Source organism: Nonomuraea sp. NPDC049684 (assembly GCF_044465345.1).
GTDB lineage: Bacteria > Actinomycetota > Actinomycetes > Streptosporangiales > Streptosporangiaceae > Nonomuraea.
The window spans coordinates 1,181,093-1,238,763 of record NZ_JBITLO010000001.1 but is presented as its reverse complement, the minus strand read 5'-3'; the positions used below and the strand labels follow the sequence as shown (position 1 = coordinate 1,238,763).

44 protein-coding genes (2 of these 44 running past the window's edge) are annotated in these 57,671 nt (G+C 71.4%); 16 read left to right on the top strand and 28 right to left on the bottom strand.

Annotated features, from left to right (window positions below):
- The 15 genes from hypE to ACIBST_RS05430 form a co-directional block, all read right to left on the bottom strand.
- Positions 1–991: the 5' portion of a hydrogenase expression/formation protein HypE gene (gene hypE, locus ACIBST_RS05500; protein WP_397169362.1), read on the bottom strand. Its footprint begins 149 nt before the window's first position; the window shows 991 of its 1,140 coding nt (coding positions 1–991); its start codon is at positions 989–991; its stop codon lies beyond the left edge, outside the window.
- Positions 988–2,115 carry a hydrogenase formation protein HypD gene (gene hypD / locus ACIBST_RS05495; RefSeq protein WP_397169361.1) on the bottom strand — a complete coding sequence of 376 codons (1,128 nt, stop codon included), beginning with the start codon at positions 2,113–2,115 and terminating at the stop codon, positions 988–990. The genes hypE and hypD overlap by 4 nt, the downstream gene beginning before the upstream one ends.
- 11 nt (positions 2,116–2,126) lie before the next feature.
- Entirely contained in the window at positions 2,127–2,396 is a 270-nt protein-coding gene (locus ACIBST_RS05490; protein ID WP_357707649.1) for a HypC/HybG/HupF family hydrogenase formation chaperone, read from the bottom strand.
- 10 nt (positions 2,397–2,406) lie between these two features.
- Positions 2,407–2,520 carry a DUF6893 family small protein gene (locus tag ACIBST_RS05485; protein ID WP_397044786.1) on the bottom strand — a complete coding sequence of 38 codons (114 nt, stop codon included), beginning with the start codon at positions 2,518–2,520 and terminating at the stop codon, positions 2,407–2,409.
- Between the two features lie 16 nt (positions 2,521–2,536).
- Positions 2,537–2,746 carry a hypothetical protein gene (locus ACIBST_RS05480; protein WP_397169357.1) on the bottom strand — a complete coding sequence of 70 codons (210 nt, stop codon included), beginning with the start codon at positions 2,744–2,746 and terminating at the stop codon, positions 2,537–2,539.
- 10 nt (positions 2,747–2,756) lie between these two features.
- The gene (locus tag ACIBST_RS05475; RefSeq protein WP_397169356.1) at positions 2,757–3,350 is read right to left on the bottom strand and encodes a DUF5947 family protein; all 594 of its coding nucleotides are present in this window, start codon (positions 3,348–3,350) and stop codon (positions 2,757–2,759) included.
- Entirely contained in the window at positions 3,347–3,883 is a 537-nt protein-coding gene (locus ACIBST_RS05470; protein WP_397169354.1) for a NifU family protein, read from the bottom strand. The genes ACIBST_RS05475 and ACIBST_RS05470 overlap by 4 nt, the downstream gene beginning before the upstream one ends.
- A complete protein-coding gene (locus tag ACIBST_RS05465; protein ID WP_397169352.1) occupies positions 3,876–5,672 on the bottom strand; it encodes a nickel-dependent hydrogenase large subunit in 1,797 nt (598 codons plus the stop codon). Before ACIBST_RS05465 ends, ACIBST_RS05470 begins: the two co-directional genes overlap by 8 nt.
- A 33-nt stretch (positions 5,673–5,705) precedes the next feature.
- On the bottom strand, positions 5,706–6,746 hold the full coding sequence (locus ACIBST_RS05460; RefSeq protein WP_358295853.1) for a hydrogenase expression protein HypE: 1,041 nt from the start codon (positions 6,744–6,746) through the stop codon (positions 5,706–5,708).
- 56 nt (positions 6,747–6,802) lie between these two features.
- Entirely contained in the window at positions 6,803–7,156 is a 354-nt protein-coding gene (locus ACIBST_RS05455) for a hydrogenase maturation nickel metallochaperone HypA (RefSeq protein ID WP_397169351.1), read from the bottom strand.
- The gene (locus ACIBST_RS05450; RefSeq protein ID WP_397159198.1) at positions 7,149–7,661 is read right to left on the bottom strand and encodes a hydrogenase maturation protease; all 513 of its coding nucleotides are present in this window, start codon (positions 7,659–7,661) and stop codon (positions 7,149–7,151) included. Before ACIBST_RS05450 ends, ACIBST_RS05455 begins: the two co-directional genes overlap by 8 nt.
- Entirely contained in the window at positions 7,658–8,962 is a 1,305-nt protein-coding gene (locus ACIBST_RS05445) for a hypothetical protein (protein ID WP_397169349.1), read from the bottom strand. Before ACIBST_RS05445 ends, ACIBST_RS05450 begins: the two co-directional genes overlap by 4 nt.
- 704 nt (positions 8,963–9,666) lie before the next feature.
- Positions 9,667–10,446, bottom strand: coding sequence for a MerR family transcriptional regulator (locus tag ACIBST_RS05440; protein ID WP_397169347.1), 780 nt, complete (start codon positions 10,444–10,446; stop codon positions 9,667–9,669).
- Positions 10,446–11,249: an alpha/beta fold hydrolase gene (locus ACIBST_RS05435; protein WP_397169345.1), complete on the bottom strand. Its 804-nt coding sequence runs from the start codon at positions 11,247–11,249 to the stop codon at positions 10,446–10,448. The genes ACIBST_RS05440 and ACIBST_RS05435 overlap by 1 nt, the downstream gene beginning before the upstream one ends.
- Before the next feature lie 337 nt (positions 11,250–11,586).
- Positions 11,587–12,108, bottom strand: coding sequence for a hypothetical protein (locus tag ACIBST_RS05430; RefSeq protein ID WP_397169343.1), 522 nt, complete (start codon positions 12,106–12,108; stop codon positions 11,587–11,589).
- A 612-nt stretch (positions 12,109–12,720) separates the two neighbouring features.
- Between ACIBST_RS05430 and ACIBST_RS05425 the strand changes: the two genes are divergently transcribed.
- A complete protein-coding gene (locus ACIBST_RS05425) occupies positions 12,721–13,782 on the top strand; it encodes an FtsX-like permease family protein (RefSeq protein ID WP_397169341.1) in 1,062 nt (353 codons plus the stop codon).
- A 298-nt stretch (positions 13,783–14,080) separates the two neighbouring features.
- Here the strand turns inward: ACIBST_RS05425 and ACIBST_RS05420 are convergent, their stop codons facing one another.
- Positions 14,081–14,515 carry a hypothetical protein gene (locus tag ACIBST_RS05420; RefSeq protein WP_397169339.1) on the bottom strand — a complete coding sequence of 145 codons (435 nt, stop codon included), beginning with the start codon at positions 14,513–14,515 and terminating at the stop codon, positions 14,081–14,083.
- A gap of 136 nt (positions 14,516–14,651) precedes the next feature.
- Here ACIBST_RS05420 and ACIBST_RS05415 point away from each other — a divergent pair, with 136 nt between their 5' ends.
- From ACIBST_RS05415 to ACIBST_RS05400, 4 genes are all read left to right on the top strand, one after another.
- Positions 14,652–16,640, top strand: coding sequence for a sensor histidine kinase (locus ACIBST_RS05415; RefSeq protein ID WP_397169337.1), 1,989 nt, complete (start codon positions 14,652–14,654; stop codon positions 16,638–16,640).
- Complete coding sequence (locus ACIBST_RS05410; protein ID WP_397169336.1) at positions 16,640–17,278, top strand: response regulator; 639 nt, start codon at positions 16,640–16,642, stop codon at positions 17,276–17,278. The genes ACIBST_RS05415 and ACIBST_RS05410 overlap by 1 nt, the downstream gene beginning before the upstream one ends.
- A gap of 589 nt (positions 17,279–17,867) precedes the next feature.
- A complete protein-coding gene (locus ACIBST_RS05405) occupies positions 17,868–19,037 on the top strand; it encodes a S8 family serine peptidase (protein ID WP_397169334.1) in 1,170 nt (389 codons plus the stop codon).
- Between the two features lie 65 nt (positions 19,038–19,102).
- Entirely contained in the window at positions 19,103–21,181 is a 2,079-nt protein-coding gene (locus ACIBST_RS05400; RefSeq protein ID WP_397169333.1) for a hypothetical protein, read from the top strand.
- A 70-nt stretch (positions 21,182–21,251) separates the two neighbouring features.
- Here ACIBST_RS05400 and ACIBST_RS05395 read toward each other — a convergent pair whose 3' ends face one another.
- From ACIBST_RS05395 to eccCa, 3 genes are read right to left on the bottom strand one after another with little or no spacing between them, the layout of a single operon-like run.
- Complete coding sequence (locus tag ACIBST_RS05395; RefSeq protein WP_397169332.1) at positions 21,252–22,418, bottom strand: transglycosylase SLT domain-containing protein; 1,167 nt, start codon at positions 22,416–22,418, stop codon at positions 21,252–21,254.
- Positions 22,415–22,729, bottom strand: a complete 315-nt coding sequence (locus ACIBST_RS05390) for a hypothetical protein (protein ID WP_397169330.1) — start codon at positions 22,727–22,729, stop codon at positions 22,415–22,417. The genes ACIBST_RS05395 and ACIBST_RS05390 overlap by 4 nt, the downstream gene beginning before the upstream one ends.
- A gap of 24 nt (positions 22,730–22,753) precedes the next feature.
- A complete protein-coding gene (gene eccCa / locus ACIBST_RS05385; RefSeq protein WP_397169329.1) occupies positions 22,754–26,686 on the bottom strand; it encodes a type VII secretion protein EccCa in 3,933 nt (1,310 codons plus the stop codon).
- A gap of 145 nt (positions 26,687–26,831) precedes the next feature.
- Here eccCa and eccD point away from each other — a divergent pair, with 145 nt between their 5' ends.
- Together eccD and ACIBST_RS05375 are read left to right on the top strand one after the other, a co-directional pair.
- A complete protein-coding gene (gene eccD, locus ACIBST_RS05380; RefSeq protein ID WP_397169431.1) occupies positions 26,832–28,322 on the top strand; it encodes a type VII secretion integral membrane protein EccD in 1,491 nt (496 codons plus the stop codon).
- 36 nt (positions 28,323–28,358) lie between these two features.
- Positions 28,359–28,805, top strand: a complete 447-nt coding sequence (locus ACIBST_RS05375; protein ID WP_397169327.1) for a YbaB/EbfC family nucleoid-associated protein — start codon at positions 28,359–28,361, stop codon at positions 28,803–28,805.
- A gap of 1 nt (position 28,806) precedes the next feature.
- Here ACIBST_RS05375 and ACIBST_RS05370 read toward each other — a convergent pair whose 3' ends face one another.
- From ACIBST_RS05370 to ACIBST_RS05360, 3 genes are all read right to left on the bottom strand, one after another.
- Positions 28,807–29,487: a hypothetical protein gene (locus ACIBST_RS05370; RefSeq protein WP_397169326.1), complete on the bottom strand. Its 681-nt coding sequence runs from the start codon at positions 29,485–29,487 to the stop codon at positions 28,807–28,809.
- 5 nt (positions 29,488–29,492) lie between these two features.
- On the bottom strand, positions 29,493–30,683 hold the full coding sequence (locus ACIBST_RS05365; RefSeq protein ID WP_397169325.1) for a hypothetical protein: 1,191 nt from the start codon (positions 30,681–30,683) through the stop codon (positions 29,493–29,495).
- A 100-nt stretch (positions 30,684–30,783) separates the two neighbouring features.
- On the bottom strand, positions 30,784–31,212 hold the full coding sequence (locus ACIBST_RS05360) for a hypothetical protein (RefSeq protein ID WP_397169323.1): 429 nt from the start codon (positions 31,210–31,212) through the stop codon (positions 30,784–30,786).
- Positions 31,213–31,465: 253 nt separating this feature from the next.
- Between ACIBST_RS05360 and ACIBST_RS05355 the strand changes: the two genes are divergently transcribed.
- From ACIBST_RS05355 to ACIBST_RS05330, 6 genes are all read left to right on the top strand, one after another.
- Complete coding sequence (locus tag ACIBST_RS05355; protein WP_397169322.1) at positions 31,466–31,810, top strand: WXG100 family type VII secretion target; 345 nt, start codon at positions 31,466–31,468, stop codon at positions 31,808–31,810.
- Positions 31,811–31,834: 24 nt separating this feature from the next.
- The gene (locus tag ACIBST_RS05350; protein WP_397169320.1) at positions 31,835–32,140 is read left to right on the top strand and encodes a WXG100 family type VII secretion target; all 306 of its coding nucleotides are present in this window, start codon (positions 31,835–31,837) and stop codon (positions 32,138–32,140) included.
- A gap of 67 nt (positions 32,141–32,207) precedes the next feature.
- Entirely contained in the window at positions 32,208–32,588 is a 381-nt protein-coding gene (locus tag ACIBST_RS05345) for a hypothetical protein (RefSeq protein WP_397169319.1), read from the top strand.
- Positions 32,585–33,886 carry a hypothetical protein gene (locus tag ACIBST_RS05340; protein WP_397169318.1) on the top strand — a complete coding sequence of 434 codons (1,302 nt, stop codon included), beginning with the start codon at positions 32,585–32,587 and terminating at the stop codon, positions 33,884–33,886. The genes ACIBST_RS05345 and ACIBST_RS05340 overlap by 4 nt, the downstream gene beginning before the upstream one ends.
- Positions 33,883–34,932: a hypothetical protein gene (locus tag ACIBST_RS05335; protein ID WP_397169316.1), complete on the top strand. Its 1,050-nt coding sequence runs from the start codon at positions 33,883–33,885 to the stop codon at positions 34,930–34,932. Before ACIBST_RS05340 ends, ACIBST_RS05335 begins: the two co-directional genes overlap by 4 nt.
- A complete protein-coding gene (locus tag ACIBST_RS05330; RefSeq protein WP_397169314.1) occupies positions 34,933–35,700 on the top strand; it encodes a WXG100 family type VII secretion target in 768 nt (255 codons plus the stop codon).
- Positions 35,701–35,711: 11 nt separating this feature from the next.
- On the opposite strand, the gene eccB is transcribed toward ACIBST_RS05330, so the two are convergent.
- Complete coding sequence (eccB, locus tag ACIBST_RS05325) at positions 35,712–37,145, bottom strand: type VII secretion protein EccB (RefSeq protein WP_397169313.1); 1,434 nt, start codon at positions 37,143–37,145, stop codon at positions 35,712–35,714.
- A 113-nt stretch (positions 37,146–37,258) separates the two neighbouring features.
- Here eccB and ACIBST_RS05320 point away from each other — a divergent pair, with 113 nt between their 5' ends.
- Both ACIBST_RS05320 and ACIBST_RS05315 read left to right on the top strand, forming a co-directional pair.
- Complete coding sequence (locus ACIBST_RS05320; protein ID WP_397169312.1) at positions 37,259–37,678, top strand: hypothetical protein; 420 nt, start codon at positions 37,259–37,261, stop codon at positions 37,676–37,678.
- A 2-nt stretch (positions 37,679–37,680) separates the two neighbouring features.
- Positions 37,681–38,937 (top strand): hypothetical protein, encoded by a 1,257-nt coding sequence (locus ACIBST_RS05315; RefSeq protein WP_397169310.1) that lies wholly within the window; start codon positions 37,681–37,683, stop codon positions 38,935–38,937.
- 589 nt (positions 38,938–39,526) lie between these two features.
- Here the strand turns inward: ACIBST_RS05315 and ACIBST_RS05310 are convergent.
- From ACIBST_RS05310 to ACIBST_RS05300, 3 genes are all read right to left on the bottom strand, one after another.
- Positions 39,527–40,093: a hypothetical protein gene (locus tag ACIBST_RS05310; protein WP_397169309.1), complete on the bottom strand. Its 567-nt coding sequence runs from the start codon at positions 40,091–40,093 to the stop codon at positions 39,527–39,529.
- Entirely contained in the window at positions 40,090–40,551 is a 462-nt protein-coding gene (locus ACIBST_RS05305) for a hypothetical protein (protein WP_397169308.1), read from the bottom strand. The genes ACIBST_RS05310 and ACIBST_RS05305 overlap by 4 nt, the downstream gene beginning before the upstream one ends.
- Before the next feature lie 2,112 nt (positions 40,552–42,663).
- Positions 42,664–43,908, bottom strand: a complete 1,245-nt coding sequence (locus tag ACIBST_RS05300; protein WP_397169306.1) for an ABC transporter ATP-binding protein — start codon at positions 43,906–43,908, stop codon at positions 42,664–42,666.
- 10 nt (positions 43,909–43,918) lie between these two features.
- On the opposite strand from ACIBST_RS05300, the gene ACIBST_RS05295 reads away from it, so the two are divergent.
- On the top strand, positions 43,919–44,047 hold the full coding sequence (locus ACIBST_RS05295) for a hypothetical protein (protein WP_397169304.1): 129 nt from the start codon (positions 43,919–43,921) through the stop codon (positions 44,045–44,047).
- A 97-nt stretch (positions 44,048–44,144) separates the two neighbouring features.
- Here the strand turns inward: ACIBST_RS05295 and ACIBST_RS05290 are convergent, their stop codons facing one another.
- Both ACIBST_RS05290 and ACIBST_RS05285 read right to left on the bottom strand, forming a co-directional pair.
- Positions 44,145–44,459, bottom strand: coding sequence for a YrhB domain-containing protein (locus ACIBST_RS05290; RefSeq protein ID WP_397169302.1), 315 nt, complete (start codon positions 44,457–44,459; stop codon positions 44,145–44,147).
- Between the two features lie 13 nt (positions 44,460–44,472).
- Positions 44,473–57,671: the 3' portion of a toxin glutamine deamidase domain-containing protein gene (locus ACIBST_RS05285; RefSeq protein WP_397169300.1), read on the bottom strand. 214 nt of this gene lie beyond the right edge of the window; only the last 13,199 of its 13,413 coding nucleotides appear in the window; the start codon falls outside the window, past its right edge; its stop codon occupies positions 44,473–44,475.

Here is a 57,671-nt window from a genome sequence, read left to right as displayed (position 1 = left end):
CCTCCAGCGCCCTTCCGGCCTGCTCGCCGTCGACCACGGCGACGAACCGGCCCTCGCAGGCGACGTACAGGGGGTCGATGCCGAGCAGTTCGCAGGCGCCGTTGACCACCGGGCGGACCGGCACCGCCGACTCCTCCACCACGATGCCGAGCCGCGAGGAGCGGGCCAGCTCGTTGAGCACCGTCGCCACCCCTCCGCGCGTGGCGTCCCGCAGCACCCGCACCCCGGGGACGGCGTCGAGCAGCGCGGCGACGACGCCGTTGAGCGGCGCGGTGTCGGAGGCGAGGTCGGCCTCGATGTCCAGCTCCCCACGGGAGATCATGATGGTGACGCCGTGCTCGCCGATCGGCCCCGAGACGATGACGGCGTCGCCCGGCCTGATCGCCGACGGCGTCAGCTCCGTCTCCCGCTCCAGCACGCCCACGCCGGCGGTGGTGACGTAGCATCCGTCCGCCTTGCCGCGTTCCACGACCTTGGTGTCCCCGGTGACCACCTGGACGCCGGCGCGGTCGGCGGCGGCGGCCATCGAGGTGGCGATCCGCCGCAGGTCGGCGACCGGGAAGCCCTCCTCCAGGATGAAGCCGGCCGACAGGTACAGGGGCCGGGCCCCGCAGACGGCCAGGTCGTTGACCGTGCCGTTGACGGCGAGGTCGCCGATGTCGCCGCCGGGGAAGAACAGCGGGAAGACCACGAAGGAGTCCGTGCTGAAGGCCAGCCGCCCGCCCGCCACCCCCAGCACGGCGCCGTCGCCAAGCGGCTCCAGGATCGGGTTGCGGAACGCGTGCACGAACACGGCCTCGACCAGCGTGTGCGAGGCGCTCCCGCCCGCGCCGTGGGCCAGCGTGATGCGCTCCTCCCGCACCCGGGCCCGGCGTCCCCGGGCGCGCTCGATGCGCAGCAGCACCTCTTCCTCGCGGGTCGCCGGGCCGGCGGGCCCGCCCGCCTCGCGGACGGCCCGTTCGGCCCATCCGGCGGTACGCTCGGTCGTCATGCCGTGGTCGCCTCCTTGGCCCGCGTGCGGGTGAACCGGCCGAAGTTGTAGTACGCGGCGCAGGCGCCCTCGGAGGACACCATGCAGGTGCCGATCGGCGTCTCCGGCGTGCACGCGGTTCCGAAGACCTTGCACTCCCAGGGCTTGAGCACGCCCTTGAGCACCTCGCCGCACTGGCACGCCTTCGGGTCGGCCACCCGTACGCCCGGCACCTGGAAGATCCGTTCGGCGTCGTGGGCCGCGTAGGCGTCGCGCAGGCGCAGCGCGGAGTGGGAGATGAAGCCGAGGCCGCGCCACTCGAAGTACGGGCGCAGCTCCATAACCCGGCCGATCGCCTCCAGCGCCCGGCCGTTGCCCTCCCACGGCACCACCCGCGTGTACTGGTTCTCCACCTCGGCCCGCCCCTCGGCGAGTTGCCGCAGCAGCATGTGGATCGACTGCAGCACGTCCAGCGGCTCGAACCCGCAGCAGACGAGCGGCTTGCCGTGCTCCTCGGCGATGAACGCGTACGGCCGGCAGCCGATCACGGTGGAGACGTGGCCCGGCCCGATGAAGCCGTCGAGCCGCAGGTCCGGCGAGTCCAGGATCGCCTTGATCGCCGGAATGATCATGACGTGGTTGCAGAAGACGGAGAAGTTGCCGAGCCCTTCGGCCGCGGCCCGCAGCACGGTCATCGCCGTGGACGGCGCGGTGGTCTCGAAGCCGATCGCCATGAAGACGACCCGGCGGGCGGGGTTCTGGCGGGCGATCCGCAGCGCGTCGAGCGGGGAGTACACCATGCGGATGTCCGCGCCGGCGGCCTTGGCGTCCAGGAAGGAGCCCTCGCCTCCGGGCACCCGCATCATGTCGCCGAACGAGGTCATGATCACGTCCGGTTCGCCGGCGATGGCGATCGCGTCGTCGACGCGTCCCATGGGGATCACGCAGACGGGACAGCCGGGCCCGTGGACGAGGTTCACGTTCGGCGGCAGGTAGTCCTCGACGCCGTGCTTGTAGATCGTGTGGGTGTGCCCGCCGCACACCTCCATGAAGGTGTAGCGGCGGCCGGGCTCGCACAGCTCCGCGATCCGCGCGGCCAGGGCCCGTGCCTTCTGGGCGTCGCGGTACTCGTCGACGAAGCGCATGCCGGCGCCTTTCACGTGATGTCGGATTCCGCGAGCGCCTGGAGCTCGTCGGTGTAGGCGGGGCCGAGGCCGTTCAGCAGCGCCAGCGTCGCCGCGGCCTCGCTCTCGTCGATCCTGGACATCGCGAAGCCCACGTGGACCAGGACCCAGTCACCGGGCCGGACCGGGCCGTCCAGCAGGCCGACGCTGATCGCGCGGCGTACGCCGGCGACCTCGACGGTGGCCAGGTCGGCCCGGTCCGGTAGCAGCTCGACGATCTCTCCGGGGATGCCAAGACACATCGTTCCGGGATCACATCTGCTTGATCTTGATGTAACGCCTCAGCGCCGGGAGTTCCTTCCAGAACATCCCCAGGAGCACCGCCCCGGCCAGCCCGGCCAGCAGCGTCGTACGTGGTCGCCGCATGTCTGTTCTTTCTTTCTCAGCCTGGCGGGAGGTTGGGCATGACAGGCAGGATCGGGTCGTGCTTCTTGGGGCTGATCCCCGTCGAGCGCCGGGCGTCGGCCGTGCCGTCCCGGTGGTGTCCCGCCTGCCGCTCGTACGCGCCGGGCCGGTTGCCCTGCTCGACGCCCTTGACGTGCGCCGTCGCGTCGGGTGCGACGTCGGGCTTGCCCACCTTGATGTGTGCCATGGTGCGGGTCCTACCCCCGGCGATGCCCCGCGTCGTCGAGCTGGGCGAAATACTGCGCGATCTTTGCCCATACCTGATCGCCGCCTGACATACCGGTCCATTCACCTCGTACCAGGGCCATCAGCCGGTAGCAGTCGTCGATCGGGACCAGCCAGCACTCACCGGCCCCCCGTACGCCGTTGACGAGCAGCGCCTCGACCATCGGCCGCATGGTGCTTAGCTCCTCGGCGCGGGCGGCGACCGCCTGCCAGGCCGCGGCGTCCAGGTCGCTGCGGGTGCCGCCCAGCGGGCTCGGGTAGTGCGCGGTGGCCGAGCCGTCGGGCGCGGTGACGAAGAACGCCAGGCTCACGGGGATGCCGAGATCGGCCGGCCGCACCCCGGTCAGCCGCAGCCGCCGTTCGGGCACCCGCAGGAAGCGGCTGTCGCCGTCCCGCTCGAACAGCAGCGCGCACGCCCGGCACGCGCACAGCACCTCCGCCGAACGCGTGTCCACGACGTGCCCGTGCTCGCCCCGGACCGGCGCCTCGCACAGCTCGCAGCGCGCGCCCGCGTCCCGGCGGCGCGCGGTCCGTCTGAGCAGGCGGCCGTGCGCGGTCGTGCTCACGCGGCGCCGCCGGGCCGGACCAGCAGCGCGTCGGCGGGGACGAAGGCGACCGGCGCGGCGCGGCTCACCTCGACCGTCTCCACCTCCGGCGCGACGGCGCGCACCGCCTGCTCGACGGCCAGCCGCACGGGCTCCGACCCGGACGAGCAGCCGCCCGTCAGCCGCACCCGCGCGACGTCGTCCGTCACGTCGGCGAGCCGCGCCTCCACCCCCTGGGCGCGCAGGGCGCCGGCCAGGCCGTCGAGCGCGCGCTCGACCCGCCGCCGGAGCGGTTCGGGATGGATGTCGTGCAGGACCAGCAGGTGGCCGAGCAGCTCGTCGTCGGCCAGGGCGGCGGCGACGGCGGACCCGGCCGGAGCCCGGTCCATGACCCGGGCCAGGGCCTCGCCGTAGACCTCGGCGAGGATGGCGACGGCGTCCAGCGCCGTCTCCGCCGTCGGGCCGGGCGTGCTCTCCAGCCGCCCCAGGGTCTCCTCCAGCCGCTCCAGCAGGCGGGCCACCGCCTGGTCGTCCAGGCGGTCCGGCTCAGCCATGGCTCGCGCCGAACATCGGCGAGTGCAGCTTCTTCACCGTGCGTCCCTTGCCTACGTACATGTGCACGCCGCAGGGCAGGCAGGGGTCGAAGCTGCGCACCGCGCGCATGATGTCGACGCCCTTGAAGTCGTCCGGGCCGTTCTCCTCGAAGATCGGCATGTCCTGGACGGCGTCCTCGTACGGGCCGGGCGTGCCGAAGCTGTCGCGCGGGCTGCCGTTCCAGGGCGTGGGCGGGTATGGGTGGTAGTTGGCGATCTTGCCGTCCCGGATGACCATGTGGTGGGAGAGCACGCCGCGCACCGCCTCGTGGAACCCGACGCCGATGGCCTCCTCCGGCACGGCGAAGTCGGTGAACACCTTGGTGTCCCCGGCGCGCATGCGCTCCATGGCCTGCTCGACGAAGTACACCGCCATGGCCGCGGCGTAGGCCACGAAGTACACCCGGGCCCGGTTGCGTTCCAGAGCGTTGGACCAGGGCGGGATGCGCCACTCCAGGGTCGTCTCCGGCAGGTCGCGGCCCTTCGGCAGCGAGATCTGCACCGACGAGCCCGTCGCCTTCACGTACGGGGTGTCCACGATGCCCGACAGGGCGGTGACGTACAGGCGGGCGAAGGCGCCGCCGCCGGTGTCGAGCGCGAGGTGGTCACCGGTGCGCGGATCGAGCCACCGGGGGCTCATGACCCAGCTGTAGTTGCCCTCGAAGTCGCGTTTCTGCGGCGCGGGCAGGGTCGTCTGGTTCCACGGGTGCCGCATGTCGATCGGGTTGCCGAGCGGGTCGTGGGTGACGAACGGCTCCTCGGCGGTCCAGTCGTCGTAGTACGAGCTGCCGAGCAGGATGCGGATGCCGAGGTTGATGTCGACGAGGTTGTTGGTGACCAGCTCGCCGTCCACCACGATGCCCGGGGTGACGAACATGGCCTTGCCCCAGTCGTTCATCGTCTCGTAGCGGTAGTCGACCACGGCCGGGTCCTGGAAGGCCCCCCAGCAGCCGAGCAGGATCCGGCGGCGGCCGACCTCCTCGTAGCCGGGCAGTGCCTCGTAGAAGAAGTCGAACACGTCGTTGTTCAGCGCGACGGCCTTCTTGACGAAGTCCACCACGCCGAGCAGGCGCGAGAGGTAGTCGGTGAACAACGTCGGTTCCGGCATCGTGCCGACCCCGCCCGGATAGACCGTCGACGGGTGGACGTGCCGGCCCTCCATCAGGCAGAACATCTCCCGCGTGACGCGGCTGATCCGCAGCGCCTCCTTGTAGATGTCGCCCTCGAACGGGTTGAACGCCTCCATGATGTCGGCGATCGTGCGCTTGCCGTGGATCGCCGCCCCGGGCGCCTCGGTGGTCCTGGCCCGCGCCAGCAGCGTCGGGTTGGTCTCCTTGACCATCGCCTCGCAGAAGTCCACGAAGACGAGGTTGTCCTGGAAGATCGTGTGGTCGAACATGTACTCGGCCGCTTCGCCGAGGTTGACGATCCATTCGGCCATCGGCGGCGTCTTGATGCCGTACGCCATGTTCTGGGCGTACATCGAGCAGGTGGTGTGGTTGTCGCCGCAGATGCCGCAGATCCGGCTGGTGATGAAGCCCGCGTCCCTGGGGTCCTTGCCCTTCATGAACACCGAGTAGCCGCGGAACAGCGAGGAGGTGCTGTGGCACTCGGCGACCCGCCGGTTGGCGAAGTCGATCTTCGTGTAGATGCCCAGGTTGCCGATGATGCGTGTGATGGGATCCCACGACATCTCGACGAGCTCTCCCGGTGGTCGCCGGTCGGGCGCTTCCTGCTCGGAGATGGCCATGTGCTGATGTGTCCTCTCTGGCGTCGCGGGCCCTTACGGGCGCCACCGTGGATCGAAGCCGCTGGTCAGCGCGTCCCGGTTGTGCCGCCACCGCGGCTCGGCGTTCGCGGTGTTGTTGGTGATGCCGCGCATGCGGCGGATGAACGCCCCGTAGGGCTTGATCAGCATCGAGGACAGGCTGCTGCCCGGCGGCATGTCCATGAACGGCATGAACTTGTCGGGGAAGCCGGGCATCGTGCAGCCGATGCAGATCCCGCCGACGTTCGGGCAGCCGCCCACCCCGTTCATCCAGCCGCGTTTGGGCACGTTGCAGTTGACGACCGGGCCCCAGCAGCCGACCTTCACCTGGCACTTGGGCGAGTTGTAGTCCTTGGCGAAGTCGGCCTGCTCGTAGTAGGCGGCACGGTCGCAGCCCTCGTGCACGGTCCTGCCGAACAGCCACTGGGGACGCAGCAGCGCGTCCAGCGGCGGCGGCGGCGCCGAACCGGCCGCGTGCTGCAGGACCCAGGTGAGGGTCTCCATGAAGTTCTCCGGCTGCACCGGACAGCCCGGCACGTTGACGATGGGCAGCCCGCCGGCCGACCGGAAGTCCCAGCCCAGGTAGTCGGCCAGGCCCATGCAGCCGGTCGGGTTGCCCGCCATGGCGTGGATGCCGCCGTAGGTGGCGCAGGTCCCGATCGCGACGACCGCCCAGGCGTTGGGGGCGAGCAGGTCGATCCAGGTGTTGAGGGTCATCGGCTCGCCCGTGTCCGGGTCGTTGCCGAACGACGTCCAGTAGCCCTCTCCGTTGATCCTCTCGTTGGGGACAGACCCCTCCAGGACGAAGATGAACGGCTCCAGCTCGCCGCGCGCCGCGGCCCGGAACGGGGCCAGGAAGTCCTCGCCGCCCAACGTCGGGGACAGGACCTTGTTGTGCAGGTGCACCTTCGGCAGCCCGGGCACGAGGCCGGTGACGACGTCCTCGATGGCAGGCTGGGACGCGGCCGTCACGGAGACGGTGTCGCCGTCGCAGCTCATGCCCTCGGAGATCCACAGGATGTGCATCTCGTCGAATCCGCTCTTCTGATCGGCCATGTCACGTCTCTCCTTCACGTCAGCGGCCTGGTCTCCAGCCGGTGCCGGCGGGTCTGTCAGGCGGTTCCGGGAACCGGTTCAAACGTGATCGACTCCACCACGACGCTCTCGTCCGTGATGCTCTCCACGTCCATCCCGCCGCAGCTCCGGCAGGCGAGCAGGTCCGTGGCGGTGCGGGCCTCCTGCTCGGCGCCGCATCCCGCGCAGCGCATCAGGTACGGCACGGTGACGAGTTCGACGGTCGCGTCCTGCACGACCGTGCCCGCGGCGGCCAGGCGGAAGCCCGTGTCGATGACCCGCGGATCCACCGGGTGCCCGCCGACGCGGACGCGCACCGCGTTCACCCGGCGTCCACCGGCCCGTCCCAGCGCGGCCTCCACGATCGCGTCGCACAGCCCCAGTTCATGCATCGGTGGTCTCCTTCTCGATCTTTCCCGCCGCCTCCTGCCAGGCCAGCTCCGCGACGAGGCGGACGGCTCCCTCCACGGCGGCGGCCACCGGTTCGGACAGCTCCATCACCTCGTCCAGGACCGCGGGCCGGCAGCCCACGATCACGACCCGCTCGACGCCGCCGCCGAGGTGGTTCAGCAGCCGGAGCACGGCGTCCGGATGCAGCCCGTGCCCGTCGATCGCCACGTCGCCCCCGGACGGCCGGTCGTCGGCCTCGATGACGGCCAGCGTTCCCGGCGGGCCGTCGAGCGGGACGGCGTCGACCAGGATCAGGGTGTCGTAGCGGCCGTCCAGCAGCTCGTAGGCGAGGTGGACGCCGCGGATGCCGTAGTCGGCGACGTCGGCCGTCGCGGGCAGCTCCGCCCGGTCCAGGCGCCTGACCACCTCGACGCCGAAGCCGTCATCGCCCAGGAACACGTTCCCGATGCCGGCCACGAGCACGTTACGGGAACCACCGGTGCTCATCTCGCCTCCAGGGGCTCGACCTCGTCGAGGGTGAAGTAGCGGTAGCGCCCGTACCAGCGGTTCAGGTCGGCGCCCGGGTCGTCGTCGACGGTGACGGCCAGGTGCCAGGTGTCGTCCACGTCCTGGAGGACGTCCTCGACCAGGCCGGTCCTGCCGTCGAGGAACATGTCCTGGGGGTCGGTGCCCGACCGTCGCGGCCGGAGCCTGACCCGGCTTCCCTTCGAGACCTCCACCCCGGCGACCGTCACGCCGTCCACCGCCGCCGCGGGCCGGCGGGAACGGACCGCGCCGTGCAGCCGTGACAGCGCGGCGGGCGGCATGGAGTCGACGCGGTCGATGATCTCCGCTGCCCGCGCGTCGGTGGCGCGGGCCTCCCGCTTCTCGGCGTCGGTGAGCGTGAGGGTGCGCAGCGACAGGATCTCGTCGATCTCCGTGGCGTCGTGCAGGTCGCCGGGGCTCTCGGGGGCCACGCGCGGGTGGTCGTACAGGATGATCGGGGAGGAGAGCACGACGTCCCGCGCGCCGGGCGTACCGGCCAGCACGGGGAAGGTGCCCGTGTTGACACAGTCGCGGACCGCCGCCGCGGCCCATTCCGGCGGGTCGAGCAGGGAGACGAACGAGCCGCCGCGCGTGGCGAGCAGAGTGTGGCAGCTCAGGAGCGAGGCGCGCAGCGCGTCCTCGCGGGCGGCGTCGGCGGGGGTGGCCGGGTCATCGTTCTCGACGCGGCAGCGCAGGCGCAGCAGCGGGGACGCCGTCGCGCACCGCGTGGCCGAGACGGCTACCGACGCCCGGATCGCCGACCGGCTGACGACGATCCGGCCGCCGTCCAGCGGCCGGATCTCCTCGCCCGCCGGCACGCCGACGGTGATCCGCCGCTCGCCCGCGAGCAGTTCGGCCGTGCCGGCACACAGGTCGAACTCGCGCGGCACGGCCTCGTCGAAGCTCAGTTCCAGCGTGGGCCCGTCGCCCAGGGAGTCGACCGGCTGCCAGGCGCCGTCGGCGTGCCGGCGCTGGACCTGGCGCCGCTGCTGGTGCAGGAAGCGGATCCGCAGCTCGACCGTGGCCTCGCCGTCCGCTTCGAGCAGGCATTCCGTCTGCTGGCACCACGATTCGGCCGAGCCCGCCACGCCCGCGCCGGTGAGCCCCCGGGCCCGTGCCCAGGCGGGCGGCAGCAGCACGCCGAACTGCCATCGGACCCGGTTCTTGCCGGAGGAGCGGCGGTAGGGGTACAGCAGGTACCCCTCGTACAGGATCGCGTCGGCGATCGCACGGACGCTGTCGAAGGTGTCATCCGGACCCACGGTGTCCGGTATAGCAAGAGATGCACACGTACGGTAAGTAAGCTTGTACAGTGTGTGCTGAATCCACCTAGCGTTACCGGCACCGGAGTGGCCACCCCCATCAGGGGCCGGCCCCCTGCTTGTGCCGGTCCTGACCCTGGCCGTTCCGGCCCAGGGCGTGGCGACCGCCGCAGGCGCCGCCGTCTTGCTCGGCACCGCGCTCCTCCTGGCCTCCCCCGCAGTACGGCAACCCCACCGGCCTGCCGTCCTGCTGCTGACCATCACCGCCTTCGGCGCTTTCACCTTCGGCTGCCTGCGCATCGCCACGGTCGCCTCGGCCACCACCTTCGGCCACCACCTTCGGCTCAGCCGCCGCCGGCGTGCTGATGGGCCTGCTGTCGGCCGGCGCCCTCCTTGGCACCCTCGGCCACGGCGCACGAACCTGGCCCATCACCGGCGTGCTCGTCCTGCATTGAGCCTGGTCAGTGAGGTCTCCATCGCCTACTTGCGGATCTTTCTCGGAATCCGGGACGCGGAAGGTCGGGTACGGTCAGTATTGATCCGGTTTTCGGGGGGTTATTCGCAGCGGTCAGGTGGCCGCCAGCCCGCGAGAAAGCCGGATGCGACGTGGCACGTGTCGTCGATGAAGACGCGTTCCCGTCAGCCGACCGGCCACCGTGTGGTGCTCGGCTCACCGCGTCGGGACTGTGGACGGTGAGCCGCGTCTATTGGTGGGGGATGTCTACGCCGGCGGAGCGCAGTTTTGCCTCGACCAGCGTGGTCAGCCGGGCCATGGCCGACCCCTGGTCTTCGCCGTGATGGTTGAGCAGGCCGTATCGGGTGACGTCAATGCGGGCCTGGAGGCCGCTTGAGATCGCGAGCAGTCCGGGGTTGGCGAGGAAGCGGCCGGCCACGGCGGTCGCGAGTTTCTCGATGCGGGGGTCGTCGGGCGCCAGGTCCTTGGCGGCCCAGCATTCCTTGTTCAAGGCGACGAACCGAGTGTCGTCGAGGACGTGCTCGGCCTTGGTGAGATAGTCGTCGAAGCCGTCGGGTACCAGGGCCCTGGCCAGCACCATGCCCTCGCGGTAGGCCGCCACCTCATCCGGGGTGAAGCCGAGGTCGGCGGCCCGCTCCAGCAGCGCGCAGGCCCGGTCGGACAACAGGGCCCGGTCACTGTTGGCGAGCCGGTCCAGCGAGTCGCCCCGCGCGATCAGCTCCTCGATCCGCTCGGTCAGCCGCCGTTTGACCTCGGCCAGGCGGACGGCGAACCGCTCCGGATCGGCATCGAGCAGGGCGGCGATCTCGGACAGCGGTACGCCGGACTCGGCCAGTGTCCGGGCCTGGACCAGCCGCAGCAGGTCGGACGACCCGTAGCGGCGATAGCCGGAAGCGTCCCGGCGCGGTTCGTCGACCAGGCCGAGCCGGTGGTAGTGGCGGACGGTCTTGATCGTGACGCCGGCGAAGGCCGCCGCCTGGCCGATCGTGACGCCGCTGGTCATGGTCATCAGCGACTTTCGCGGGTGAGGGCGGCGAGCTCGCGTGTGGCCTCGGCGATGGCGCGGAAATCCTTGCGCACGATCGTGCCGTGGTTGCCGGTGACCTTCGCGCCTATCGTGAGGTTCGGGTTGCGGGCGAGCACAGGGTTGAGAGTAGTGCGCATCCGCTCCTGCTCGTCATTCCTGCTTCCCAGGGCCTCACCCGAGCCGACCACATACCGGACCGGGACCGTCAGGCTGTCGAGGACCGGTTCGAGGGCGGCGTGCAGGATGTGGGCCTCGATGTTGATCTCGGCATGCTGTGCGGCACTCATCCGCGCGGCGTTGCCGATGAGGCGCGCCATCGGCAACGCCCATCGGGCCTTGTGGAACAGCCGCCGGATGCGTTCGTGGCCGGCCTCGTCGGTCCACCCGGACGGAAAGGGGCCGTCGACCCCGACCACGCCGGCGACGCGTCCCGGATGCCGGGCGGCCCAGTGGACCCCGAGCAAGGCGCCGTAGGACCAGCCCACCAAGAGCGGTCGCTCCACCCGCCTGGCTTTCAGGACGGCGTCGAGATCCCGGACGCAGGCCTCGAAGGAGTAGTCCGCCGACTTCTTCGATCTGCCGCGAGCCCGCTCGTCGTAGGTGATGTGCCGCCACCCCGGCCCCAGGGCGTTGATGACGGGCCGCCAGTGCCGCTGGCTCGCGTAGGAACCGTTCAGATAGACGACGGGGATGCCTGACCCGCCGGTGTCGGTCACGGCCAGTGCGGTGTCCTCCACCGGCAACAGGCCCTTCCAGCCCAGGTGGGCGGCGTTCAAGTTGGTCATGCCACCAGCGTCACCCTTGACCTTAGGGTCAAGGTCAAGTCGCGTTTCCGTGAATTCCGGCACGACAGGTGCGCGGCCTCCGAGGCTGGAGGACTCCATCGTGGTTCCCGATCGCGACCCCGAAGGCGAGGAAGGGGGTCCCCGCCGGCCTGTCACAGTTGTCGCGCGGGTCTCCTTCACCACCACGCCGCTCATCGACCCCGGCTACCGGCCAAGATCTTCTGGGGGTGCCCCCGGAATGCGGCAGAAACGGGCCGCGTCCGGCTGACCCGAAAGAACACAGTCCTGCCCGGTCACTGTGGGCGTATCGTCCCCGATCACCGAAGCGGCGGCATCGCTACCCGTCGTCCCGCCGCCGTTGGGAGAGGCGCGCCACCGCGCCGAGCACGGAGGCGGCGGCGACCGCTGCCGGATCGTCGCCGCCGCGCAGCCGTTCGAGGGCCGCAACCGCCTGGTCGCGGCCGACGTCGCCGGCGAGCAGCCCGACCGCGATCCGGTACCGCAACCCCCGATCGCCCTCAACGGCGAGCCGCGCCAGCAGCGCCCCGGCCGAAGCGCCCAGCGCGGCCCGCGCCCGCACCCGAAGATCGCCGTCCTGAAGCGCGTCGTCGAACACCCCGGTGAACATCCCTGGCCCCCGCAGCCGGGCGAGCGCTTCGAGGGCGACCATCCGGACGGGCGTTCGAGCCGACTCGGGTGGATCGTCATGATCCCGATCATCGAACTCGCCCGGATCCCGCACGAGAGGTGCCACGACCGCCGCGTCGCCGGAGTCCCCGTGTGCCGTGAACCACCGCAGCGCCTCGGCCCGCGTACCCGGATCGGCCGCCGACAGATTCGCAAGAATCTCCGCCCTCACGCGTCCATGATCCCTCCAATGACGGGAATCGGGGTCCCGGTGCAAGCCATCTGACCGCCGCGCGGCTTCTCTCCTGCCTGCGGCGATGTGCTCGCACGGCCCGTTTCTGCCGTATTCCGACGGCACCCCTACTGCGGCTGTCTTCCATCGCCACCATCGGCTGCAGCCCTGCCTCCACCTACGACCAGCGCATGACCTGTCTGCGCAAGGTGGCCGGCGGTGGAGAGACAGCAGAATGGCGCGGCCAGGTGAAGGAGTTCTTCGTCGACTCCTGCATCAGCGGCGAGCCCAAGCACGTCCCCGGCGATCTGCCCGACCTCACTGCGACGCAGCCCTCAACCACGCCGTCTCCCGCTGTGCCGTCAACGGCCACCCCGACCCCTACCCGCTAGCTAGCTGGATTGACCGGCGGAAGCCACGGGACCACAGGCTGCCTGCGGTCCCGTGGCTTTCGTATCGAGGGCGATGCTGGGAGTACGACGGTCCAGGATCTTCGTCCCCCAGTGACGCTGGAATCCGAGAAGCAAGATCTCCCACTGTTGAGCGACAGGAGAGTGTCAGCGGTCCGCGACCACCACCGGCCCCGATCCCGAGCTGTACGACGAGGCCGCCATGGACGTCTGGCGGGCCCAGGCATTCACGCAGCCGACGCCGTACCCCATGCCGGCCGAAGCCGATCAGGTGCGCACCCTGGGCGGCATTGGCCGACTGCTGCTGCCGGCCATCCTGGGCGGCTGGACGCTGGCCGTCGTGGCCTTCGGCGTCGTGTCCACCGTTTCGCTGACCATCGGCCACCGCGAGCGGGAGCTGGCCCTGCTGCGCTCCATCGCGGCCACCCCGCGCCAGATCCGGCAGAACGTCGTGCTGGAGACACTGGTCGTGGCCTTTCCCGCGATCGCCGCCGGGCTGCTGCCGGGCGCCGGGCTCGGCGAGGTCGTGCTCGCCCGCCTGGCGGACGCCGGGCTCGTCGGGGCGGGCGTCCAGCTGGTCGCGGGGTGGCCGAGCACCGCGCTCGGGGCGGGTACGTCCCTGGTCGCCGCGCTGGCCGCCGCGCTGATCTCCAGCAGGCGCGCCGCGTCGATCCCGCCGGTGCGGGCGCTGTCCGCCGCCGGGCCCGCCCGCGCGTCCGGGCGGCTGGCCGTCCGCAACCTGCACGCCCGCGCCCCGCACACCGGCAGCGTCGCCGGGCCGCTGATCCTCATGGTCGGCATCGCCGGCGGCACGCTCTACATGCAGAGCACCGAGGACAGCCTCCATCGGGACGCCGCCGACGTCAGCGCCCGGCTCGCCCCGGTGAACTACCTGGTCGTCGCCATGATCATCACGTTCACGGCGATCGTCGTGGTCAACACGCTGATCGCCGCGACCCGCCGCAGGAGCCGCGAGTTCGGGCTGCTGCGCCTGTCGGCCGCCACTCGTGCCCAGGTCATGGCAACAGTCGTGGCCGAGAGCGTGCTGACCGCGGTCCTGGCCGTTGCGCTCGGCACGGTCGCCGCCGCCGCGACCACCGTGCCCTACAGCCTGGTCAAGACCGGGTCGCCGATGGCCGCAGGGCCCGGCTGGGTCTACGCGGCCATCGCCGGGGGCGCGCTGTTGCTCGTCCTGGCGGCCACGGTGCCCACCGCCGCGGGGGCGCTGCGGGTCAGGCCGGTCGAGGCGCTGTCCGCCCCCTGACCGCCGGCGCCGAAGCTTCGGCGCCTTCGAGCACAAACGCTACTGGCATGACTTCTTCGCCTCCTTCGGCCTCGGCAAGACAGCCGTGGACTCGGCCAAAATGATGGTGCTGGTCGGCGCCTTCGAGGTCCTGCTCGGACTGGCGATCCTGGTCAAACCGTGGCCGCCCTGCTGTTGTTCGTCCTGGTCTGGAAACTCGGCACCGAACTGCTGCGCCCGCTGGTCGGCCAGGAGTGGTTCCACGCCAGGCTGATGGCCTACCTCGCGCCGCCGGCTCCGGCGATCGACGTTCTCCTGCTCACGAGAGTGGCTTACGGCGGCGCAGCAGCCCGACCAGCCGGATCGCGGCCAGCACGCCCACCCCCAGATGCGCGCACACCAGGACGATCTGGAAGATCCGCTGCCCGCCGGTGAGGTCGGCCGCGTAGCCTCCGTCGTAGAAGCCGGACATGAACGCCAGCACCCCCGCCACGACCAGCAGCCCGGCGGCGGGCGCGGCGAGCGCCCGGCGGCGGCTGGTTGCCCCCGCGACCAGGACGACCTGCGCGACCATCATCGGGATCGGCGCCGACAGGCGCGCCTGGGAGCCGAGCGCGTCCAGGAACGTGGCGTTCAGGCCGGCCGACAGCGAGATGACCGCGCCGGCCAGGTCCAGGACGAGCAGCAGCCCGACCCCGACGAGCAGCGAGACCTTCAGCGGCCGGTCGGTGGTGGTCGTGGTGGAGACGGACATGTTCTTCTCCTGAGGTCGTAGGAACGGCCTCAAGGATGTGCGGGGCGGCCGCCGGGCGTCATGAGCCTCATGCCCCGACCCGGAGGGGACTTCTCGTCCCGTGACGGCGGGACAACCGGGTGGCACGATTCACTCCATGAAGGACAGATCGGTACGGCGAGCCTCGCTGGTCGGCGGGGTGCTCGTCGCCCTCGTGGTCGGCTCGCTGGCGGTCGAGCCGCGGCTGCGGGCGCTCGGCGTCACGGGGATCGTCGAGCGGTTCGACGCCTTCCGCGGTGTGGCGGCGCTGTCGTTCGGCGTGCCCGGGCTCTTCGTGGTGTCGCAGCGGCCGGGCGGGCCGGCGGGCCGGGTGGGCTGGGTGATGGTGTTCACCGGGTCGGCCCAGGCGGTGGGGCTGGCGCTCGGCACGTACGGGCTGCTCGGCATCAACCAGGGCGTCGAGGGCGGCGTCGGGGGCGGGCGGCTGCCGGGTGACGACTGGGCGATGTGGGCGTCCAACTGGTTGTGGATGCCGGCTTACCTCGTCGTGCCGACGGTCTTCCTGCTGATCTTCCCGGACGGGCGGCTGCCCTCGCGCCGCTGGCGGCCCGCGCTGGTGGCGGCGCTCGTCGCGATCGGGGCCAACACGCTCGACTGGATGCTGCGGCCGGTGCCGTACGAGAACGTGCCCGGCCTGTTCCCCGACGGGTACGCGGGCGTGCTGGCCGGTCTGCGCGGCCTGCCCGACGTGCTGGACGGGCCGGTCGTCGCGTGCACGGCGGGGGCCGTGGCCGCCGCGGTGGCCTCGCTCGCCGTCCGCTACCGGTCGTCGGGCGAGGAGGTGCGCAGGCGGCTCCAGTGGGTGGTGGCCGCCGCGCTGATCACGGTCGCGCTGGCCGGGGTGGCGCTCGTCGCGTCTTGGGGAGCGGGCGCGCTCGTGCTGGCGGCGGTGCCACTGCCGGTGGCGGTCTCGGTCGCGATCGTCGCCCACCGCCTGTGGGACCTGGACCTCCTGCTGTCGCGGGCGCTCGCCTTCGGCGCGCTCAGCGTCGGGCTGCTGATCATGTACGCGCTGGTCGCGTTCACCCTCGGTGGCATCGTCGGCGCGGGCGTGTCGGCGGTGCTCGTGGCGTTCGTCGTGCATCCCCTGTACGCCCGGGTCCTCGCCGCCGCCAACCGCCTGGTGTACGGCGACCGCGACAACCCGGCCCGCGCGCTGCGCATGCTCGGCACCCGCCTGTCCGGAGCCGGCGTGCCGGGCGAGTTGCTCGACCAGATGGCCGCGGAGGTCGGCAGGGTGTTGCGCGTCCACTACGTCGCGGTCGAGGAGTCCGGCGCGGTCGTCGCCTCCTGGGGCCGTCCGGGCGAGGTCGCCGAGACCGTGCCGCTGCTGCACCGGGGCGAGCCGGTCGGCGCGCTGCTGCTCGGCGAACGGCTGCGCCCGAAGGACCACAAGCTGGTGGGCGAGCTCGCCCCGCACGTCGCGGTGACCGTGCACGCCCACCGCCTCGGCGCCGACCTGGAGCGCTCGCACGGCCGTATGCTCGCCGCCCGCCAGGAGGAACGCGACCGCCTGCTGTACGAGCTGCACGACGGCCTCGGCCCCAACCTGGCCGCGCTCGCGCTCCAGACCGACCGCGCCCGCCGACTCGTGGACACCGACCCCGCCAAGGCCAAGGGGGTGATGGACGAGCTGTCCAGGCGCATCCGCGCCACCGTCGAGGACGTCCGCACGATCGTCAACGACCTGCGGCCGCCGCCCCTGGACGACCTGGGCCTGGCCGGCGCGCTGGCCGAGCTCGGCAGGGGCTTCGCCGGCGACCTCGCGGTCGACGTGGAGGTGCCGCCCGACCTGCCCGTGCTGCCGCCGCCGGTCGAGCTCGCCGCTTACCGGATCGCCGCCGAGGCGCTGACGAACGCCGTACGGCATGCCATGGCCTCCCGCTGCACGGTCACGCTGCGCGCCACCGACACCCTGGAGCTGCGCGTGCAGGACGACGGCGTGGGCGTCGGCGCGCCCGCCCGGCGCGGGTTCGGCCTGGCCTCGATGCGGCGCAGGTCCGAGGAGCTGAACGGCACGTTCGAGCTGGTCACCGGCTCGGGACCGGGCACGCTCCTGCTCGTCAGACTCCCGCTGGCGGCCTGATGATCAAGGTCATGGTGGTGGAGGACCACCCGGTGTTCGCCGAGGGCCTGGTCGCGCTCCTCGGCGACGCGCCGGAGATCGACGTCGTGGGCGTCGCGAGCACCGGCGAGGCCGCCGTCGACCTCGCCGGACGGGTCGCGCCGGAGGTGGTGCTCATGGACCTGCACCTGCCGGGCATCAGCGGCGTGGAGGCGACCGCCCGCATCCTCGCCGACCGGCCGGAGACGGTCGTGCTGGCGCTGACGATGCTCACCGACGACGAGAGCGTGCTCGCCGCGATCCGCGCCGGGGCCCGCGGCTACCTGCTGAAGGAGTCGACCGGCGAGGACATCGTGCGCTCGGTGCGGGCGGTCGCGGCCGGGCAGGTGGTGTTCGGCGCCTCTACGGGCGAACGCCTGCTGTCGGTGCTCGCCACGACCGCGGCACGCCCGCGCCCGCTGCCCGAGCTGACCGACCGCGAGGTGGAGATCCTCGACCTGGTCGCGGTCGGTCTGAACAACCAGGCGATCGCGCGGCGGCTCGTGCTGAGCGAGAAGACCGTGCGCAACCACGTGTCCAACATCTTCGCCAAGCTGCACGTCTCCGGCCGTTCGGCGGCGGTTGCCCGGGCCCGGGATGCCGGGCTCGGCTCCGGCTGATCATCGCCGACTTCCGTCCGCCTCGCCAGGTCGGCGAGACCTGACGCGGCGCTGGGCCGTGGCCGGCTGCGGCCAGGGGCCGGCGGATGGTGCCTTCCCTGATTCGACGGCCGAGGCCCGAGCAGTTCACCCCTGATCCGCCGCCAACTGTCCCCATGCACAAGCCTCTGCCCGCACTTCCCGCCCCTTGACGGGCGCGGCGCGTGGGATGACCCCGAAGAGGAAGCGCGTCTCTTGGCGGTGGATGGCGTTGCGCTCCTCGCCAAGATATCTCGCACTCTCCGCTAACGACACAGGTCATCTGGCGTCGCAAGATTGCCTCTCGAATGAATTGACTTGATCGGGACAGGTGCGTGGGTGGGCGCGGATACCAAAGCCAGGACGCCCCCGTTCCCCCTCGCCCCTCTGGTGGCGTCGATCGCCGCGTTCGGCGATCAGATGCGGTTTGACCCGGATGGCTGAGATGACCCTGGTGAAGCGGTGGAGCGTTCGGCCCCGTACGAACGCTGGCCACGCCTCTGTGCTGCCCCTCAGCTTGGGAGCACACCCCGCGGAGCCGGGGCGCGGATGTCGACGACGTCCCGGCAGCATGGGACGCGCGGGCCTGATCGGCCGGGTAGTGGTGTCCACCGTGCTGGGACTCGGCGTCGCCGCCGCTCCGGCGGCCGCCACGACGGCGGACGCCGAGTGCAGCCCCGAACCGGGCGTGGTGAAGCTGCCCGGCGGCGAGCCCTGGGCGCAGACGCGGCTCGACATCAAGACGGCATGGCGGCTGAGCACCGGAGCCGGCGTACGGGTGGCGATCATCGACAGCGGCCTCGACATCAAACACCCGCAACTGCCCTGGCTCTCCGACTTCGTCGACTTCACCGGGACCGGCTACACCGACTGCGTCGGCCACGGCACCGCCGTCACGGGGATCATCGCCGGGCGCGTCTATCCAGGCGTCGCCTTCCACGGCGTGGCCCCGCGGGCGACCGTCATGGTGCTCAAGCAGAGCAGCCAGGCCGAGGGCCACGTCGCCACCCTGGCGGCGGCCATCGACAAGGCGGTCCAGCTCAAGGCCGACGTCATCAACATCTCGATCAAGGCGGCCGACAATCCCGCGCTCAAGGCGGCCGTACGCAACGCCCTGGCGAGGGACGTCGTGATCGTCGCCGCCGCGGGCAACATCACCGACAAGAAGGAGGACGTGCCCGCCTATCCGGGCTCCTACGAGGGCGTGCTGGCCGTGGGCTCAGCCACTCCGGACGGGCGACGCGCCGACTCCTCCAACACGGCCACGCCCGTCGGCGTCCTGGGACCGGGGGTCGGCATCATCGCGCCGTGGCCGGGGAAGTCGTACAAGCTGGACCTTGAGGGTTCCAGCTTCGGCGCCGCCTACGTCTCCGGGACCGCCGCGCTGGTGCGCGCCCGCTTCCCGCACCTCGACCAGGAACAGGTACGGCGGCGCATCATCGCCACGGCCGACGGCTCCATCGGCGAGGGCACGGGCGCGGGCATGGTGAACCCGGTGCAGGCGGTCAGCGCCGTGCTGCCCTTCGAACCCGCGGGGCAGCCACTGGTGGCCGCGCCTCCGCCCGATCCCCTCGCGGCGGACGCGATCGCCAAGCTTCCCCCGCAGAACGTCGCCGCCCGCGACACCGCGCTGGCCGTGACAGCCGGAGCGCTGCTCCTCACCGCCGCGGCCGGCGCCTTCGCACTGGTGCTGCCGCTCGGCAGACGCCGTGGATGGCGCACGGGCCCACCGGCCCCATGACGTCACCTGATCGCTGATGCAGGCGCTGCCCGCAGCGCAGCGCCTGGATACGAAGGGAACCTACGATGCACCCGTTACAGCCAGACGATCCACCGAGGCTGGGCGACCACGACCTGTCGGAACGCCTGCCGGAGGGGCCGCGCGGAGCGGCCTTCCTCGGCCGTGAGTCGAAGGACGCGCCCATCCGGGTGATCAAACTGCTGGCGGCGAAGCCGGACGCCGACGCGGAAGGTCTCGCGCGCTTCGCCAAGGTCCGGCGCCTCTCCAGCTCGTCCATCGCGCGGACGCTGGACGCCGGTCTGCACGAGGGGCACCTCTACGTCGTACGTGAGCACGTCGAGGGGCGCAGCCTGGCCGAGACCGTCGCCGCCGACGGGCCCCTCAACCCCGACGGGGTGGAGCGGGTGGCCGTCGGGACGTTGACGGCGCTGACCGCCGCGCACCTGGCAGGCGTCACGCACCGGGGGCTGAACCCCAGCAACGTGATCATGGGCGCCGACGGCGTCCGGGTGACCGACCTGGACCTCGGCGAGGCGGTCGGCGAGATCGGCTACCGCTCGCCCGAGCAGCTGAGAGGCGAGCCGTACGGCCCCTCCGCCGACCTGTTCGCATGGGCCGCCACGGTGGTCTTCGCGGCCACCGGGAAGGCGCCGTTCGCTCATGACGCCGACGAGGTGCTGACCGGCGCGCCGGAGCTGGGCACGTTGGTGGGGCCGCTCCAGACCGTGGTGTCCGCGGCGCTGTCGAAGGACGCCAAGCAGCGACCCGCCGCGTACGCGGCGCTGCTGCGCCTGCTCGGCGGCCCATCAGCGGACCAGGAGGTCACGGCGAAGCTGCCGTCGCCGGACGCCTCGGCTCATGCGCCGGCGTTCGCTGCTCCCGCTCTGCCGGCGGCGGAAGGGGCGCCGCTCGAAGGCGTGCCGGTGCAGCCGCCCCAGCCTCAGCAGGTGCAGCAGCCCCAGCAGACGTGGGAGCCGCCCAAGCTGCAGCAACCCATGACGGAGGCGCCGCAGCGACCCAAGGTGTGGCAGGCGTCGGTCGTGGATCCGGCTGCCCCGCGCCGCAAGTTCCCGGTCGGCCTGACAACGTCGGTCGCCGCGCTCATGGTGCTGTCAGGGGTGGGCCTGTGGGGCGCCAGCCGCTACACCGACACGAACCGGATCGACTCGGTCGGCGTCGCGGCCGAGGGCAAGTCCACCGACAGAGCGGCCGGGTCCGCCGACGCGACGGGGAACGGGACGACCGGCCCCGGTGACGGGACGGTTCCGCAGCCGGGCGAGCCGGGCACCGACCAGGCCGACGTGGCCGTGCCCTGGGCCACGCCGTCCGACGCTGACTCGTACGGGGTGGGCCCGCTCATCCTGCCCACCGAGGAGCCGTCCGGCGTCCCGACCGCGCCCGTGTACAGCACGGTGCCGACGCCTTCGCCGCTGTCCACCCAGCCGGTCGCCACCCCGCAGCCGACCACGCCGCAGCCGACGGCATCACAGCCGAAGAGCCCGCAGGCGACCAAAACGGTCACGGCGACACCGACGGCGCGCAACACCAGGACGCCGGAGCAGTCCCAGGAGCCGACCCCGACCCCCAAGAAGAGCACCGAACCCCCGACACCGACCCCTCAGAAGAGCACCGAGACCCCCACCCCGGCCCCCAAGAAGAGCACGGAGGCCCCCACCCCGGCCCCCAAGAAGAGCACGGAGGCCCCGGCCCCCACCAAGAGCACCCAGCAGGCGCCCACTCCGCCGCCCACGACGGAGGCCCCCGCGCCGGAGCCGCCCAAGAGCGAGGCTCCGCCGGCGGCGCAGCCGGAACCGGAGCCGAAGAACCCCTACACGCCTGTCCAGGTGTGCGGGTCCGGCTTCTACGTGCAGCGTTCGCAGGCGTTCAACGGCGGCGAAACCTTCCAGCTGTACAACAGCGGCACCAAGCAGAACTGCGTGGTGACGATGAAGTACGCGGGCGTGGGCAAGGAGAGCCCGGTGAGCGCGACGCTCGACGTCCAGGACGGGGAGAGCGCGACCGACAGCGGCGACTACAAGTACTACGCGGGGCCGGTGAAGCTGGCCGCGCCGGGCAGGTGCGTGAAGTTCTCCGGCAGCGTCGGTGCCGGGAGCACCGCCGCAGGCTGGGCCAACTGCGGCTGACCCGGCACAGGACGCACCCCATCCGGAGGATTCCGGGTGGGGTCGTCGCCGTTCCCCGGCCGCCGGCCCGTCAGTAGGGCCGGTAGCCGCCGCCTCGCTCCAGAGACTCGATGCCGGGGTGGGTGGCGAGGTTGCCGTACCGGCTGTAGGTGTACAGGACGCCCGCGATGATGTTGTCGACCGGGTCGAGGATCTTCTCGTGGCCGGGCAGGGCGTGCGCGTTGAACGTCGGCGGGATGGTCTGCATCAGGCCCTGCGACGGGACGCCGTTCTTGGCGTTTATATCCCAGTTGTTGACGGCGTTGGGGTTGCCGCCGGACTCGTGGTAGATGATCGTCCAGATACGCTCGATGTCCTTGGGGTCGTTCGGGTCAAGGTCGCTGACGTCGATGCCGCGCTGGCGCATGACCTCGGCCATCTCGGGAGACCTGATGACGGTGAGCGCCTGCTTGATCCACTCGACCACCTCGGCCTTGGGCGCGGGAGTGCCCGTCGTCGGCGAGCCGCCGCCGGCCCCGGAGCCGTTGCCGGACCCCGGGCCGCCGCCCGACACCCGCGTCTCGTCCTGGGCGGCCGCCTTCGTCCAGACCACCTTCTTGTCGCCCGGGTCGAAGTCCGGCCCTCCGGGGTCGGGGATGTGGGTGAACCGGCCGAATCCGTCGAGAGAGCCAGGCCGGACGTGGTCACGCAGCGTGGTGGCAGCGGCCCCGACGGCGTCCTCGGCCTTTCTGACCAGGCTCCTGGCCTGCTCAAGGTTGGCCTTCACGATGTCGGTGAAGCAGGGGTCGGCGAACATCGCGGCCTTCGCGTCGACCTCTTTGGTGTTGGGATGGGTGGCCAGGTAGTTCCCCATGTACTGCCGCGCGTAGCCGAGCGTGTCGTCCCGGAGGGTCGTAATCCCCGGAAAGGCCTTCTCCAGCTCCGTGGCGACGTTCTTGAGCGCCTGGGCGCAGGCGTGGACGTCGTTGTTGAAGGCGCCGCCCGCGTTGGGGAACTGCCGCATGTAGGCGTTGAAGGCGTCCGCGGAGTCGCCGTCCCACTTCCGGTCGACCTCGTTGAGGTTGTCGATGAGCGCGGCGGTCTCGATGGCGGCATGCGACCCGCACGACTCCCAGGCGTAGGCGATGTCCTTGATGCCCTGGGGGTTGCCTGTGACCTTGGCGAGCAGCGTCAGGAACTCTCCCCCGCCGGGAATCTCGGAGATGTCCGGCAGAGGGGTGGCGTTGGCGTCGCTCATGCGCCCGAGGCCGTCGCCGCCTTGTGGAGGTTGGCCTCCACCTCGTCGAGCGCTCGCTCGACGTTCTCCAGCCTGCGCTGAGCGCTGCCGAGCTCGACGCGGACGGCGGTCCAGGTGGCACCGACCTTGGCGGCCAGATCGCTGGCGCCGTCAAGCTTGCCGAACAGGTCGGGGGGTGTCACCTCCGCGGGCGTCTTCGACTGGCTGACCTTGAGGATCTCATCGAGGGCGAAGTCCTTCGACGCCACATGGATGCGTGTCCGGCACTCGTCGAGCGCTGTGTAGGAAACATCAACGACGCCTTTGCTCATGAGGATCGAGCATAGTGGCGATCATCACGATTGGTCAGACCCGATTTCCTCCGCTTCCAGCGACGCCGTCTGGATCAGCCGGTCTCCCGATCTCCGGTCAACGAAGAAGGCCCGGCCGGGCGGGAGAGGCTGCGGTTTCACCTTGCCGAACAGCACGCCCTCCTCCCGGCTGCCCGACATGATCAGCGCAGGGCTGGCCATCTCCTTGAGCCGCTGCACGGCTTGGTCGTACATGGCGCGGCTGGCGCCGCCCATCTGGCGGGCCAGGATCAGGTGCAGGCCGATGTCCCGCGCCTGTGGCAGCAGTTCGGCCAGCGGTTGCAGGGGGTTGCTGGAGGTGGCGACCAGGTCGTAGTCGTCCACCACGATGTAGAGGTCCGACCCGTGCCACCAGCTGCGGTCGCGAAGCTGGTCTGGGGTCAGGTCGGCGGGCGGCAGGCGCTTGAGCAGCGCGAAGCGCACCTCCTTCACCAGCTCCGCGGCCGCGGCGCTGGAGACGGCGTAGCCGATGCGGTGCTCGGTGGCCGCGGTGTCCAGCAGCGACCGGCGGTAGTCGATCACGACCAGCCGGGCTTCCTTGAGGGTCTTGCGCGCGACGAGCCCCTCCATGATCAGTTTCAGCGCGTTCGACTTGCCGGACCCGGTGTCGCCGAAGACGACGAAGTGCGGATCGGCATCGAAGTCGAGCATGACGGGGGAGAGCGTCGCCTCGTCGATGCCGATCGCGATGCGGTTCCTGCCGGTCTCCTCCGGGCCGGGCAGGGCGGCCGCCGGAAGCAGGGACGGCAGCAGCCGGACCGGCTTGGCCGCCGGGCCCTGCCACGCCTCGTCGACGACCTCCACGAGGGAACGCAGCCCGTCGGCGAGGTCTTCGGCGCCGCGCACCCCGTCGATGCGCGGGAGGGCGGCCAGGAAGTGCATGCCGTCCTTGGTGAGGCCGCGTCCCGGAGTGCCCTCGGGCACCGCGAGCGACGCGCTGCGGCTGACCTCCGACTCGTAGGCGTCGCCGAGCTTGAGCTCGATCCTGGTGCCGAACAGGTCGCGGATGCCCGGCCGGAATTCCGACCACTTGTTGGTGGTCGCCATGACGTGCACGCCGTAGCCGAGTCCGCGCGCGGCGAGGTCGGTGATCACCTGCTCCAGGTTCTCGTACTCCTGCCGGATCGTCAGCCAGCCGTCCACGACCAGGAACACGTCGCCCCAGCCGTCGCCCTCGACGCTGCCGTCGGCCACCCGCTTGCGGTACGTGGCGATCGAGTCGATGCCGTGGTCGGCGAAGTCCCGCTCGCGTTGCTGGAGGATGCCCGAGATCTCGGCGACCGTACGGCGGACCCGGTCGGCGTTCTGCCGGTTGGCCACGCCGCCCACGTGCGGCAGCCCCTCCAGGGCCGACAGCGTGCCACCGCCGAAGTCCAGGCAGTAGAACTGCACCTCCTTGGGCGTGTGCGTGAGCGCCATGCTGGCGATCAGCGAGCGCAGCACGGTGCTCTTGCCGCTCTGCGTGCCGCCCGCGATGCCGACGTGCCCGGCCGCGCCGGACAGGTTCAGCCAGTACGGATCGCGCCGCTGGTCGAAGGGCCGGTCGATGATGCCGATGACGGCGTGCAACCGGCCCCGGCCGTCCCAGCCGGGCGTGGACAGCCCGAGCTCCGGCGTCACCGACAGCGCGGGCAGCAGGTGAGCCAGCGTCGGCGGCTCGGCCAGCGGCGGCAGCCAGATGCGGTGCGCCGCGGGGCCGCGTCCCTTCAGCCGGCCGACCACGACGTCGAGCAGGCTCGGCTGGGCGCCGCTCTCCTCGGCCTCCTCCGGCGGCTCCTCCTGTGGCGTCTCGGCGGCAGGCAGCGGCGCGTAGGCGTGGCCGTACTCGATGACCTCGCGCGCCGCGGGCTGCCCGCTGTCAGTCACGTGCCTGGGATCGGGGTGGTAGGCGGCCGAGACGTAGGCGGCCTTGAACCGGGTCATGCCGGTCGTGTCGAACTTCAGGTAGCCGTTGCCGGGGGCCGAGGGCAGCTCGTAGGCGTCGGCCACGCCCAGCACGGCCCGGCTCTCCATGGCCGAGAACGTCCGCAGCCCGATCCGGTACGAAAGGTGCGTGTCGAGGCCCCGCAACCTGCCCTCGTCCAGCCGCTGGGAGGCCAGCAGCAGGTGCACGCCGAGCGAGCGGCCCAGCCGGCCGATCATCACGAACAGGTCGATGAACTCCGGCTTGGTGGACAGCAGCTCGCTGAACTCGTCCAGCACGACGAAGAGCGTGGGCAGTGGCGCGAGGTTGGCGCCCTGTTCGCGGGCCCGTTCGTAGTCGCGCAGCGAGGCGTGGTTGCCCGTCGCGCGCAGGAGCTCCTGCCTGCGGACCATCTCGCCGTGCAGCGCGTCGTGCATGCGGTCGACCAGGGGGAGCTCGTCCTCCAGGTTGGTGATGACGGCCGAGACGTGGGGGAGGGAGTCGAGGCCGAGGAAGGTCGCGCCGCCCTTGAAGTCGACCAGGACGAAGTTGAGGATCTCCGAGGAGTGGGTGACGGCGAGCCCGAGCACCAGGGTGCGCAGCAGCTCCGATTTGCCGGAGCCGGTGGCTCCGATCAGCAGCCCGTGCGGGCCCATGCCGCCCTGGGCCGACTCCTTGATGTCGAGCTCGACCATGCGACCGTCCGCCCCGAGCCCGATCGGCACGCGCAGCTTGTTGCGTCCGGCACGCGGCCGCCACGTGAGGGCCGGGTCCAGGGCGCGCGGGTCGCTGATGCCGAGCAGGTCGGTGAGCGTCGTGTTGATCGACAGCATGTCCTCGCCGTCGCCGCCGCTCCTGGACGAGGCGCGCAGCGGGGAGAGCTGCCTGGCCAGCCCTTCCATCCACACGTAGGAGAGTCTGTCCGGCGTGCCCAGCCGCGTCCTGCGCTCCTTGCCCGCGTGGTCGATCTTGACCATGTGCAGGTCGTCCCGCTGGACCTCCAGCCGCAGCGTGTTGCCCTCCTCGACGGCGCCGGTGGAGCCGGTCAGGTCGATGACGGTCACGCCCTGGATGGCGTCGCTGCCGAGCTGCGAGTCGTGCGGCATGTGCCCGCCGTCCACGATCACCAGGTGGTACGGCAGCGCGTCCGCCGGCGAGCCCGGCTGGAACCTGGGCCGCTCCTTGAGGTCCCCGCCGACGAGCCGATCGAGATCGCCCAGGTCCTCGGCCATCAGGCGGACGGGCCCGGACGCGTCGGCCAGGTCGGGATGGTGCGCGTGCGGGAGCCACTTGACCCATTCCCAGTGGGGCATGCGCTCATGGTCGGCGCAGACCATGATCCGCATGTCGTCGGGGGAGTGGAAGGTGACGACCTGGCCGATCATGGCACGGACGAGGTCCCGCATCGCCGCCAGGTCGCCGGTGAGCCGGATGCGCGCGAAGGAGGCCAGGGCGACGGCCACGGGCAGCCGGGCGAGGGTGGAGTGCGCGCGCATGAACCTGCGCAGCGCGCCGGAGGAGAGCGCGTCCAGGTCCTCCACGGGCTTGGAGTCGGGCGGGAAGAGCTGGATGGCCAGCTTCTGCACGCCGGTGCCCAGGCGGATCGTGCTGAAGTCGTCGTCGCGCGACCGGCGCTCCCACAACCGGGGGCCCATCGCGATCCACCACAACGAGTCCGGCTCGGGGCCGCTCCACTCCAGGGCCTCGCGCTGCTGCTTGGCCGCGCGCCTGGCCTTCTTGCGGATCTGACCGAGGTAGCGGAAGTAGTCGCGGCGGGCGCCGTTCAGCCGGTGCTTGCGCTCGCCCGCCTGGCGTCCCATCTGGCCGATGCTCATGCCGACCATCGAGACGGCGAACAGGCCGCTGGCCACGTACATGACCGGGCTGGCGTTGGCGCCCCCCGCGGTGAACATCAGCGCCATCGCCGCGGCCCCGGCCACCATGGGCAGGTAGGTGAGCACCAGCATGAAACCCTGGCCCTGAACCTCGGGGATCTCCGGCGGAGACTCCAGCATGACTTCTCCGCGAGGTGGCTTCGGGCCTGGACGACGCTCCGGGCGCCGGACAACCACTTTGCTCACGCGACGTTCTTACCAGAATCGACCCGCTATGGTCTGTGCTGTCCGTGATCCTTTTGGGACGGAGTGGACCGTGGGATCGATGGTTCAGAAGCCGCCGCCGCCCGAGTCCCGGCCCCCCGCCGGGGAAGCCGCCGAGCCCGCTCAGGCGCCGTCGGGGCCGGTGCAGCAGGGCGCGCTCGCGCAACTGCCGTTGCCGCTGCCGACGTTGTGCAACGTCACGATCGTGGGGCCGAGCCGCAAGGCTGACCTGACGCTGCCGGCCGACATCCCCCTGCCGCACGTGCTGCCGGGGCTGCTGCGCATGCTCGGCGAGGTGGGCGGCGACGCGACGTCGTCTCCGGGATGGACGCTGCAGCGGCTCGGCGGCGCGCCGCTGGACCTGGAGCAGAGCCTCAGCGCGCTCGGCGTGCTCGACGCCGAGATCCTCTACCTGCGTCCGCGCGAGTCGATCCTGCCGCCCGCGGTCTTCGACGACGTCGCCGATGTCGTGGCCACCGGCGTGCGAGGCGGCCCCGGCAAGTGGACGGAGGCGCACACCGCGGCCCTCGGCGCGGCCGGCGCCACCGGGCTGCTGGTCCTGGGAGCCGCCGGGCTGGCGGTGGCGGGCCTGCCCCCGCAGATCGGCACGGTCGTCTTCGCGACGCTCGCCCTGCTGATCATCGCCGCGGGAACCGTGCTCTCCCGGGCCATGGGCGACGCCACGGCCAGCGCGCTGATCGGCCACGCGGCGCTGCCGTACGCCTTCCTGGCCGGGCTGTTCACCCCTTCCGGCGGCGGGGGCGTGACCGAGGTCGGCGCTCCCCACGTGCTCGCCGCGTTCGCCTGCACGGCGCTCGCCGCCGCCGTCGCGGGCATGACGGTCTCGCACGGCATGCCCGGCTTCCTCGGCACGTCCATCGCCGCGACGTGCGGCACGATCTGCGCGGCCGTGGTCATGGTGACGGGAGCCGCCCCCGCCGGAGTGGCGGCCGTGGCCATCGCCGTCCTGCTGTCACTGAGCCCGCTGGTGCCGACCATGTCGTTCCGGATGGCCCGGGTGCCGCTGCCGGCCATGCCCACCACGGCCGAGGAGCTGCGCGCCGACAACCAGCGGCTCGACGCGGCGGCGATCCAGGAACGCACCGTGATCGCCCAGCGCTACGCCACGGGCCTGATCACCGCCGTCGGGCTGGTCGCGCTGGCCGCTCTGGCGCTGCTGGTGCTGCACGACGGCCTGATCGCCTACATCCTGGCCGGCACGCTCTCCCTGACGCTCATCATGCGCGCCCGCGTGTTCTCCGGCGTCGCCCAGCGCATCTGCCTCGTCGGGTCCGGCCTGGCGGGGCTGGCGATGCTGGCCTTCGCGCTCAGCTCCAAGGGCGGCGTCGTCGGCGCGCTGGCCGTCGCGGTCGGCGTGCTGTGGGCGTCCCTGCTGGCGGTGGGGGCCGGGCGGAGCCTGGCGTCGGGGAAACCGTCGCCCTTCTGGGGACGGGCCGGGGACATCCTGGACCTGCTGCTGATCGTCGAGCTCTTCCCGCTCGCGGCCGGCGTGCTGGAGCTCTACACCTGGGTACGCGGGTTGTCGGGCTGATACTTTGCTGGCCGTTTCGAGCGGAGGAGTGAGGCTGTGCAGGAATTCGGAGACTTCGCCAACATCGACATCGAGAAGCTGCTCAAGGGGGCCGACCAGCAGTTCGCCCGCATGGAGGAGTTCCAGAAGAAGATGGACTCCTTCGTCGGACGGGCCCAGGACGAGCAGGGGCTAGTCACCGTCGAGTGCGGCCATGAGGGCGTACGCGAGCTGCAACTGCACCCCAAGGGCCTGCGGTTGTCGTCCGGGGAACTGGCCGACCTCATCAAGACGGCGCTGCACGACGCCACCGCCGACCTACAGCGGCAGGTCGCCGAGGGCATGAACGAGACGTTCGGCGACTCTGAGGACAACCCCATGACGTACCTCAGGAACCCGGACGCCGCGCTGAACCAGATCAAGGAGGCGGAGTCCGCTTACAACCGCACGTTCGAGGACGTGATGGGCGAACTCGACCGCATCCGGCGGCGGCTGGAGTTGTGAGCTAGGCCTGGCGCTGCGTGGGCAGGTCGGCGATGACGACCTGCTCGAAGGCGGGCGCGTCCTTGCCGGTGAGCGTGACCGCCTGCGACATGCCCGTGTCCGTCAAGGCGGACATCAGTCCGCTCGCGAGCCAGGCCAGGGCGGCGGCCGAGCCGTACACCACGAGCATCTTGGAGAAGAACCGCCTGAACGCCCCCTGCGCCCGCACGGCCGCCGAGGCCGCCAGCGGGTTGCCCGGGAAGAAGTGCCCGGCGGCCGAGAGTGTCAGCAACAACCCGGCCAGGGCGGCGGACGACACCGCACCCGTGTGGGACATCTTCGCGAGCTGGTCGAGGGTGTGGGCCAGCTCCTTGTACACGCCGCCGGTCTTGGCCACCTCAAGGGTGAACTGCTCGGCCACCTTCTCCATCTCGGGCCGGGCCAACCGCTCCCAGTCCTGGCTGGAGACCCCGGCGATGAGCTGCCGTACGCTCTCCTTCGCCTGCTCCACCTCGTGCGTCGCGGCGCGTACCTCGTGGGCCGTGCCGCGGATGTCCTCGGGGCTGGAGAGCATCGTGCCGATCAGTGCGGCGCACATCTTGCACACGACGGAGAGCACCACGTTGGTCTTCAGCATGGCGCCCGCGTTGCAGGAGGCCACGGCCATCGTGTACAGGGTCGTGCCGTTGCGGTAATGATCCATGGTTCCTACTTCTTCAGCGTGCTCTTGTCGTTGGCGTCCCTGATGACCTTGGCGCCCTCGTTGAGCTGGGTCTGCCAGCGGCCGAGCTGGTTCTTGGCATGCTTGAGGTAGTCGGCGGCGGAGTTGCGGGCCGCGTCGTAGGCGCCGTCGAAGGCGAACCTGCCGAGCAGGCCGAAGCCCGGGAAGCCGGGGGTGGCGCCTCTGACCGTGCGTTCCACCGCCCTGAACCGGTCTCCCGGCGTGTGCGTACCGCCCGCCTGCGTCGGGGCGAGGCTCTGGCCCAGCCGTTCCATGGCCTCCGGGCTGGCCTTGCGCCAGTCGCCGGACACGCCGCCGTCGCTCAGCGCGGTCGCCTTCGGGTCCTGGGGGCGTTCCTTGCCTGAGCCGTCCTTGTTCGCGGCGGCGGGCGTGGTGGGGGTGGCGGTGGTGGGGTCCGGGGGTGTGCCGGTGGGGAGGCCGCCGCTCGGCGTCCCGCCGCCGCCCGCCGGGGCGGCTTCCTTGGGAGATGCCTCGGTGTCGTCCGCCTTTGGGGTGGTGGCCGTGGGGGGTTTCGCGGCGTCGGGCGCCTTGGTGGTGTCCTGGGGGGTGGTCGCGGCCGGTCGGTCGGGCGTCGGCTCCCCGGACGACGGGGTCTTCTCGGGATGGTCGGGGGTCGTGGGCGACGGGGGGCGCTCGGTGTCGGGGGTGCCGGTGTTCTCGGAGTCGGCGGGCGGCTCCGGCGCGGTCGATCCGGGTGCCTCGGAGTCGGCGGGTGGGGCGGTGGGGGCGGGCGTCTCGGGGGCGGCGGGGGGATCCGAGGGGGTGGAGTCGGAAGGGCCGGTTTCCAGGGTGCTCGGGCTCTGGGGGGTCGGGTCGTCCTCGGTGGCCGGGGTGTCCTCGCGGGCGGGGGCCGTGGGGTCGGTGGGGGGCGGGTCGTGCGGCTCGGGTGGGGGGTCGTCGCCGGAGATCTCGAGGAGGCCGTCCGGGGGCGCCGGCTCCACGGCGCCGTCGTCCGGCCGGTGCTCGCCGTCGTCCTCGACCTCCTGGACGTACGGCTCCTGTCCGAGGCCGGCGACGGCCGCCGCGGGAGCGGCCGGTCCCGGCTCAGCCGTGTCGCCGTCGCTCATGACGACCGTCGCGGACATGCGTCCGGTCACCGCCGAGTCCTCGGCCGTGGTCCAGTTGACCAGGCTGTCGATGCTCCCGAACTCGGCCATCCGCGCCCCCAAAGCCTGCGACCCGCCCGAACGATCAGAAACACTAACCGCGTGAGCGGTCAGCCGTACAGGTCGGCCGTCGCGGGCTTGGCCGCGGGTCTCAGCCGATGCGTTCGTACGCGCCGCCGGAGTCGGCGTTCTTGACGCCGCCGGAGAACTTCACCCAGGACCCGGTCGGCGCGGCGTGGTAGACCGGCACGGTGTGCAGAGGGGTGATCTCCTCGTTCTTCACCACTCCCGCGCCCTTCACGTCCACCGCGGACCACACCATGCTGCGCGTGCCCACGTCCTTGGTCTTGAACGTCACCGCGCAGGCGTTCTGCTTGCCGGGGTTGAGGAGCAGGTAGGCGACGCCGCCGGCGAACGCGGCCTGACGCTGGACGGTGTAACCCGGGCCGCAGACGACGGCGGGCGTCTCGGCCGCCTGGCGGGACGCCGAGGCGGTGGTGGCGGTGGTGGCGGTGAGGACCGCCGTCGTGCCGAGCACGGTCGCGATGACCGCACCGGCCGTCCTCTTCGTGATTCTCACGTTCTTCATCTCCAAAGAGCGGAAAGGCGATTTGTCCGAAGGGCAATCCTGTGATGCCGGTTTCTTCGCGTCTTTAGCACAGAGCGCAGAATGTTTTGGCATTGAGCGCAGATTTGTTCTCGTCGGCCGGACGGTTGTGATCGCTGGGACGGGTGGTGGTTAACATGCGAGTCGATGTTGTTTCGCAAGGGTTCGCCCCATTCATGTCGGCCAGCCGATATGCGAGACAAGGAAATGTCCACTTGGAGGTCCAGTGGCACTGTACGGAGCAAGTCCGACGCAGCTGACCAACGCCGCCGGGTACTGCGAGGACACCGCGCAGTACATCGAAGGCATGCGCCAGCGCGTCCAGACGATCAAGGGCGACCTGACCACCCAGGGGTGGCGGGGCGGCGCGGCCCAGAAGTTCAGCCACGCCCTCGACGAGTGGGACGTCGAGTTCAAGGCCGTGATCAGGATCCTTGAGGACATCCACGACCGGCTCAACATGGGCGCCGGGGTCTACCGGAACGCCGCAGACCAGAACATGGAGCTGTCGGGGTCGCTGGCCAGGGACGGCTTCACGGGCCGAATCGACAACGTCATCAACAGCAACTAGCCGGCCGACGCCACGGAGATCTCAGTGACCGTTCCCGATGATCACACATACGTCAAGTTCGGCAGCATGGAGCAGGCCTACGAGGAGCTCAAGAAGGTCGTGACCGAGCTCGACAAGGTCACCGACGACCTGTTCGCCGACATCAAGAAGGAGCTGGCCGCCAGCTGGGAAGGCGAGGCCGAGCAGTTCTTCAACGCCAAGAAGGACCAGTGGGACGCCCACGAACGGGCCATGGGCAGGCAGCTCTTCGAGGCCGCCAGCGCGGTCAACATCGCCAAGGGCAACTACGAGGCCGCCGAGCGGCGCAACATCGCCATCTGGACGGACTGACGCGCCTCCTCTTCCCGGTCACCGTGGCGACGCGGTGACCGGGGACTCGCATTCGCAGGGGTAAGCGATGGGCAAGCAGGAACCCGAACCGCAGACCGACCCGCTGGACATCCCGGCGCACACGGCCGACCAGTTCCAGGGCGACGGCAGGGTGCACGAACCGTCCGTGATGCGGTCGATCGCCGCGGCTCTGTCGAAGAATCTGCAGGCCATGGAGAAGCCGGGCGTCAGCGGACGCACCCTGGCCGACGTCCAGCCCGGCGCCGCCCAGTTCGGCGAGTGGATCGACGCCAAGGTATTCGGCTCGACCGCGGGCAGGGACGGCGCGGGACAGAAGTTCGGCCGGGTCTACGCCGAGTTCGTGGAGGCGTACAGGAGCGTCATCGCCGCGATCGAGGCGAGCGCCGCCAACCACGCCGAGGCGGACACCCGGAACGAGGGCGGGTGACCATGGCCGGCGCCGGCTCCAAGCGCGAGACGCTCGTCATCCGGGGCGATCAGGTCCCCTCCGGTGAGACGGAGGTCCATCCGAAGGCGGAGATCCAGCGCCTGCTGGCGACGTCACAGCCGGACCTGGTCAAACGCGCCGGATCCACCTACATCAGCACTGCCAAGGCGGTCCTCGACGCGGTCGTCGGGCTCGAGGACCACGCGGGCCGTATCCTCACCATCTGGAAGGGGCCGGACGCCGACCGGGCCCGCATCGCGCTCGAGCTCCTGTACGCCACCGGCAACGAGCTGGCGCGCAAGCTCGCGGAGATGGGCCGCAGCCTGGAGGGCTACGCCGCCTTCATCCCCGTGGCCATCGCCGAGGTCGAAGGCATCAAACTGGACAAGAACGACCCGGACGTCCAGGAAGTCGTACGGGTCCACCGGGCGCTGTATGGGCTCGACCGGCAGGGCGACGACGAGGCCAACGCCGTCGCCCTGCTGGAGAACATGCGGGCGCAGGCGGCCCTGCGGAAGCTCAACGAGAAGATCCGCGACCTGCATCTCGGCTCCGTCCCGCACGACATCACCTACGAGCTGCCGGTCGTCACGGTCCCGGGCGGCCCGCTCGCCACGACGAGCGTCGTCTACGGCGGGACGGGCGGGAGCGACGATCCCACGACCGGCGCGGGCGACCCGGCAGGCACGGGCACGGGCGACGGGCGCACGACCGGCGCCGGCGACCCGGGCACGCAGGACCAGCCTCCCCGGGACGGCGCGGACGACGCCGCTCCGGGGACGCCCCCGGCCGACCGGCCAGCCGGCGGTGACCAGCCCACCGGCGGGCACACACCCGGACAACAACCCGGCGACCAGGCCGGCAACACCGGCGCGGGCGCGGGCGCGCAGGACGGCACCACTCCGCCGGTGATCGGCGCCCAGGACAGGACCGAGCTCGACGACGCCACTCCCGAGGCCGACCCGGCCCGGACCGAGAGCTCGTTCTACCAGCCCACGATCGGCGAACGTCCACCCCTCGTGGCGACCCCCGGCATGAGTGCGGCGCCGGTCGCCACGAACCAGCCCGTACCGTCGGTGATCGGTTCGCCGAACAGCGCGTACACACCCGGCGGGCGACTCGGGGCGATGCGCGGAGGCAGTGCGGCGGGCCTGTCCGGCACGCCGTTCCTGCCGATGACGGGCGGCGCGGGCCCGGCCGGGGACGCGGGCGCAGACCTGGAGCGCACCGCCTACCTGTCGGAGGACAGGTCAGCCTGGACCAGCAACCATGACGTGACGGACCCGGTGATCAGGTGAGCGACCAGCAGAAGAACGGTGCCCCCGCGCAGCCGACCGGGCAGCAGCCCTACGGCCAGTACGGCATCCCGATGAGCACCCAGCTGCCGCTGCCGTCGTCGGGCATCTCCTTCACGGACGGCGCGCTCAACGCGGCGAGCGGCCAGATCAACGGACAGACGGCGATCATCGACGCGCTGCGGGCCAAGTCCGGCCACATGGGGGTGCCCTTCCCCGCCTTCGGCGTGATCGGCTACGGGCTCACCCACGCCCATGACCAGGCGATCGCGGCCCAGTCCACCGCCCTGGAGCGAGGCAAGAAGGCGCTGCAGAGCTGGCAGGCCGCGCTGAAGGCGGCCGACGCGAACTACCACGCGGCCGAGGAGGAGAACGCCGGCCTGTACCGCAAGGACCAGGACTACGACCCGACCGGCGGCGGAGTGCCAACCCCCAAGATGCCCGAATCGCCGGACCTCGACATGCCGGACCCCGACCCGCCCGGCGGCGACCTCCCGGACGCCGACCTGCCCGACATGGACCGTCCGGACACCGACCTGCCCGGCACGGACCCGCCGAACGGCGACGTGCCGGGCGCCGACCGGCCCGGGAGCGACCTTCCCGGCACCGACCTGCCGGGGATCGACCGGCCGGACTCCGGCCTGTCCGGCGCCGGCGATCCGAACATGAAGGTCCCCGACATCGACTCGACGATCAACTCGCCGCGGGACACGACCGGCCTGTCGTCGTACGACCCCAGGGCCCTGAACGGGACGCCGAACCCGAACCTGACCGACCTGAGCACCCGGCCGGGCACCACATGGGGATCGCCGACCGGCAACGGCGCGGGCTCGGGCGGGGGCGCCGCAGCCGGTCCGAAGGTTCCCGGCATGGGCACGTCCGGGGGGATGGGCAGCGGCATGCCGATGATGCCCATGATGCCGATGGGCGGCTCGGGCAACGGCCTCGACGAACGCGACCGGCAGGAAGGCTCGCTGCTGTCGGAGGACGAGGGCGTCTGGGAGGACGACGAGGACATCGCCCCCGAGATCATCGGCAAGGAGACGTAGATGAGTTACGAGGAGGGCAAGGGCCTGTACTACAAGGCCCTCGCCACCGCCTCGGGCGCGGCGGTCCTGATCAGGCGCCCCTGGGCCTTCTACATAGTGGCCATGATCGGGCTCATGATCTCCGATCCGGGGCGCATGTCGGGGTCGTCGAAGACCTGGCGCACCACCGACAACGGCGGGACGACCTCCGAACTGGCCGCGCTGGAGGAACAGCTCAAGCAACTGCAGGCCACGGTCACGGGCACGGGGACCACCTGGGAGGGCACGGCCCGCGAGAAGTTCGACGAGGCCTACGCGGAGTTCACCAAGTCCCTGGCCACGCTCAGGTCGACACGGAACGCCACCGGCGAGGCGGTCGACCAGAGCGCGAAGTTGTACCACGTGGGGGCGCTCACCTGCGTCTGCGTCGCCGGATACCTGGCGCTCTACGCCATGACGCTGCTGGCGCTTCGCCACAGCGTCTACGGCAACTTCATCGCGTACGCGCTCGACCTCAAAGTCAGCAGGACCACGACCACGTCGATGAAGAAGGTGCTGATCAAGCACGGCATCGCGGTCACCGTCCTCGGCACCCTGTTCTACCAGGCCGTCCAGCAGTCCGAGGCCAGCGGGAAGTTGTTCCCCACGATGAAGGGCATACCCAACGAGCTCGACACCCTGAAGTCCGGCGATATGCCGGAGTTCAGCAACGCCGCGCTCGAGTACAGCGTGGAGAGCCACTCGCTGATACCCAAGCAGGACAAGCAGGGCGGTCTCCCCCGCACCTGAGCGGACGGGCTTCAGGACCGGCCGGGGAGGCGTCCGGACGACGTCTCCCCGACGGGCTTCCGCGCGGCGGCGGGATCCAGGAGCGGGCCCTCCGGGATGAGCCGCAGCAGATGCGCGGGCACCGGCGCCACCTGGGCGGCGTCGTAGCCCAGCGTGCCGACGAGGTCGGGGGAGGCCAGCCGGAATCGTCTGCCCTCGTCGGTGATCAGGGAGTACTCGTGGATGGCATCGGTCCGGCCCTCGCCCGGGAGCTGGCCGGCCAGCGCCGCGCCGCCGGGCGGCAGTAGCACCTGGTCGACGCGGTCGGGGTTGCCGCTGCTCGGCGGCTTCGGGATGGCCATCGTCGCCCCGGTCGTCAGCCGTGCCCGGACCGAGCCCCTGACCGTGTCGGCGTACACCGCGCACAAGGGCGCGTCCGCCGCCGGGGTGCGGAAGGGCGGCATGGTGACCGGCAGCCCGCCGCCCAGGATGCGCAGGGCCGACATCTTGGCGGCGTTGACGGTGGCGGCGTCCACGGCGATCGGGCGGACCCGGCCGCCGCCGTAGGCGACCTTGGTGTCCGGGTCCTGGAGCAGGAGCGTCGCCTGCGTGTGGGTGACGGGCGTGAGGCCGTCGGCGAGCAGCACGTACCAGCGTTCTGGCACCCCCGGGACGGCGGCCAGCGTGAAGACCTGTCCCACGCGCGCGGCCGAGCCGCCCGGCCCCGGCACCCGCTTGCCGCGCTGCGGGATCGCCGGGGCGGCGAAGTCGGGCCCGGCGGGGATCGCATTCACCCAGGAGACCGGCACTCTGCGCGGGGCCTGGTCGGTGAGCCGGCGCGGGTTCCTGACCAGCATGCGGTAGCTGTTCCACAACACCCAGCTCTGCTGGCCGTCGTCGACGAGCAGCGCGTCGGTGCCCACCGGCGTGCCGCCGACGTCGATCCCGCCCAGCAACGTGACGTACGGACGGCGGACCCCGGTCGCGTCCTGCTGTTCGACCACGCAGACCGTCCACGGAGATCTGACCAGCTTCTGGGGCTTCGGCAGCGAGTCGGGCGCCCCCGAGATGCCGACCCTCTGCCCCCGTGCAAAGCCGGCCAGCGACTCCGCCGACACCGTACGGACCTTGATCTCCTGGCTGTCCAGCAGGAGCCTGGCGGAGACGTAGTTCTCCACCGGCTGGAGCTTGCCGTCGCTCTGGTTGTAGACGTAGGAGGCGCCGGTCTCCTCCTCCACGAGCAACTGGCCCGCCTCCTTGAGCTTGGTGGCCCCTCCGGGGCTGAGCATCCCCCAGATCCCGAACCCGGCCGTGATCAGCACCAGCAGGAGGATGCCGGCGAAGGTCGCCACGTTGTGCCGCCGCATGGGGGACTCGGGCAGATCGGGCTCGCCCTGCAGCAGCGCCAGACCCAGGCGCTGGGTCATCAGTTTGTGCGCCTGGTAAAGGTCCTTTCGGGTCTGCATGACGGACAATGTTACGCAGGTTGCGAAAGAAATTTAATGAGGATGGATATCACGCTTTTATACGGCATGGCCGCCTAGTAGGCTTCTTGATCAATCGCACGCGGGAGGCTGTCATGGCACCAACCGACAATGGTTGGCATTTGGAGCAGAGCTGGCCGGGTCTGGTCGCCGACAGAGACGGTGTCGAGTACGCTCCGGCGGAGCTGGTAAAAGTCGCCAACGCCCTTTGGGCGAAATTTCCAGAACTGTACGGCAGCGATCCGAACGCCCGGCTGACCACCGCCACGACGCCACGCCAGGGCTCCAAACCCGACGTGGAGGCACAGGGCGGATCGTTGCAGGTGTTCGCCGATCACCTCGCGGGGGTGAATCGCTGGGACGGCGGCAAGAGCTTCGGAGCGGCGCTGGTGCAGGGCCACAAGGAGTTGACCGCGGTCTACGAGCAGGTCAACGAGAAGCTCAGGATCGCCTTCGCGCTCATCGACGCCGGCGCGGGCAACTACAAGCGCGCCGACGCCGCGAACGGGGGCTAGAGATGGCCGTAGACGTGTCCGCGGACCACCCGATCCGCCCCGCCGGGGGCGCGCCCTTCTCCGTCGACGACGACGGCCGGAGCGTGGCGGGCGTCAAGGACGTGATCACGAACATCGACGTGCCGTCCCTCCAGCAGGTGGCGGCGTCCTACCTGTCGGCCGCCGATCGGCTCACCTCGATGAACGAGGCCCTGGTGTCGGGCGCGACCGCGATGGCCAAGATCTGGGAAGGGCCCTCGTCGGTGGAGTCGCAGCAGTCGCTGCGCACGCTGCACGCCACCATCCGCGAGCTGGCCGAGAAGTTCAGGGCGGTGGGCGGACCGCTGGAGGCGCTCTGCAAGCGGCTGCTGGCCCACCAGGACTTCGTGGAGCACAGGGGCGAGGCGTGGAGCGACAACGGCGAGACCTGGGACGACAGCATCCCCGCCTGGTACAGGACGATGAACGCCGGGTACGAGTGGGGCTCTCCGGACGAACTGGCCGGCCAGCATCTCCGGCTGCTCAACAACGACCTGCGCCATGCCTACGAGCAGTGGCCGTTCACCATCCACAAGGTCGTGCCCGACCTCAAGGACCCGACGGCTCCGACCCCTCCGGTGGAGACGTCTGACGACACGCGGAGCGACGGCATCGATCCGGATTCCTTCACCCGTCCCGACGACCACTTCCAGAACGAGGACTTCGACGGCATCGACGACACCCCGCCCGGCGACACGCCCACACCCGGCCTGCCCGGCGACACCCTCAGCCCGGACGGCTACCCGGACGGGACCACCCCGGACAGTTCCGGCACGGGCACCGACCCCGGCGGAACCCACTCCGGCACCGGCACCCCCGGCGGCAGGGATCCCGGCGGCGCCGACCGTGGCGCCGCGTACCCCGGCGGCGGCACCGGCCCGGACACCGGCGCCGGCCTACCGGGCACGGGCGGCCTGCCGGACACCTCCGGCTCGACCACCCTGGAGGACTTCCGGCGCCCGGCCGGCTGGACCCCGGACACCTCCACCTCCTTCCCGAACGGGAGCATCCCTCCAGCGGGCACCGGCAACGGTGTCGGCGGCACCATGACCGGCATCGGCGCCCTCCCGCTCAACGCCAGATCCGCGTCCGCGACCGGCAACGGCTTCCCGTACATGCCGATGGGCGGCGCGGGGGCGGCCGGCGAGCAGGAGGAGACGGAGAACAGCACCTGGCTGCACGAGGACGACGATGTCTGGGGCAACGACGCGGACGACGCCGTCTCCGGCAGAATCGGCTGACCGGACCGCAGGGACGACAGCCGCCGACCGCCCGGGGACCGGCCCGGCGAGGTGCCTCTCGCGTACGTGCGTCACCCGGCCGGGAGGAAGACGTGGAAGTCGCCGGGCATACGTCCCGGCCCCCACGCCCGCAGGTCCCCCTGCGGGGAGAGATCCACCGTCCCGCTCGCGGCGATCACCGCCCGGCCCGTGGCGTCGGCCAGCTCCTGGGGGAACGTCTCGTCCGCCAGGTCGCTCCCCGCGAGCAGGCGCGTCGTCGGGGCCCAGCCCGGGAACGGCCAGCAGCAGCGCGGCGAGCGTGCCCGGCTCGATGTGGTCGCGGCGGATCAGAGCCACGTCGCCACCGAAGCGGCCCTCCACCACGAACGCCCCGGCGACGGGCCGTACCGGCGTGGAGGGGGAGAGGGGCATGCCCTCGCTGTGCAGCCGCACCCCGGCCGCGGTCCGCTGTACGTACTCCATGAGAGGCGCGGCCGATGTCCGGCGGGGGCGCGCACGAGTCGAAGGACAAGGAGAACAGCACCTGGTTGCACGAAGACGACGACGTCTGGGGCAACGAGGTGGGCGATGCCGTCTCCGGCAGAATCGGCTAACCCGCAGAGGACCGGCGCAGCTCCCGCAGCGTGCGTTCGGCGACGGCCTGGCTCACCGCCGGACATCGGAAGTCCTGTGCCACGATATGCGCGCAGAGCCCCTCGTCCGGCCGGATGCCGTGCTCCTCCAGGTAGTAGGTGACGGTGTCCGTCCAGACCCAGGTGCCGTCGGTCCGGAAGCTGAGCGGCACCACCGCGCCGCGCGCCGGGTCGAGCCGATCGAGGTCGAGATTCGTCGTGGAGAGAACGGCCGCGCCGGCCCTCAGGTAGTCGACCAGCCGCGGGTCCCGCACCCGCGGACGGTCGGGCAGGAAGTACGGCACGCCGTCCCTGACCCCGTCGAAGACCCTGGCCACCGAGATCTCCGGAACGATCTCCACGTAGCCGTCGCTCCAGCCGCGCAACCCGTCGAACGCCTCGGCCGGGCTCCACTCCCGTGAGGCGGCCATCGACTCGATCAACGACCGGACGTCGGCCGAGCTGTACTCCACCTGGTCCCCGGTCCGCGTCAGCCTGCCGATGACCGTGCCGGAGGCGATGACCACCACCTTGAGCGTGCTCATGCGCCGCTCACCTGGACGAACCCCGCCTGCCCGAGGCTCGACAACAAGGAGAGGTCGTCCGTGGGGTCGATCCAGACGATCTCCCCGGTCGGCCTCGGCGGCGGGCAGAGCGTGGTGACGAGCACGAGCGGCACGGCCGCGGTCCAGTGCTCGACGAGGGGCATCCGCGCGCGGTCGGCCAGGATCGCCTCACGCTCTGCGTCCGTGCAGTCGCCGAACCGCCCTGCCGCCGCCAGCCCGGCCTGCAGCCGCGCCGCGGCGGCGAGCGCATAACGTTCCCTGTCCTCCAGGGTGCCGGCATAGCCGGGGATCAGCTCCGTGATCAGTTCGGCGGGCTCGTCCCCGTAGATCCGCCACCAGCCGTCGATGACCTCGTAGGCGTACGGCGTGCCGTCTGCCCTGGCCGGGGGCGTCGGCGGTGCCTCGGCCGCCGACGTGTTCCTGACGCGTACGCTCATCTCGCTCACCATCGTCCGTCGTCCGAGGCCGGCTGCCATGTCGTGATCGCGAACAGGGCGGTCAGCTGTTCCTTGTCTGCCTGGCGGGTGAACAGGGTGTTCACCATCTCGATGAAGGAGGCCGCGTCCCGCCGCGGGTCCCGGTCGTGTTCGAGGTGGGTGCCCAGTTGTTCCCGCGCGGGCAGGTGCTCACCGCCGTTGCGCGCGTAGTCCACGATGGCGGCGACGAGCTTGATCCGTGCCTGGATGAACGAGGGATCCAGATGCCCGTCGTTGTGGCGGAACTCCACGTGATCGTCGGCCGTGCCGATGACATGGGCCAGGTTGAGTGCGGAGGGGCGGCGGTGGACGTCGCGGAGCTCTTGCGTCGAGTGCTCGGTGCCGCCGGTGACCTCGTTGGGCTCGCAGTACCGATAGGGCCGGTGCATGCCGAAGGGCTCCCTGGGGTCCTGCCCGAGCCGGAACAGGATGTCCTCGTAGCCGTAGTAGAGCGTGAGCAGCCGGTGCATGCCCTTCACGTCGGTGCCGAGACCCGGGGCGCCGACATGGATGTGACCGCCGGTCGCCGGGGTGATCTCGCCGCCGTGGGACTTGATGATCTCGGTGATCCGGGCCAGGTCCGCCCATGTCTGCTCGGTGTCCCGGAGGATGCCGGAGACGAACTCGCCGGCGATGAGACGCGGGTTCGCCTCCCGCTCCATGTACGGCCGGCCGCTCATCGAGTCGGGGGCCTTGTGGTGACCGAACACCTTGGGGCTCGCGGCGAGCCCCGCGCGGTGGAGCTCCTCGGTCATCAGGCGCACGTCGCCGGCCCGGACGCCCATGGTCCCGCCCGCGTGGGCGAACTCCAGCTCCAGCCCGAAGGCCACGTCCGTGGTCATCGCGTCTCGCGTCATGTACGGCACGACGGACGCGACGTCCTCGCCGGCCGCCAGCCGCCGGGTCACGTCCTCGACGACGTCGTTGTGGTCGTCGAAGTCCCAGCCGAAATGGCTCTGGACCCGGACCGGCGCCGGTGCCGGCGGCGCCAGCAGCGAGATCTCGCCCTTGGCGTGCATCCCGATGTGGTACAGCCTCTTGAGCGCCTCTTCGTAGGCGGGGATGAAGCCGCTGTCCCGGTAATGGGGAGCCAGCGACACCATGACCTCGGTGAGGAAGTCCACGTCCTGCCGACTCAGTGGGTTGTCGACCCATACGGGACGGTCGTGGGGTCCGGCCGCGACGAAGTTGCCGCGGAGAACCTTACCGACTGACGGGATAGAGGTGATTTCGGTGCCGGGCATCAAGGCGGCGTGTCCGCGAGGGACTCGGGGCACGATGAAGGCGCGTCCGTGATCCACACCGGCCATACCGGGGCCCGTGTCGTAGAGGTTGTTCGGGTGCCGGTCGTTGTTGAGGATCAACAGGTCGAGGAGTTCGAGCAGGATCGCGTTGCGCTTGGCGTTCGTGTCCGGGCTGTCGGCGGGGTGCGTGCCGCGGACGTATTCCATGAAGACCGTGCGTGGATCCGTCGGGTGCGCGACGACGATGGGGACGTCGGCGCCGATGAGCCGTCCCACCAGCGACCCGAGGACCTCGGCCCTGGCTTCGACGACGCCTGTCCCCTTCCGTACGATCTTGGTGCCGTCCCCCAGGGTGAGGTGCGCCACGGTGCCGTCTACTCCCTGCTCTCCGAACAACTCCCACTCGTTCGCATCGGCCGCGAGCGCTTCGTCGACGGCGCTTTGGGGCAGGCGACGCTGTTCGAGGACGCGCGGCGGTGCCGGGACGGCGAAGGGCGTGGCGGGCGTCACCTTCCTGGACGGGTGGGCCTGCAACCACTGGCCGTCGTCGTCGAACGGGAAGACCGGCCGCCCGTCCTCGTCGTATCCCTGAACGGCCGCGGTGTGAGCGTGCCTGTCGGCGCCGATGTAGACGATCTCGTTGCCGGCCAGGATCGACCGGCCGGTGAGGTCGGCCAGTTCCTGGAGCACCGCCGGGTCGCGGGCCGTCTCGCAGCCCAGGATGCGTATCCACGCGTCGGGCTGCGCGAGCACGCGCGGGTCGTGGGCGAGCATGGTGCCCAGGTCGGCCGCGCTGAGTCGTTCGGAGCCTATGAAGAATCCGGTGCCGTCACCGGCGATCGCGACGTCGATGGTGTCGGTGGTGCGTCGCAGCAGGCGTGGATCGGCCGTGGGCATGACCGCGGAGCTCTCGTCGCGGTACCAGATGCCCGCGTTGACCTCGCGGCGATGCTCGGAGATCAGGTCCCGGTGCCGGGCGCTCAGCGGTGGCGCGGACACCGGGCCGGACGACTCGACGGGCCGGACGGCCGCCAGAAGCGGGACGGGACGCATGTGTCCCTTGCGCTCCGTACGACTGGGCCGCGGATCCTCCGGCATCGCGGCCAGCTTGGGACCGAGCCAGGCCCTGAGCTGCTCCCCGACCACCACCGAGGTGTCGGCGGGTGTCAGCGTTACCCGCCTGTCCGGGGGTGACCAGGCGTAAGAGTAGGTGGCGCAGCCGTTGTCGCTGCGTATCGGTGAGTGCGCTGTAGAGCTGTTCGGCGGTGTGGGCGACGGCTCCGTCGATGCCGCCGGCGGCCTCATAGGCGGCGGTGGTCAGCGCCTTACCGGTGTGGCGCCGCCAGGTTTCCAGGAGTGCATGCGACATCAGGGGCAGTGCGCCGGGCTGGCCGGTGACGTCCTGGAGAATCCGGGCGGTCAGCTCGCGTTGCACGATCAGCCCGGCCGCGCTCGCCGGTTTGGTGATGGCCTCACGCAGTTCCGCCGTGCTCATCGCCCCCACCAGCACGGTCGAGTCGCGTACGGCCTCGGCCAACTCGGGAAGGTGAGCGCAACGGCCCAGGAAATCCGCGCGGACGGCCAGCACGACCCGCGTCCCGCTCCCATCGCCTGTGAGAGCGACGAGAGTGTCGATGAAGGCCTGGCACTCGGCAGGGTCCTGGCACAGGGTGAACGTTTCCTCGAACTGGTCGACCACGACCACATCACCGGCCCGGGCACTGTCAAGGCGAGGATGAGCGCCGGGCGTCATCACCCGCACGCTGCCGGTCGGGAGCCGCGGCACCAGCCCGGCCCGCAGCACCGAGGACTTGCCACACCCTGAAGGGCCTACCACCAGCACCAGCCGATGGGCCTTCACCAGTGTGATCAGATGCTCGATCAGGGCGGTCCGGCCGAAGAAGAACGCCTGATCGGCGGCCTCAAACCGGACCAGCCCCCGATACGGCGCCTGTGCCGCCTCGTCGCCGGTCGCGGCGGGGTCACGCAGAGCGGCGCGGGCTTGCTCCCAGCGGGCCCGCCACTGTTCGCGACCTGCGCCGCACGCCTCGGCATAGGCCAGCGCGACCGGCAACGTCGGCAGCTTGTTGCCTGCGGCGGCCTGCGCCAGCGTGGCCGCCGAGCCGGAGGACAAGGAGAACAGCACCTGGCTGCACGAGGACGACGACGTCTGGGGCGGCGACGACGACGCCGTCTCCGGCAGGATCGGCTGACCGGGCCGCCCGCAAAGGACGGCGCCGCGATCACGTGGGGTCCGACCTGGCTGGATGACGCACCTTTCGCGTCATGAACGTCCTGGCGGCGTTCAGCTCATTCGGTCTGTTCGAACCCCTTGTCGAGGCGTCCTTCCTCGTACGCCCGCAACGCGTCCTCCTCGGAGTAGAACGTGGGCAGGACGACGACTTGGCCGTCTTCCCGCAGGACCAGCAGCGGACCGGCCCCGAGCAGGGCGTCCTCCCACTCGCGGGTGCGCAGGAACGCGGCTGTGGTGAAGACGAACAGCCATCCGTACGGCTTCTCGATGGCCGCCTCGTCATTGAGGACGATCTCTTCCCGGTCGTACTGGGTCATGAGGTCGCGGGCGAACTCGAGGGCGATGCGTTCGGCTTCACTTCTGTCGATCACTGCGATTCTCTTCTCAGGCCGTCGGGTAGAACCTGTAGGACACGAACCCGCGATCATTTCGATTGACGGCGCTCATCCACGCGGGTTGGCCGTCTATGTAGAACAGGCCGTCATCCGTGTTGGCGAGGTTCCAGGCATGCCCCGCGCCGCTGGCGCGATGGCCCACCAGTATCCCACGGGAGCCCGGGTTCTGCCGGACGAGGTTCTCCGCCTCTTCCAGTGAGGAAGTCATGTGCAACGGGAGCCGCAGGGCGCGACCGATGTAAATTCCGTATTGGGTGCCGGCATGCTCACCCCTCAGCCCGGCGACGGCGGGTCGGCCGCTGAGGATGTCGTCGACCGCGAGCGCCACCTCAGCGCAGTTGATCGTGCCCCTCAGGGGGTTGATGTGCGGCAGCAGGCGTTCGATCTCAGAGGCACGGAGCGCGCGTCCGCCGGCCTGCTCAAGGATCCTTCTGATTATCAGATAGGCCCCTCGCATCCGGGCTTCTTCCGTCTCTGTCAAGGGCTCGGGCAAATAGAGCCTGCCCGTGTTGCGAGGGCGGATCTCGGCGAGTGGAAGACGTTCGGGTCCGGCCCAGCCGCCGGGCGTGCTCAGAGTCAAGGGTTCGTCCATCTGCGGGATCTCGGAGCGGAGCCAGGCCCGGAGCTGTGCTGCCACGAGGCCCGAGGTGTCGGCGGGGAGGAAGATCTTGAGCCGTGCCAGTGACCTGAGGGCGTCCGGGCTGGACGGGCCGTCCTCCGTCGCGCTCTCCGCCGGGCCATCCGCGGCCAGTACCACCCGATCGGTGAACCGGGCGAGCTCCTGCGCGAAGTCCGTCGTGCCGTCATGGGGACCGGCGAGCAGAATCGTCGCGCCCGGCGGCAGATCCGCGAAGATCAGCAGCATCGCCGCGACCGCCTCGGCCCGCAGCCGCCGGCCGCCGACCATCATGCCCTGCTCCACGTAACGCCCCTCGACCACGAAGACGCCCTGGGTGGCCGGCGTCGTGGAAGGCGCGGCGTCATGGGCCCGACCGCTGCGGACGCGTACGCCCGCGGGGGTCCGGTCGACCGTGTCCTGGAAGAGGGCCGCCAGATCCCTTGCCAGCTCACTGGAGAGCCTGATCGCCGGCGTGACCATGGTGTCCGACCGGGGCCGGGCGGACGTCTGGGTGAGGAAGTAGTGCGGCGTCCCGTCGGGCGTCCGCAGCACGGCCGTCACGACGAACGGGGCGTCAGTCCTGAGGGTGGCATGATGCGGCTTGCCCGACAGATCCCCGACCGGCACGTAGCCGGTCGACAGGACGGTGACCCGTACGCCGGTGGGATGTTCGGCCAGAAGGTCGATGTCGCCGCCGTCGTCGACGCCGTCGATGAAGCGCCTCATGAAGAACCCGTCGCCGGGCGCGGCATTCGAAGGGATCAGCTTGCCGGGCACCCAGGCGAACACGCATCCGGCGGCGGTGGGCCGTCCCGCCAGTTCGGCTTCGGCCTGCGCGATCAGATCGAACAGCCCACGCTCGTACGCCTGGGCCAGGTGGTCGTTCCGCAGGAGCTCGGCGAGCAGGGAGTCCGATCCCGGCGGGGGCTGCCATGCGGGCACCCGGTACTCCGGCGTGGTCAGGTCCTCGGAGAACGCCAGCGGGATCAGCCCGGCCTCGTCGGAACCGGTGAGGCTGTTCAGCGTGTTCAGGAGCCACTCGTGCCGGGAGTCGAGGTCGAGCACTGCGAAAAGGGCGCGTAATTCTTCCAGCTTGGCGGTCAGGTCGGCGACGACACGGGCCGACAACACCGGCGCGCCCGCTTGGAACCGCCCGTCAACGGTCGTCCCGAATCGGGCGAGGAGCGGGTTGGCGTCGAGCAGTCGTCGCAGGGTCGCCTGCTCCGGCGACCGGCCATGACGAAGGAGGGCGTACAGTGCCCGGGTGGCCAGGCGGCGCTCCGCCTCGGCGGGAGACTCGGTGGTGATTTCTTCGTAGACGACGGAGCGGTTGGCCCGATGGGAGCCCGGCACGCCGTCGCGGGCCTCGATGAGCTCCTCCAGCGTGGCCTCGAACTCGTCGGCCAGCTCACGGGTCGGGAACTCGTGGCGCAGCGCCCGCCGGCCGTCGCCGAAGGTCACCTCGGTCGTGCGTCCGTACGGTCCGGGGGCCTCGACCGAGCGGACGATGCCCGTGGTCAGGCTCACCCGCAACCTGTCGTTGCCGAACGTACGCCAGACCACTCCGTCGCCGTCGACGTGCACGGCTGGACCGGCGATGCCCAGCACCCGTCTGACCAGCGCCTGGACGAGGACCTGCGCGGTCAGGTGGGCGGGGACCTCAAGCCCCTGGGACCCGTCGGCGAACGTGACGACGTCGCCCAGGGAGGCTGAAGGCCGCTTCGACACGACGCCTTGCCGGAGATTGTCACGCAGGCGCAGAACAGGATCGATGGTCCGGCTCCCGGCCGCGGGCTTCGTGCCCGTACGTGTCGAGGGCGAGCCCTGGTCGGCGGTGGCGCTGAGCTGCTCGACCATGCCGAGACGCAGGTACTGCCCCGGCGCGGCGGCCAGCACGCTCTCCCGGCCCGCCGCGTTGCCCACGAGGGGGCCACCGGCGAGTGACCGGTGACGTTCCATGATCTGGTCGAACTGGGTCTGCAGGCCCGACCGCGCGAAGTCCTCACGTGCGGCCACCAGCATGGTCTCCAGCGCCACGAGGTCCGAGGGGGACAGCGGGTTGCTCGCCCACTCGAGCCGGCCGGAGGCGTCCTTACGCAGGAACAGGTCGAGCAGCGGGCGGCGGCTCGCAAGCACGTGGAGGGCCGGGCTGGTGACGAGCGGGGTGATGTCGGCCAGGGCGACGAGGTATCCGGCCAGCACCGCCTCACGGGTACCGAGGAAGTCGGAGGAGGAGGTGGCTGAGGAGGTGGGGGTCCAGTCGATCAGGATGTGCCGGTCACCGGCCGCTCTCGGGTGGCCGACCAGGCCCAGGCGGTGGGCCAGCTCGGTCATCAGCAGGGTCAGGTTCCTGCCCTGAGGGGTGAGCTCCTCCACGAGCAGGGCGGAGGAGCCGTCGGCCATCGTCACTTTGGAGACGTTCGCGGCGACGTGCTCCGGCGCGCCCCGGACCTCCAGCGCCGCCAGCTCCGAATCGCCCTCGGGGTTCGTGGCCTCTGGTTGTGGTTCGTTGGATTCCGTCCAGTTGATCAGGGCGTCGATGGAGTGCGGCGGCCCGGTGCGGCGGTCGAGGTCGGCCTTGACGGCGACGATCTCCCGGCCCAGCCGGTCCGCGGCGTCCGTGTCGCCCGCCGCCAGCGCCTCGCGCTGCTTGCGTTCCAGATAGAGGAGCTCGTTGCGGCGGGCGGTGACGCACTCGTCGCGCGTGGCGTCCCCGGTCGTGTGCGCGTGCGTGTGCCCGTGCGCGCGTTCCATCCGGTACTGCAGCACGTCGCTGATCTCGTGCAGGACGAGCCTGGCCACCTGGTCCTCGGCGACGCGGGGAGTCAGGGTCACCACGTGCGGATCGGACTCCGAGCCCTTGTTCAGCACCGTCGTTTGGCCGAGGTAGCCGCCCTCGACCGGGCCCACCTCGAAACGGAAGTGCAGCCGGCCGAGCAGGTCGGACTCCAGCGTCAGCGTGTCGCCGTCCTCCCAGAGCACCCGCCAGGTGCCAGCGACGCCGCCGAAGTCCTCCACCAGCACGTCCTTGAACGCCTCCCTGGCCTCGTCGACGGTGAGGTCGTCCTCGTCCGCCGGGCGGCCGTCGGCGACGAACAGGGAGTCGTCCATCGGGGAGGCATGGGTGTGGCCGTCGCCGGCCGTGCCGTCCTCCGCGTCGTCGGGTTTCCCGCTCACCGTCCACCCCGGCGCTGGAGCCGCGGACGGCGGGACGGCTCGCCTGCGCAGCTCGTTCCGCAGTGACTCGGCCAGGGGCGTGTCGGCGCGCGTCGCGGCGTCCAGGGCGTGCAGGTCGATCCCGTGCTGCTCGGCGAGCGCCACCAGTGCCGTCGGGACGCCGGAGAAGCGCCGTCCGAAGTCGCCGTTCTGCCCCCGCGCCCACAGCCGGCCGTCGGGCGTGGCGAGGTAGGTCAGGGGCGAGCCGTCCGGAAGGCGGACGGTGACCCACAGGTCCCCGCCGAGCGCGCGGGCGGCGAGCTGCGCCTGCCTGAGCTGCCCGTACGGCGGCAGGGGCAGGTCGGCGTCGAGATGGACGACGGGGTCCGGCAGGGCCGCGAGCGCGCCGGCGAGCTGCCGCACGTCAAGGCCGCCCTGCTCGAGCGCGCCGGCGAGCTGCCGCACGTCGAGGCCGCCCTGCCGGAGCGCGGCCAGGGACTGCGTCGGGCCCGGCACGCCGGGCGGCTCCTGCTCCGCCGGGAGCGGCGGCGGGTCCTCGGCCTCCCGCATGATCGCCGCGAGGACGTGGTCGGCGACGAGCACGTCGGCCTCGCCCGTCGCGACGCGCCGCGTCTCGCCCCGCTTCTCAGAGACGGAGCCCCGCGTGACCTCGAAGCGCACGGTGTAGTCGACGCGGAAACGAACGGAGCTGCTGGTGCCGGCCTGCTCGAAGACGCTGGTCTCGTCCCGGTTCCCGCCGCTGACCGACGAGCCGTCGCCGGACTGGTCCCGGACGCCCGCGGTCACGCCGACCTTGTCCGCGAGGCTCCTCGTGAGCCGGCTGAGCAGGTCGGAGAGGAACGACTCGTCGTCCTCGGGGGAGGAGCCGGTGAGCGAGAGCGGGCGCAGCCTGGTGTCGCTCGCGTCGGCCCTGGTGGTCCACTGGCGGCGGTCGGCCTGGCCGATCTCCAGATCCGACAGGCCCCCGGCGGTCGTCGTGGCCTCGGACAGGATCGCCCCGACGTAAATCTTCACCTCCCGGCCGCGCCGCCCCGGCACCTTGAGCACCATGTGCCCGTCCCTGGCCAGCATGAAGGGGAAGATGCCGTTCCTGGAGTTGCCCGACAGGAGCCAGGCGAGCTTCCTGGAGTCCTCGGGGGAGAGCTTCACACCGTGCTCGGCTTCGAGTTGCCGCTCGACGGCCCTGGCGAGCCCGTCGGCCCGCGTGCTCTCGGTGGTGAAGCTCTCGGGCACGGGAAGGGGCCGCGGGTCGGGCACGGCCACCGGCGCCGAGACCTCTCCCACGGCCGCGGTCATGCCGGGCGGGACGAGCCGGTCGATCGTGCCGGACAACGTCGTACGGACGGGCCGCGCGTTCCGGGAGGGCGACCGCCGCACCTCGATGGTGAGCGTGATGCCCTGCCGCACCTCGGCCCTGGCCCCCGTGAACGACGACGCCCGCCGTAGCTGGGTCTGCTGCACGTTGCTCGATCCCGTGCCGCTGCGCCCCCAGTCGGTGGCCCCGGTGAGCGATGTCCCGCCTGTCGCTCCCTTGGCGTGGGGGGACGCGGTCAGCGACGACGATTCGGCGACGTTCTCCTCGGACATCGTGTAGCGCTGGAGAATCTGCCCGTAGTCGAAGACCTCGCCCCGGTACTGCACGTCGTCGCCCAGCTCGGCCCGTACGACGATCTGCAGAGGCTCGGCGTCCCCGTCGACGTGGAGGATGTACTCGCCGCCCGGGTGATCCGGGTCGAGCATGTCATCGATCTTCCCGAGCCACGTGTCACCGGAGAAGTCGGCCGTCAGCGCCCGTTCCAGCAGCACGTCATCGGCGAACGCGTCCGGGGCCACCTGCCTCACCGCGTCCATGATCGCGTCCAGCAGCTCCACCTCGGTGCCCGGAGCGCCGGCCGGGTGCAGGCTCACCCCCTTGACCGTGCTCATGCCGAGGGCGTGCTGGTAGGCGGGGGCGAGCTGGGCGGGCACCTCGCCGTTCGCCAGCCGCGCGGCGGCGGCCAGGAGCGCGTCCCGGATCTGGGGATGGAGCTCCGGCCTGCTCAGCATGCGGTCGATGGTGTCGCCGGGAAGTTCGTCCGGACGGCCCTCGGGGACGCCGGGCGGCATGAACGCGGCCAGCCGGTCGGCGTCGAACAGGGCGAGGAGCGCGGCGAGTGCCCGCTCGACGGTGTGGCCCGAGGTGAGCGGGATGCCGGGCAGGGTGCTCAGGCCGGGGACGCCCGACGGGTGGTTGTCTCTGGCCTTCTCCAGCTCCGTGAGGTATCGGTCCATGAACGTGATCGCGACCCGGCGCCCGAGCTTCAGGTCGCCGTTCATCAGGCGTTCCGCCGCGTCGGCGACCTGGTGCAGCGGCAGGCGCACCTTCTCGTCGGCGTACAGTTCGAGCGCGTCGCGTTCGGAGAGCATGTAGACGACGGTCCCGTCGCGGAGCCGGCCCTCCTGCCCGTCCACGGTCAGCTGGGGGGTGACGCCCATCGCGAACACGTACTGCTTGCCCGTGTCGATGCCCAGCCGTTCGGGGCCGGTGATCGTCTTGTGTTCTTCGCTGGTCGTGTGCCCCCAGGAGGCGCCGGCCCCTTCGCTGCCGGGCTCCACCGGCACGGAGAGCGGCACGTCCAGGCCGCCCGCCACCTCGCGCGGCCGGGAGCTGCGCTGGACGTCGTTGTGGGCGGCGAGCGTGAGGTTGATGTCGCCGACCACCATGTCGGCCACGGACAGGAACCGGGACTCGCCCAGGTCGAGGCGCAGCCCGACCTGCTGGTGCCCCGCCCGGGTGTCCACCCCCGTACGGTGACCGGTGGAGAACACCTCGCGGTGGCTGATCAGGCCGCGTACGTTGAAGAACGCCGCCAGGTGCTGGAACGCCGGCGAGTCGCGGTCGAGCCCCGCGCGGAGCCGCGTGTCGAGCTCGCGCGCGGCGGCCGACGCCACGTCGCCCACGTCCAGATGGACGATGGTGGCCCGGCGCAGCACCGCGGGTTCGGTGCGGAAGCGCGGGCCACGCGGGCGCGGGTGCCCGTCGTCCGCCGGGGCGAAGGGCAGCAGGTCGGCCGGGAGCACGATCCGCGCCTCGCCCGCCTGGCCCTCGACCACCGTCCGGCTGATGTTCGGGCCGATCAACCGGTCCACCTGGATCGTGTGCGGGACGCGGAAGACCGCGCTCGGCCCGTCGCCTTCGAGGAGCGTCACCTGGTTGACGGTCCTGGCCGTCCCGGACTCGTCGGTGGTACCCCGGCCGCGGCCGAAGGAGCCGCCGGCGTGCCCGACGTCGACGCCGGGATCGTCCTTGAACCCGGCGTCGAGCTTCGCCCCCCACTTCCAGGAGCTGTTGCCGGTGCGGGTCAAGGTGTGGGTGTCGGAGCCGATGTCGAGGTTCGTCATCCGCACGGCGTCCGTCACCCCCTCGTAGCCGGCGGCGCCGAAGTGCTGCGTCAGCCTGATGCGGAGGGTGTAGTGCTCGGCGGCGAGGAGCTCCCGGTAGTGGACGAGGTTGATGAACAGGCCCTCCTGGGCCGCCTGGTCGTAGCCCGTCTCCAGGCGTTCGGCGGAGAACTGTTCGGCGACGAGCTGCTCGTTGGCCATCTGGCTCGCCCTGACCCAGGGGATGCGGGAGTAGACGGGCACGTCCTCGACGAGCTCGGGCAGCACGCCCTGCCCGCGCAGGTACTCCTCGACCTGGGCGCGGACCTCGTTCATGCCGGTGACCTGCTGGACCAGGGCGGGACCCGCGCCCCGGACGTGATCCGGCGGATTGCCGAGCCAGCTGGGCAGCCTGCCCACCCTGCCGGGCGGGTTGGCCTTGACCGGGTCGTCCCTGAGCACGGCGTCGCCGTTCGCGTCGCGTCCGACCTCCGCGGCGGGGTCGACCGGCAGGCCGTAGCGGTAGGCCGCCGATTCGGCGATGCGGAACAGTCCGTTCCCGCCCCCGGCGAGCCGGATCGGCGGGTGGCCGTCCACCTGGATCGTCACGGTGTGCATCAGGCCGAGCATGAAACCGGCGGTGTGGCCCACCGACTTGTGCACGCCCGCGCGCATGCTGACGGCGCTGGCGCCGACCGAGGTCGAGGACGCCCGTCCCCAGTCGGAATATGGGACCAGTTGCGGCGTGAACTCCCTGTCCTGGTCGATCCCGATCGGGTGGGTCGGGTCCGGGTCCTGCGGATTCAGGTTGACGCCCACGCCGCCCCCGCCGCCGTGGTTCTCGTTGGCGGAGCGTTGCCGGCCCGCGTGCGAGGACGCGTTGCGCAGCGCCTCCTGAGGATGCTCGGCGCTGGTGCCGCCGACGGGCAACGCGCCGGGGAGCACGGTGGTGCGCACCGTCACCACGGCGCGGGCCACGCCGTCCACCGTGATGGTGCGGCGCAGCCCCGACGGGTCGTTGACGGCCTGGCCCAGATAGCTGGGCAGGTCCTCGGTGATCGTGGTGAGGATCTGCTGGAGGGCGACGGGACTGAGGTCGAGGCTGTCGATCCGCCTGGCGACCCGCTCCGCCAGCCGGCCCAGCCCGGTCATGGCGGTGACGACGTGTTCGGGGAAGGGGGTGTGCTGCCGCTCGTTCTCCGGAAGGTGGAGGGGGTTCGCGGGCGGGTCGAGGAGATAGGAGTGCGGGACCCAGAGGCCCTGACGTTGCGTGGCATCACCGGCGGGCCGCGTGCCGGCGACCGGCGCGCCGGAGGGTGTGCTGACCTCGACCTCCCAGCTCGCCTTCGCCGCGAACCGGGAGGACTTGCCGCGGTAGTCCTCGACGTTGCCGCCCTGCCAGTTCTCCTGCGAGGAGGTGGAGACGGACTGCGCATTGCCCCAGCCGAAGTGGGCGTTCACCACTAGGTACAGGGCGAGCTTCTGGAGCTCCTCATGCGGCACCCACGGCACCCGCTTCATCAGCCATCTGAACGGCGTGACCAGGTCCTTGTTGAAGTCGAACCCCTTGGACCTGCGGTCGGTGCGGCTCGACGGGCCGCCGCCCTGCCGCATGCGGCCGAGAATCGTCTCCGAGGACCGGCCAGGCGGCCCCGCGACCTCCTCCAGGTCGCTCAGCTTCAGGCGGATGCGCACCGTCGCGCCCGCCGCGTTCAGCCGCAGGATCATGCCGTCCTGCGAGACCGCGGCACGGAACGCCTGGCGGACCTGACTCTCCAGCTCGTCCTCGGTGAGCCGTGCGGCCACGCCCTTACGGGCGAGCAGATCATTGACCAGCTCGGTCAGCGCGGCCACCTCGGCGACCGGGCCCGCCCTGAAGACGCCCAGCAGGGCGAGCGGCGACGGCAGGTTCGCCTCCCGCGCCGCCTCGTACGCGGCCCAGCGGCTCTCCAGCTCCGCCAGCGCCGCGTCGACCTCACCGTTCGCCGGGGGTTCCGTCCTGCTCGTCTCCGTCAGGGCGGTCAGCGCGAGGCCGACGGCTTCGAGCGCGTACGCGGCGGCCTCGGCGGCGGCCTCGTACCGGTGCGCCACGAGGGCGTGGAAGTCGGCGGTGGCCGCCGCCGCATCGGCTTCCCGCGCGGCCTTCCACCTGCGCCTGGCCGCGCCGTCGTCCTCAGCCACGCGCCTGCGCCCGCCGCGGGGGTCGGTCGCCTGCTGTCGTGCGGTCCGAGCCTGCTGTTCGGCGGCCTGGGCCGCGCGGCGGTGCTGGGCGGCGAGCGTGGCGGCGTGCTCCCCGGCGGCCTCGATGTCCCGCGCCCGGTTCTGGACGTGCTTCCAGAGCCGCCTCACTTCGGTGTCACGCGGGCCGTCCGCCGCCGGAGGCGTGAGGAACGAGGGAGGAGGCGCCTGCGCCCGCAGCTCGGCGAGGGCCTCCCGGTACGTCTCCAGCGCCTCGGCCGCCGCCTCCATGCGGGCGGTCAGCAGGGCGGGGTCGACCGGGTTCCCGTTGATCGCCTCGTCCAGCAGGACGCGGAACGCCCGCTGGGCCTCGCGGGCCTCGATCGCCAGCGACTCGGCGCGCTCGTGCCGCGCGCCGAGCGCGCTGAGCTCGGCCGCCTCGGCCCGCCATGCGCGCGCGGCCTCCACGTTCTTGCCGGCCAGGGCGTTCGCCGCCTGCTCGTACGCCCTGCTCGTCGCCTCCTCGTAGGCCCGTACCACGTCACGCTGGGCCTTGACGGCCTCGCCCGCCGCCTCCAGGGCCTCGTCGGCGGCCGAGCGCAGCGCCGCGACCGTGGCCTGGCGTTCCGCGACGTCCCTGCGCAGGGCGGCGTGCAGCGCGTCGATGTCCCTGGAGGCACGCGCGCTCTCCGCTTGCTCCGGCGTGGCGAGCTGGCGGTAGTGCTGCTCGTAGCCGCTCGCGAGCCTGAGCAGCTGCGAGACGAGCTCGGACGGCGGGCCGAGGAAGGGGCGATCCTGGTTGATCCGGTTGAGGAGCAACTCGTACGACTCGGCGGCACGCAGGGCCGAGTCCGCCGCCGCGGTCCTGTCCGCCGCCGTCGCGGGGGACCGCCGCGCCGCCGCGGTGAGCTCGTCGGCGGCGGTCCTCAACGCGCTGATGTGCCCGCCGAGCACGTCCCCCAAGGACGGGCCCGCGTCACGCGGCAGCGCCGGGACCAGGACGAGGCTGTCCGCCTTCGCCTCGAACTCCCGCTGCAGCAGGCGGGCCCGCTGCAGCGCCGCGCCGAACTCGGTGACCCGCGTCCGGGAACCGGCCGCCAGGTGCAGCAGCGCCTGCGCGGACTCGTACGCGGCCCTCGCCTCGGAGACCGCGGTCAGCAGCGGGTTCGGACGCGTGTCGGCCGTGGCCATCATCTGGAGCCGCAGGTCCGCCTCGATGCGCAGGAGCCGGTCGATCTGCGCGGTCACCGCCAGGTCGAGATCGAGAACGGCGTACTCGATCGCCCGGCCCTGCTCGTTCATCCGGGCCACGAGACCGGCGATCGACGGCGGGGCGGACGCCGGAGCCGCCTCCAGGGCCGGGGTGGACGGCGGCCACATGCCACGAGCCCTGAGGAAGTCCCGTACGACCGCGCGCTCGGCCACGAGGGCGTCCCGCTGGGCCCCGCTCACCTCGCCGATCCGGCGGGTCAGGAACACCTCCTCGCGTACGCGCGCCGCCACGCACTCGTCCCGGCCGTCCGGCTGGGCGACCATGCGGCGGAGCAGGTTCTGGCGAGGGTGGGCGCGGGCGTGCAGCGTGTCGACGACCTCGTGCAGCACCAGCCTGGCCACCTGGTCGGGGGCCACGCCGGGAGCGAGCCGCCCCCTGTTGACATTGCCCTCGTAGGCCACGGTCCGCCCGAGCCGTCCACGGCGGACGCGTCCCACCGTGAAGACGAACGTCTGGGCGGGACGGTCGCTGAACTCGACCACCAGCGTGCCGGGCCCGGTCCAGCGCAAGGCGGTGACGTTCTCGCCGATGTCCGACGCGCGCACTTCGGCCTGGAACGCCGCCTGGGCCTCCTCCACCGTGAGCGGCGGCACGCCGCTCATGCGGCCGTCGGCGACGAACCGCCCGAGGGGACGGCCGCCCACGACCGCGTGGGTGCTCCTGGCCCGGCGGGTCGCTCCGATCAGCCGGGAGACCAGCGTCCGCGCCCGCTCACCGGTGACCGCGTGCTCGCCGGGGGGCGTCTGCCGGACCACGGGCACGGGCGCCGCCTGCTGCGCGGCGGGACCCTGCTGGCCCGTCACGGGAGATCCGGCCGGCTGGGACGCCATTCCGGTGACCACGGTCTCGGACGTCCTCCCGGCCTCCGGCGCGGCGGGGGATCCGACCGCGTTCACCGTCTCCGGGGCGGTGAACGTCTCCGCCGTGTTCGCGGTGTCGGGGGCGGTGAACGTCTCCGCCGTGTTCGCGGTGTCCGGCGTGGTGGCGGTGTCGGGGTTCTGGGGGGCGGCGGTGTGGTCGGGGGCCGCAGCGGTGGGGGCCTGCGCGGTGGCGTCGGACTCGACGGACGCGCTGGTCGGGTCCGAGGTGGTCGGCTGGGAGTCGGGAGCGCCGGCCGGGTCCGGGGTGGTCGGCTGAGTATCGGTTTTCTCGGCGGCGGAAGTGTCCTGGACGGCGGCCGAGGGCTGGTTGGACGCGGGGTCCTGCACAGCGGACCGCTGGTCCTGAGCCTGGCCCTGCTCCTCACCCTGAGACCGCTCCTGGCTCTGATCCTGGGGCTGAGGCTGTGGCTGGTCCTGGGGCTGCGGCTGGGCTTGGGGCTCGTCCTGGGGCTGCGGCTGGGGCTGCTCCTGGCTCTGGTCCTGTGGTTGAGGTTGGGGCTGGGAGGAGAGGGGGTTCTGCTGGGCTTTTGTGTTGTGGGCTGGTTGGGGTCTGGGCGTGTCGGGGGTGAGGATGTCGGGCGTCTGCGTGCCGCGGCCTCCCCTCGTCCCCTGAGACTGCGGCACCATCGGGGACGAGCCGGAGTCGGACGGTCCGGTCTGGGGGCCGCCCGTGGTCGAGAAGTCCACGGGAAGGGGGCCGGCCGGGGTCGCCGTCCCGTTCTGCTGGGCCGCCATCGCCTCCGCGACCGCGTTGCTCAGCGAGGTCACCGGGGTGGCGGCCGCGTGCCAGACCTCCAGGTTGGTCGGGCTGAGGGTGTTCGTACGTCCCGCGCCGCCGAGGAATCCGCCGTAGAAGCCTTCCGCGCCCGGCAGCGCGAACTGGTCGTAGACGGCGTAGTTGGCGACGATGCTGCCGGCGGGCGAGGCGACCATGTTGTTCAGGCCGGTGTTCAGCGCGCGTCCGGGGAAGCGCAGGAACGCGTTGCCGACGCCGCGGTTGTCGCCCGCGATCCGGTTCAGCCGCGAGATGCCGGGCAGGTCGTTGGCGAAGCGTGACATCGGGTCGCCCAGCTTGGTGCCCGCGACCGCGCCGACGCCCGCGCCGATCGCCGCCGCCTTGACCTTCTTCCAGTCCCACGTGTCGCGGGTGCCCATCTTGATCTGCTGGTACTGCGTGGTGAGGTCGATCAGCAGCTCTTCGCTGATCTCCTCGAACAGCTCGTACGCCAGCGCCTTGTTGAAGAACGACCCCGCACCGGCTCCGGCGAGCTTGCTGACCTGGCCGCTCTTGGCGACCACGCCCGCCCGCGACGCCGCCAGCGCCAGCCGCTGCATGATCATGGCGATCCTGGTGCCGCCCGCGGCGCCGACACTGCGCAGCATCAGGCTGGCGAGCGGGAAGAAGCCCGCCGCGATCAGGGCGATGAACGCGGCGATCACCGCGATCCAGAAGGCGACGTTGATCGAGAGCTTGGTGTACTGGGTCTCGCGGGCGAAGTTGTCGACCATCTTCGCGTAGGAGAAGGACTCCTGGGCCTTGGCGACCACGCCAGCCTTGTCGTCGTAGAGCTTGGCGAGCCTCTTGAAGATGGCCGGCTTGGCGGGGGACTGGAGGCTGCCGTTCAGGGTCTGCACGGTGGCGGCGGTCGGGTCGAGGGTGCTGATGAGCAGGTTCATCAGCTTGACGTACTCGACGCGTA

Bases quoted from the DNA above. Each gene is read 5' to 3' on its own strand.
- hypD (WP_397169361.1), bottom strand. From the start codon at position 2,115: ATGCGCTTCGTCGACGAGTACCGCGACGCCCAGAAGGCACGGGCCCTG.
- ACIBST_RS05490 (WP_357707649.1), bottom strand. From the start codon at position 2,396: ATGTGTCTTGGCATCCCCGGAGAGATCGTCGAGCTGCTACCGGACCGG.
- ACIBST_RS05485 (WP_397044786.1), bottom strand. From the start codon at position 2,520: ATGCGGCGACCACGTACGACGCTGCTGGCCGGGCTGGCCGGGGCGGTG.
- ACIBST_RS05480 (WP_397169357.1), bottom strand. From the start codon at position 2,746: ATGGCACACATCAAGGTGGGCAAGCCCGACGTCGCACCCGACGCGACG.
- ACIBST_RS05470 (WP_397169354.1), bottom strand. From the start codon at position 3,883: ATGGCTGAGCCGGACCGCCTGGACGACCAGGCGGTGGCCCGCCTGCTG.
- ACIBST_RS05465 (WP_397169352.1), bottom strand. From the start codon at position 5,672: ATGGCCATCTCCGAGCAGGAAGCGCCCGACCGGCGACCACCGGGAGAG.
- ACIBST_RS05460 (WP_358295853.1), bottom strand. From the start codon at position 6,746: ATGGCCGATCAGAAGAGCGGATTCGACGAGATGCACATCCTGTGGATC.
- ACIBST_RS05455 (WP_397169351.1), bottom strand. From the start codon at position 7,156: ATGCATGAACTGGGGCTGTGCGACGCGATCGTGGAGGCCGCGCTGGGA.
- ACIBST_RS05450 (WP_397159198.1), bottom strand. From the start codon at position 7,661: ATGAGCACCGGTGGTTCCCGTAACGTGCTCGTGGCCGGCATCGGGAAC.
- ACIBST_RS05440 (WP_397169347.1), bottom strand. From the start codon at position 10,446: ATGACCATGACCAGCGGCGTCACGATCGGCCAGGCGGCGGCCTTCGCC.
- ACIBST_RS05435 (WP_397169345.1), bottom strand. From the start codon at position 11,249: ATGACCAACTTGAACGCCGCCCACCTGGGCTGGAAGGGCCTGTTGCCG.
- ACIBST_RS05425 (WP_397169341.1), top strand. From the start codon at position 12,721: ATGGACGTCTGGCGGGCCCAGGCATTCACGCAGCCGACGCCGTACCCC.
- ACIBST_RS05420 (WP_397169339.1), bottom strand. From the start codon at position 14,515: ATGTCCGTCTCCACCACGACCACCACCGACCGGCCGCTGAAGGTCTCG.
- ACIBST_RS05415 (WP_397169337.1), top strand. From the start codon at position 14,652: ATGAAGGACAGATCGGTACGGCGAGCCTCGCTGGTCGGCGGGGTGCTC.
- ACIBST_RS05410 (WP_397169336.1), top strand. From the start codon at position 16,640: ATGATCAAGGTCATGGTGGTGGAGGACCACCCGGTGTTCGCCGAGGGC.
- ACIBST_RS05405 (WP_397169334.1), top strand. From the start codon at position 17,868: ATGGGACGCGCGGGCCTGATCGGCCGGGTAGTGGTGTCCACCGTGCTG.
- ACIBST_RS05400 (WP_397169333.1), top strand. From the start codon at position 19,103: ATGCACCCGTTACAGCCAGACGATCCACCGAGGCTGGGCGACCACGAC.
- ACIBST_RS05395 (WP_397169332.1), bottom strand. From the start codon at position 22,418: ATGAGCGACGCCAACGCCACCCCTCTGCCGGACATCTCCGAGATTCCC.
- ACIBST_RS05390 (WP_397169330.1), bottom strand. From the start codon at position 22,729: ATGAGCAAAGGCGTCGTTGATGTTTCCTACACAGCGCTCGACGAGTGC.
- eccCa (WP_397169329.1), bottom strand. From the start codon at position 26,686: ATGCTGGAGTCTCCGCCGGAGATCCCCGAGGTTCAGGGCCAGGGTTTC.
- eccD (WP_397169431.1), top strand. From the start codon at position 26,832: ATGGTTCAGAAGCCGCCGCCGCCCGAGTCCCGGCCCCCCGCCGGGGAA.
- ACIBST_RS05370 (WP_397169326.1), bottom strand. From the start codon at position 29,487: ATGGATCATTACCGCAACGGCACGACCCTGTACACGATGGCCGTGGCC.
- ACIBST_RS05365 (WP_397169325.1), bottom strand. From the start codon at position 30,683: ATGGCCGAGTTCGGGAGCATCGACAGCCTGGTCAACTGGACCACGGCC.
- ACIBST_RS05345 (WP_397169319.1), top strand. From the start codon at position 32,208: ATGGGCAAGCAGGAACCCGAACCGCAGACCGACCCGCTGGACATCCCG.
- ACIBST_RS05330 (WP_397169314.1), top strand. From the start codon at position 34,933: ATGAGTTACGAGGAGGGCAAGGGCCTGTACTACAAGGCCCTCGCCACC.
- eccB (WP_397169313.1), bottom strand. From the start codon at position 37,145: ATGCAGACCCGAAAGGACCTTTACCAGGCGCACAAACTGATGACCCAG.
- ACIBST_RS05320 (WP_397169312.1), top strand. From the start codon at position 37,259: ATGGCACCAACCGACAATGGTTGGCATTTGGAGCAGAGCTGGCCGGGT.
- ACIBST_RS05315 (WP_397169310.1), top strand. From the start codon at position 37,681: ATGGCCGTAGACGTGTCCGCGGACCACCCGATCCGCCCCGCCGGGGGC.
- ACIBST_RS05310 (WP_397169309.1), bottom strand. From the start codon at position 40,093: ATGAGCACGCTCAAGGTGGTGGTCATCGCCTCCGGCACGGTCATCGGC.
- ACIBST_RS05305 (WP_397169308.1), bottom strand. From the start codon at position 40,551: ATGAGCGTACGCGTCAGGAACACGTCGGCGGCCGAGGCACCGCCGACG.